Source organism: Paenibacillus oryzisoli (genome assembly GCF_001653565.1).
GTDB classification, from domain to species: Bacteria; Bacillota; Bacilli; order Paenibacillales; family NBRC-103111; genus Paenibacillus_E; species Paenibacillus_E oryzisoli.
This window is the reverse complement of record NZ_LYPB01000050.1, coordinates 115,343-173,013: the sequence shown is the minus strand read 5'-3', so window position 1 is coordinate 173,013 and position 57,671 is coordinate 115,343. Positions and strand designations below refer to the sequence as shown.

The following is a 57,671-nucleotide window of genomic DNA, read 5'->3' as shown; positions in this document are numbered from 1 at the left end:
AGTGGGTGGGTGTTACCCTCAGTGCTGCCAATAAACGGCAGTTGCTGGTTCCGCAAGGCTTTGCCCATGGTTTTTGTACGTTGGAGCCGAAGACACAGGTACTATATAAGGTGGATGCGTATTATTCGCCGAAACATGACCGTGGGATACGGTGGAATGATCCTGCAATCGGAATCAAGTGGCCAACGACATCACCCATTTTATCGGCTAAGGATGAGGTGCACCCTTTATTGAGGGATGCGGAGATTCAGCTCTAAATGTAAGTAAGGTACAAGGCTGGAAGTCGAAAGATGGTGCTTTTTAATATCAATCTGAGTTATAATGAGGTAAGCTTATTGTGACAAGGAGCGGATAACTTGGCTGAGATGACGGATCGGGAGTTTTTAAGCGCAATACTAGGTAGAATGAATGAAATTGGTGCGGATGTAACTGCAATTAAAGATCGAGTTGAAAGTATGGATAGAAGATTAAGCCGTGTTGAAGATCGATTAGATTCAATGGAAAACAGACTAGATTCAATGGAAAATAAATTAGATTCAATGGATGATTCTTTGAAAGAAGTCAAACAAGTTCAAACTCAACAAGGTGAGCAAATTGCTGGCATTGCAGTAACAATGATGGAGCACGCAGCAAGTATTCGAACACTGAAGTTAGTCAAATAAGAGCAGGATTAGAGATTATTCTAATTCTGCTTTTTGCTTTTAATATCACCTCTGCAACAAATTCATAGTCAAGCCGTAAGCTTGGCTGCATAATCGAACAAGTCCCCTCATATGCATGTACTATGAGGATGTTAATCATGAGTGAGGGGATGATCGAATGCGCCGGGTCACATGGATGGTAGCAGTGGTAATGTGCGTAGCATTGGTTCTCGCAGGTTGCGGGATAGGTAAAAAGGATGCAGGATCTATCGTAAAGGACTTGGATCATGTGATGGGCAAGTCGAGCAGCTATCAAGCGTCAGGAAGTATGATTCTGAACACGGGCCAACAGCCGCAGGAGTATGCAGTTGAGGTGGCGTTCTCACCGGAGCACTTCTACCGGATTTCCCTGACAAATGCGACAAAGGATGTTACTCAAATCGTTCTACGTAATGAAGAAGGTGTGTTCGTCTTGACGCCGCATTTGAAGAAGAGCTTCCGATTCCAAAGTGATTGGCCAGAGAATCAAGGTCAGGTGTATCTGTTCCAATCTTTAGCGAAAAGCATCATTGCGGATAAGGATCGTCAATTTACGACGGACAAGGATGCTTATGTCTTCGATGTTGCCGCGAATTATCAGAATGAGCAACTTTCTCGCCAGAAAATTTGGCTGAATAAGAAAACTCTCGCACCTGCTCAAGTGCAAGTGTCAGATGCGAATCAAAATGTGTTGGTGCAGGTGAATTTCACGCATTTTGAATTTGATACATCGTTTGATAAGGATTATTTCCAAATGGAGCGCAACATGACTAGCTGGAATTTGCAACAGCAAACTATGCCTACGTCAGCTGACGTTGCGGTCACTGATGCAGATCACCCGGCAACTGGGGATAAATCGGTAACGGACAAAAATCTGTCCGCAACAGGTGGTCAATCCGATCAATCCAAAGCTGCGAGCACTACGACGAAACCGGATGCGACGAAAACTGCACCAGCAACGGCCAAAGCACAAAGCATTGGTATTGTTGAACCGTACTATTTGCCGAAAGATGTTGTGAAGCAAGATATCAGTGATATGAAGCTGGGTGAGGATGCGGCGGTACTCTTACGATACAAAGGGAAATACAACTTCAATCTGATCGAGGTCAGACCTCAAGCCAAAGCTGTTTCACTGCCGCCAGGAGACATTGTTGATCTCGGGTTCACGGTTGGTGTAATGACAGGGAATGGCTCTAAGGATGAACCTAGAACACTGACTTGGACCAACGATGGTGTTGAGTTCCGGATGTTTACCGGCGATATGCCAGTGAATGAAATGATTCAAGTTGCAATGGCCACGGATGGACAGTCTGGGAAATAATTATAACGCAAGAAGAGAAGACGCTGCGCCATTTATTTAAAAAGCTTAAAACAATAAGCTGACGACGGTACTCAACCGGAGTCAGCTTTTCTGTGTTGAATAATTTTAAACAAAAAGCTTCAGCATTCGGTTAAGAAATGTGCTATCGTACATATACATGGATCTGCTATCAAAGATAGCCTACATAGTGCCTTTGACCAAGTTTTAGAGATGAGAAATGAATTTAATTTATGGGGGAATGTATGCAAATGACTGATTTTAGTGAAGTTGTTAAAGGAAGAAGATCTGCAAATAAATTTATTCCTGATATTGGAATATCCGAACTTGAAGTTGAAGAGATTATGAATACGGTAAAGTTTGCCCCTTCGGCGTTTAATCTACAACATACCCATTATGTGGTAGTGAAAGACCCTGATATCAAAGAAGACATCTATCAAGCAGCGTATAAACAATACAAGATTCAATCAGCTTCGGCAGTCATTGTAGTGTTAGGAAACATGGATGCTTACAAAGATGTAGCGAGAATAAATGAAGGTTTTCTTAATCTAGGGGTAATAAATAAACAAGAATACGACATGACTGTTGAATCCGTTTCAACATTTTATGAAGATAGAGGAGAAGCTTTCATGCGGGACGAGGCTATTCGTAACGCTTCTTTATCAGCTCAGTTATTTATGCTGGCCGCCAAGGAAAAAGGTTGGGATACTTGTCCGATGATCGGTTTTGATCCTGAGCTAGTGAGCAAAGCGATTCATCTTCCAGAACGATATGTTCCTGTTTTATTGGTTGCAATAGGTAAAGAGGATACATCCAAACAGCGGCCTAGAGGTTATCGTAAACCTGTGGGAGAGTTTGTTAGTTATAATAGATTTTAATAATATGACAGGGCTTTATAGATAAGAATATTTAACCAACTCCCCTAAAGGGAGTTTTTTTGGTATAATGCAACTTTGGAGCGAATAGATAATTGGAGTGTTTAAGATGAATACAATTGATAATTTAACGATTGAAGAGATGCAGCTCTTCTGGGAGAATGAGACGCAAGCTTTTGCAACGTTTTTGAATGACGAGGGTAAGTTGAAGCCAGAAACGGCCAGCAAGCATGTGGATCGTATGAGTTTTGTGATGACCGAGTATTTCGTGCGCTACGGGACCAGCTATGAGGATGTACAAGGTGAAACGATTGTCGATTTTGTAGGCCGGTTTTTGATCAGCCATGTGCTGAGCACAAAGGAAACCGATATCGGTGCTTATTTGACTTCTTTCAAAAAGTGGATTCAATTCCTACAGGTGACTTCTAGAATTTCTAAAGAACAGTCCACTTCATTGAATGAAGTATGTAAGCATAAACCTTATTTCGAAGAGCGTTTTGAGCAGTACATGGAAGCAGATAATGACTATGCGCTGGAACGTTGGCTGAACTCGAATGATATAGAGGCTTATATCGAAGAACAAACGCCGGCATCCAAGCGAAAGCTGAAACCACTCGTGGTTGATCCAAAACTGCTTCAACTTTGGATGGATGGACGGACGCCAGTGCCGCCAATCGTCCAGGAATTCAGAGCTTTCCTAGAGGCTGTTCAGACCGGAAAGAATGTCAAATTGTCAGCTGCACGCAAACATTTGCCGCGGAAGTTCTGGAGCGAGTTCGATGAGGGGCAAAATTTGCAGCTGTTCCGTAAACCGACACTGAATCAAGATCAAGAGCCGGTGTATCAGTTCTTTTTCTACGTAGCACTAGTGCTAGGAATAACAGAAGAGGAAACGCAACTTACGGTAAATGCGAAGCAGTTAGCCTTTTATTTGGCGCTTACAGAGCAGGAACAAGCCGTTGTCCTTTTGGATGCGCTCTGGAATCGTGTGAACTGGGGAATTCTCGAGGAAGTTAATGAGGGTGGACGCCCAGAGGATATTCAAGCTTGGAGAAGAGCCATTGCAAGCGTGTTAGCAAGCTGGGCTGTTGGTAAAGAGCATCTAGTAGAAAAAGAATGGAAGAAGCATCGCCAATCCGGTATCTTGCTCGATACGAGTGCTGATGTGTTTTTACATGCGGTAGCAACCATATTGGTTCGTTTCGGTGTAATAACTGCGCAATTCTTGCCAGATTCTGAGATGAAGTACGGCTTTCAGAGAAAACCAGTCGAAATGACAGTTCTTGAATCTGGCAATCGAGTATTCCGTTATTTTGTCAACGAGAATGCCTATGTAGTTAATCATACACCTAACATTGCTGCCGAACCGAAAATCGGACGTAACGAGCCATGCCCATGCGGCAGCGGCAAAAAATATAAAAAGTGTTGTTTGTAATAGGATAGAAGAGGTGAACGCTTGTGGATGCTTTTTATCGGCCCACGTGGGTAGAAATATCGTTAGATGCACTGCGAAGCAACATTGAACAATTTCAGAAGGTACTGCCTGCAGGTATGAAGCAGATGGCAGTCGTTAAAGCGGATGCTTACGGACACGGGGCTGTAGAAGTATCCAAAGAGGTTCTCGCCGCGGGTGTGGACTATTTGGGTGTGGCGTTCTTTGATGAAGCACTTGAGCTCCGAAATGCAGGAATAACTGCGCCTATTCTTGTTCTGGGCTACACGCCGCCAGAGGGGATTAACCGTGCAAGAGAGCTGGATGTGACGATTGCGGTATACAGCCGTGACGTCTTGGAGGCTTTGCGAGAGCAAGGTGAGAAGCAAGAGAATGCCCTGCAGAAGAAGCTGAAAATCCATATCAAATTGGATACCGGCATGGGGCGACTCGGCTTGCATACGGAAGCGGATGCGATTCCTTTTATAGAGGAAGCGTTACTGCTGCCAGGTGTGGATGTAGAAGGTCTCTTTACACATTACGCAAGTGCAGATGAAGTGGATAAGAGCTATACGTTGGAGCAATACGGCCGATTCGAGCGGATCGTGAGCTATTTTACAGCGAAAGGGGAAACATTTCCTTATATTCACGCGGGAAATAGCGCGGCAGCGATTGATTTGCCTGACTTGACTTATTCGATGGTGCGTCTGGGGATTTCCATGTATGGTCTATATCCCTCTGATGATGTGGATCAAACGAAAATTGAGCTAAAGCCAGTTCTGAGTCTCAAAACAGGGATTGTTCATCTCAAAACGCTGCCTGCGGGTTCAGGTGTCAGTTATGGGACGATCTATCACACCAAGGGTGATGAGCAAATCGGGACCTTGCCGATCGGCTACGCGGATGGATATTCTCGGATGCTTTCGGGTAAAGCGGAGGTACTGGTTCGTGGTAAAAGAGTGCCGATCGTCGGGAGAATCTGTATGGATCAATGTATGATCAATGTTTCGGATTTGCCTGAAGTAGGGGCGCTAGATGAGGTTGTCCTCATCGGAGAGCAAGGCGAGGAACGTATTACCGCGGAAGATGTGGCTCGTTTGCTAGGGACGATTCCCTATGAAATCATATGTATGATTTCTCACCGTGTTGCGCGCGTGTATGTGCGAAATGGGGAACGCGTAGAAGCTTTAAATCCATTGATTCGTCACCGTTATTAAAACGCAGGAAATTACTTCATAAATTTACCATGCAACATTTGCAGGTTTGGAAAAGGGTTTCACGAATAGCTTATCGAATACGTTGTATTAACAATCTTATATCTTAAGGTGTAACATAATTGATATACCGGAGGCATATATTCTATTGTATAATTTGGTTTTTGGAATGACATACTGGTAATATTGTCTTTGTATCGTTTCTGGGGGTGCGAGAGTGTGAGCAATGCGCATAATACGAAAAGGATCATGATTAGTTTGCCTGACAATCTGTTGCAGGAAGTGGACGGAATTGTCGAGAAGGAGAACTCCAATCGGAGTGAATTCATTCGTCAGGCAATGAAGCTGTATTTAATTGAACGCAAAAAGCGCAGTCTACGCGAATCCATGCAGCGTGGGTATATGGAAATGGCGAAAATAAATCTCAGCATGGCATCTGAAGCTTTTCAAGCGGAGGAAGAAGCGGACGGAACGCTTGATCGCTTAGTAAGCGGGGTGTAAGACGTGATTGTGAAACGTGGCGATGTATTTTTCGCAGATCTTTCGCCGGTCGTAGGATCGGAGCAGGGAGGAGTCCGTCCTGTTCTAGTGATCCAAAATGATATCGGCAACCGCTTTAGCCCCACTGTGATTGTTGCAGCGATTACAGCTCAAATCCAAAAGGCAAAGCTTCCCACGCATGTGGAAATCGATGCGGAGACGCACGGTTTCGATCGAGATTCGGTCATTCTGCTTGAGCAAATCAGAACAATCGACAAGCAAAGACTAACGGACAAAATTACGCATTTGGATGAAGAAACGATGCGAAAGGTTGACGACGCTTTGCAAATTAGTGTGGGACTGATAGAATTTTGAATAAGGTCTGGAACGGACGAGGGCGATATACCCTCGTTTTTTGGTTTGTACATACATAGGCATTCGATCAAAAGAAGAGGGGTATGACTGTGGCAAATGTGGACGAGGCGAAAGTGAAGGCAGGAAAGACTGAGGTGGCTGATTCAGTAGCCAATGCAACGGAGCCCAACGGAACAAATCCAAAAGCAAGTGAGTTTGAGGAACCGAAGGCGAAGATTCAGATTTCTGCGGAGAAGAAAGCGGAGATTCAGGAGAGGATCCTGAAACAAATCTCCGCGGAGTTACAGCTGCCTAGCGGCAAAGTGAAGACGACGATGGAGCTGCTGGACGAGGGCAATACGATTCCATTCATCGCGCGTTATCGGAAAGAGATGACGGGGGAGCTCGACGAGAATCAGCTGCGGGATATCGAGGAGCGTTTGCAATATTTGCGTAATCTCGAGGATCGCAAAATTGAAGTTGTCCGTCTGATCGATGAACAAGGCAAGCTGACGGACGAGCTGCGGAGCTCGATTGAGCGTGCTGTAAAGCTGCAGGAAATCGAGGATCTCTACAGGCCTTACCGTCAGAAGCGGAAAACGAGAGCTAGCGTTGCGAAGGAACGCGGTTTGGAGCCACTTTCGGCGTGGATTTGGAAGCAGCCTCGTCAAGGCTCGCTGGAGCAAGAGGCTTCGCGTTATATTAACGCGGACAAAGGGGTTGGCAGCGCCGCAGAGGCGATTCAAGGCGCGATGGATATCCTGGCGGAGAATATCGCAGATGATGCGAAAATACGGGCCTGGGTGCGTCGATTCACGCAGGACAACGGCATTATGCGGACAGAGGTGAAGGATGCGAGGGTAGAATCTGTCTATGAGATGTACTATGCGTATCAAGAGCCTGTGAAGCGCCTGCCGCCTCACCGTATTCTCGCGATTAATCGCGGCGAGCGGGAAGAAATCTTGAAGGTTGGACTGGATGTCCAGCCAGATAAAATTCACGACTACATGCTTCGTCAAATCGTCAGAGGCGATTCAGTCGTAAGAGACGTGCTGCGAACGATTGTCGAAGATGCATACAAACGACTGCTTGCGCCTTCTGTGGAGCGCGAGGTGCGCGGTGAAATGACAGAAGCGGGCGAAGAGCAGGCGATTAAGATTTTTGCGGAAAATCTGCGCAATCTCTTGCTGCAAGCGCCGATAAAGGGCCATGTGGTGCTCGGTGTCGATCCTGCCTACCGGACAGGCTGTAAGCTGGCTGTCATCGATGACACCGGCAAAATGCTTGAAATCGCCGTCACCTACCCAACCCCACCGAATAATAAGGTGGCAGAGGCGAAGGCGAAGTTCAAGCAGTTGATCAGCACATACAGCGTGGAGCTGATTGTGATCGGGAATGGGACGGCGTCCCGTGAAACGGAGCAGTTCGTTGCGGAGCTGATCGGTGAGATCAAGGAGCGGAAGCTCAAATATTTGATCGTCAGCGAAGCAGGGGCGAGCGTGTACTCGGCGTCGAAGCTGGCGCAGACGGAGTTCCCAGATCTGGATGTTGCTGAGCGCAGCGCGATTTCGATTGCGCGGAGGCTGCAGGACCCGCTCGCGGAGCTTGTGAAAATCGAGCCGAAAGCGATCGGCGTCGGTCAGTACCAGCATGACGTTTCGCAGAAACGTCTGGACGAGAACTTGAAGGCCGTTGTGGAATCGGCCGTTAACCATGTCGGGGTGGACTTGAACACGGCGTCCCCGTCCTTGCTATCGTACGTATCGGGGGTCAACGCGACACTCGCGAAGAACATCGTGAAGTATCGCGAGGAGAACGGCAAGTTCAGCTCCCGCCAGGAGCTGTCGAAGGTTCCGCGCCTTGGCGCGAAATCCTTCGAGCAGTGTGTCGGGTTCATGCGGATTCCGGGCAGCCGGAACCCGCTCGACAACACCCCGATCCATCCGGAGTCTTACGACGTGGTGGATCGGTTGTTCAAGGAGCTGCGCATCGAACTCGCGCAGCTTGGTTCTCAGCAGCTGCTAGCGCTGCTGCAGACGCTGGAGCCAGAGGAGCTGGCTCCTAAGCTTGGCGTCGGTGTCCCGACGATGCGGGACATCCTAGACAGCCTGCAGCGGCCTGGGCGAGATCCGCGGGACGAAGTCCCTGCGCCGATCTTCCGCACAGACGTGCTGCAGCTGGAGGACCTTGTGCCGGGCATGGAATTGACCGGCACGGTGCGTAACGTTATCGACTTCGGCGCCTTCGTCGATATCGGCATTAAGAACGATGGGCTGGTGCACATCTCCCAGCTCAAGAATGGCTTCGTGAAACATCCGATGGATGTGGTTTCCGTCGGAGACATCGTCCAAGTGTGGGTACTGAACGTGGACCAGAAAAAAGGCCGCGTAGGCTTAACGATGAAGAAACCGCAATAGTAGGTTGATGATGGCAGTTACGGCAGTTGGGAGTTCACTCCCAACTGTTTTTTTCTGTGTAGCCCTTGTCTTCTTGGGTACTTATCCGTAGTAAATGATCATACGTTCTCATTGTGGGTAGTGGCGCTAAGTTAATTGGATTTCCGCTGACTTCCCCCCAACAAATTTCATCGTACACCCTGCATTTGCTGAGTTAACTGGATTTCCTCCATCTATTTTCACCACACAACCCCACATTTGCCGAACTAACTGGATTTTATGTAGCTAATTTCTGAGTTTTTCATTAAAACTGACGGTTTGATCTTAAATAGATGTAGGTTTTCCATCTAAACTTAGTAAAACGCCGAATTCTCTCAAATTAACTGTAGTTTATACAGTAAACCGAGGGAAACGAGCTGCTCGCTTGATCTAAACTGTCTACTTCTGCGCACCTCCCGTCTCCTTCACCAAATAAGTCATACTATATCGCTGGCCAGCAACAAGGGAGAGCATACCTTCCATCGAGAGGCGAATCAGCCACTCAGCTGCAATACGTATGTTCACATTGCACTCGGCTGCAACTTCTTGAAGCCGAACCTTGCCATTGCGCCGATTGGCGATATGGAGAATGAACTGCTTTCGAAGCTCCCACACATCGGCCTCAAGCTCAGCAATGGTGGGGGGATGGGGGGAGCCACTAGCGGCAGACCTTCTCTGTTCCAAACAGATAACGTTACTTTGATTGCCAGCCCGCCGCCCCTGCTCAGTACGCTCGCCAGCTTGCAGCCCTTGCTCTACACGCTCGCCAGCTCTCAGCCCTTGCTCTAAACGCTCCTCAGCCCGCAGCCCTTGCTCTACACGCTCGCCAGCTCTCAGCCCTTGCTCTAAACGCTCCTCAGCCCGCAGCCCTTGCTCTACACGCTCGCCAGCTCTCAGCCCTTGCTCTAAACGCTCGCCAGCCCGCAGCCCCTGCTCAGTACGCTCGCCAGCCCTCAGCCCCTGGACTAATCCCTCTCCATCTTTCATGAATTGATGTGCTATTTTCCCACTCTCCTGCAACACCAGAAACCGATCCTCTAAGCCCCTTTTCCAAAACAACCTGCGATGCTTCTCACGCATTCTGCGCAACCACTGACTGCTATTTGTCTGCATGTAAATAAAGCCCCCTTTTCAAAATAAATACGCAAAAAAGCACAACCGAACAGCAGATCAATCTGCAAGCTCGAGTGTGCTTCACTCTGGTATTTATATTTGATTTTTTGTTTTCGTATTTTTGTGTGTTCACATTTTTTTGTTTTCGTAATACATTTTCTATACACATAATTACTTTTTGTTACATTTATTTACAGTATAGAGGGCACATTTCAAATATGCAACTGTTTTTTCTTGCTCTTGATGGCTATGTACATGCATCTACCTTGGTTTTATGTACACAATAGCAAAAAAGCCAGCACTTGTGGCACAAGTACTAGCTTTTTTATCAAAATTTACGTTTGCTCGGTCCGTCCGTCGATTGGCTGTCGGGCCACTCCTCTTGAGAGCGGCGAGTGCGGTAAAAGTACCAGCTATCGTTCAATAATCGAATTTGTCTGCGGTTTTTGTTCTGGAAGGCACGCATTAATTGATTACAAAGCCATTGCGGCATATGCCCATCCCCTTCTTCGCCATGTACTTATAGCATATGAGGAAGGAGGGTATAGGGTGCAGGTCCCTTTATTTTAGAGCTCAAATTCCTCTTCGTACCACTGTTCAAGCTGAGCTTGCAGCGCACGAATTTCAGTCAATAACGAGATTAGCGGGTACGATTTCTCTTGGATACCTGCGAAGGATTGCTCAAGTCGATTAATGTAGTCTAAGCCTTGAATCAAAGGGTATGTCGTACCGATCAGTTCCAAGTCGTCACACTCCGCAATAACGCGTGGAAGCTGAGGGACATGGTCAGCCGTTAATTTCTCTAATTCTTTGTGTAAACGTTGGTTCAAGGCTGTTAATTGATAGGAATAGGAGGAAGGCATTTCGACAAATTCCAGTTGTTGGTCGAGCTTTAAAATCGCATATCGCATTTGTGGCATGAGGGTTCAAATCCTTTCTGTATAGAGCGTTCGTTCTTCTTTTCTACTTGACAGTATAGCTGTACATACGGTACAAATTCAAGTAAGAACTTGTCATTCGACGTAGTTGGTCGTTCAGAGTGCTAGTGACTTGTCATTGGGAGTGTTCGTAGATGGAGGATCATGAGCTGCAGCAATGGATTGAGCAAATTTCTATGGATTCGTTCGGTAGACCCTTTGTTCACCAGGCTCGTTTTAACCGGAGATTGCGATCGACGGGTGGACGTTATTTTATGAAATCACATGATATTGAGATCAGTTGGAGCCAGTGGGAGACTTATGGGCGGGATGAAATCGAGAAAATTATCAAGCATGAGCTCTGCCATTATCATTTGCATATATTGAAGCGAGGGTATCAGCATCGGGATCAGGATTTCAAAACCTTGCTAGCGCAAGTAGGAGGAACGAGATATTGCCAATCTTTGCCACGGCCCCGGGCGAAACAAACCTACAAATATAGGTTAGAGTGCGTAAATTGCAAGACGGAATACTATCGGAAACGTAAAATGGATGTGCGTAAATTCGCTTGCGGAAATTGCAGGGGAAAATTGAAATCGTATACGCTTGACTTAACCGCGCCTTCATAATAAAATAATACTTGTTCATTCCCTGATAGCTCAGTTGGTAGAGCACTCGACTGTTAATCGAGTTGTCACAGGTTCGAGTCCTGTTCGGGGAGCCATACATGGAGAGATACCCAAGTGGCTATAAGGGGACCCTCTGCTAAGGGGTTAGACTGCGTAAGTGGTGCGAGGGTTCGAATCCCTCTCTCTCCGTCACGAAATAAGTTCAATGGCATTCATGCCGTTGAGCTTATTTTTTTATTCCAATTCGAGCCAAGCCTAACAAATTTCTAATATCTGTTAAACGTTTGTCCACTATAGTGTATAAAAAAGTGCTAATAATGGGGGAACTACGAGTGGCTAAACTATTTTCAATCCGTATGCGTCTTATTTTTTTGCTGTTAATACCTTCTCTGTTTTATTTAGGTTCAAGCGTATATCTCCTACAGGTTAACGACACCAATACGGATACATTGACTTCCTCGTTGTATGAGACGACAGAGAAAAGTGTTTCCCTTATTTTGAATGCGGACCGGGATATGTATCAAGCCATGAACGCTTATCAGTTGTTGGTATCCGGAACCTTGACTGCGGAGGAGAGAGTTAACCAGTCGAAGGTGCTTAAAGATAATATTGATCAAACCAATACAAGGGTCGGACAGGCGGTAGCTATTTTAAAATCAAAGGAATTGCTGGGAACGGCACACGCGGAGACGAAAGTGACGATTGAGCAAGGTACATCGAGCTTCCAAACTTCTTTCGATCAATGGGTTAAAGAAGCGAATGCGGTTGTTCAAGCGGGGAGTGCAGGCAAAGGCGTTCTGAATGAAGCCAAGCTGATGGCCACCTTTGAGAAGGGGCGTGAAGGGCTGAATGTTGTCGGTGAAATTCTAGACGCGCATGCGAAGCAGAGTATTGTCGATATCAAGCAGGAGAATACGGAAACAGCCAAAGGCGTTTACATCGGCGTTGGGTTCGTCATCGTTATTCTCTTAGGAGCTGGCGGATTCGTGATCTGGAGAATTATGTCGGTGATTCGTAGAATTTTGGCCATTACCGGTGAGGTTGCTGCAGGAGATTTGCGTCACGAGCCACAACTGTCGTATGCGAAGGATGAGCTGGGGCAGATTTCAGAATCGGTCGATCATATGGTTGCCAAAATGAGAAGCTTAATCGGCACGATTGCACACAATACACAATTCGTGCACGATGCCTCCGTGGAGCTGTCGGACAGCTCCAAAGAGTCTGCTCACGCAGCAGAGCATGTGGCTTCGAACATTCAAGAAATGACGCAGGAAGTCGAAGTGCAAGCAAGAAGCAGTGAAGAGACGAGCCGAGCGATCGAGGAAATGGCGATTGGGATTCAACGTGTCGCAGAGAACTCAAGTGTCATGGCGGATCACTCCTCATTAACCTCTCAGCACGCAACACTCGGCAATGAACTACTTTCGAAGTTGCAGCATCAAATCGTAAATATATTGAGTTCGGTTGAACAGTTGTCAATGACCGTTCTGTCGTTAACGCGCAAGTCTGATGAGATTGGTCAGATAGCATCGAGCATCACGAACTTTGCCAACCAGACCAATCTCTTGTCGTTGAATGCGTCTATTGAGGCGGCAAGAGCAGGCGAGCATGGTAAAGGATTTAACGTTGTTGCTCAAGAAATTCGCAAACTGGCTTCACAGTCCATCGAATCCGCCGACGGAATCAATCAGTTAATTTACGAGACGAGAGTCGAGATTGATAGCGTATCCGAGTCAATGCATGCAACGAAGCAGGAAGCAAGTGCAGGCTCACAAATGATGCAGGAAGTGAACCAGAGCTTCGAAACTATTATGCAATCTGTGACGCATATCGTGTCTCAGATTCATGAGACGTCAGCCATCACAGAGCAAATGTCAGCTAGCTCCGAAGAAATTTCGGCTACGATGGATCAGTCAGCGTCAAGCTCATCTCACATTCTGATGAGATCCCAGACAGTGGCGGCAGCAACGGAGGAGCAGCTTGCCATGATGCAGAATATTGCTGCTGCGTCGGAACAACTGAAGTCGGTTGTGGATACATTGAACGAATCTGTGACGTATTTTAAGCTGAAATAGTAGGAGTTGTAACGGGGTTCTCATGATCGATATAACGCGGTTACGGGGACTCCTAAGTTATATACTCGAAGAGGATTTATTTCCAAGAATTAGGCTTGTCAAAGGTTCAAGAATCCTTTATAATAACACTTATCGTCCTTAACGGGCTGAGTTGTTCAATGACGATGTTATGGCCCGTTGGTCAAGTGGTTAAGACACCTCCCTTTCACGGAGGTAACAGGGGTTCGAGTCCCCTACGGGTCATTGTTTTATTCTCTCATGCGGTCGTGGTGGAACGGCAGACACACCATCTTGAGGGGGTGGCGCTCACAAGGCGTGGGGGTTCAAATCCCCCCGACCGCATCCCAGTTTTACAAGCCTGAAACCCTTGTTTATTAAGGGTTTTTCGCTTTTCTAGGATTTTCTATTTAATTTTGCAAGGTATAAAAAGAGACCAATTCCACTCAAATGGTCAAGAATTGGTCAGGAATATTTTTTTCGCTAATTTAGACTTGTAATGGACATGCCCTTTAATAAAAGGCGCGGTCCATTTTTTATTTGTTCTTTTGGTTTTTCCGATGGTGTTCCATTGTCAGATGCAGAATCATCAAATAGCATTTTTCTGAAGTTTTGTGCTGTCTCTTTGCATACTAGGGAGTAAATGGCTGTAGTCTGGCTAGCCAAACTCATTGCATACTACGAGATCGTTGTCACAGTATTGCTGTCCAGCTCCTTGTTTTTCACGGCTAATAAGCAAAGAATGTGTCTTTAGCTGTTTGAGAGTTTCTTTGGGCAAATCAATCGTTCTTACTCGTGATTTTGTTTTGGTATAGGGTAAAATCTCTTTGCCATCGTTACTGACTGATTGTGTAATTATGACACAGCCGTTCAGTAGAAGTTTTTTGATTCAAATACTCAAGTGCAAGTTTGGTGACGAAAAACAATAGTTATATTAACGTTTCACTGCAGCATTCATCTTCGGATAACTCCCAGAGGCGTTTGTTCATAGTGTCATATGGTCGGTACATTAAAAGAAAGAGTACAAACTTTAAATAATTATGGATAGTGGTCATTGGTCCTAGACCTATATAATGAGTTCCACAGCGGGTTGAAAATGACTGATGTTAGTACTTGGGCATCGGATGTATTGGACGAACGCTGAAAACTATTTGGATAGTGAAGGGATGGGTAGAGTAGTGCTAAAAAAGGTAATGGCAAGAATCGCTTGTTGGATATTGGTATTTTCCATGATGGTTCCTATGTTTGACACAGGAGCAGCTGTGAGAGCAGACGAGGTAAGTGCATTTGAGAATTTCATTAGCAGAAAAGGCGATAAACTGATGGAAGGCACGCAGGAATATCGATTTATTTCGACGAATATGCCAGATGTTCTACAAATCATTACTGATAAAAAGTTTGAATCGAATTCTCGGATTCGGTTGCCGAATGAGTATGAATTAAGAGATGCCGTTCAGACGGTCAAACAAATGAATGGCAGGGTCATGCGGACGTTTGTTATCACGGTGGCGAATGGATCAGATCCAAATTATATGGTCAATGCAGCTATCGGTGAAAATGACATCGCTTTCAATGAGGATGCCATGAAAGTTCTTGATAAGCTGCTGCAAATTTGTAATGAGCTTGGGGTGCGTGTCTACATTCCATTGGTTAATTACAATGAAGGTGTGCGAGGCAGTACCGCTACATATGGTGAGCAATTCTATACGGTGGGCAGTCAGGCTAACATCAGGTTTAAGAAGATGGTGGAAGGACTTCTGAATCGGACGAATACATTCACTGGTACCCGCTATAACGAAGATAAAGCAATTATGGGTTGGGAGTCAGGGAATGAGCTCGTGATGAATAATTTGCCTGAACGCAACACTTGGTTGCATGATCTGGCGGCTTATGTGAAGCTAGAAGCCCCGAATCAGCTATTTATCGACGGACGGAATAAGCCAGATGATATATATAAATTTTCCGGCGGAACGATGGTCCAGAACTATGATGAATTCCTCAATGATAACAATATTGATATTATGTCCTACCACACCTACGTAGGTCTGACGGGTCCGGTAACGGATACGGCTATCCCCGCTGGAGTTCGTACGAACACAAATGGCGATATCGGGGCGACTAACACGCTGAAATTTTTCAGGGAGCTCACGAAAGGAAAGAAATCGTTGGTCGTTGGTGAAATTGCCATGTATATGGCCCCAAGTACACTGATTACATTTCTGGATGAACTGATTGCAAACGGTACTTCAGGGGCGAACTGGTGGGCGACACGGTTCCATAATAGAGATGGAGGCTTCTATAAGCATTCTGACAATGGCTCGCAGTTTGAAGACTTGAATTGGCCGGGATTCCCAGATACAACAGCATATTTGCCGGAAATCAGTAGTGAAATCGCGATTCAGAAGACGCTCAGTGAGAAAGCATGGACGATCATGGGGGGAATAGGCGCAACGCCGGTGCTGCCTCAACCCGCTGCTCCAAATTTACTACCGATTCCAGATATAGGCCATATTTCTTGGCAAGGATCGACTGGTGCTCAGAGTTATGAGGTGCAGCGCGGAAGCTCAGTCAATGGTCCTTGGACGGTTGCTGGCGTTGTGTACGATAATCTGCCAACGTATACAAGTCTCTTCAATGATCGTGAGGCAAAGGTTGGAAGTACGTATTATTATCGAATCTTTGCAAAAAACAGCAGCGGCGTTTCATTGCCATCGAGCGTCTCCCCGCCTATTGCGGTTGAACGCCAATGGCTCGTTGACGAGTTATTCGATTTAACGAAGTTGCATGCAAGGGAACCGAATGCAGTCATCTTCAAATCTTACGCAAATACGTCCAATCAAGAGGACTTGGGTGTTCTACGAAGTATTAACGGTACTTCCACAAGCGTGCAATATGCAATAGGAGGCAAACTGACCAAAGTCAATGTTTATGTTTACGATGCTCCTGGAAGCGTTTCCCTGTTTGGATCAGTGGATGGTCAGTCCTACTATGATTTGAATGCAACAAAGTTAACGTATGAAGGAGAGAGCAGAACCAGGTACATTTATTCCGGACAATCAGATTATCGATTCCTGAAGCTGGAATTGGACGGTAAAGCTATCGTAGGAAGATTAGAACTTGAATATGCACCGGACGACGTACTGGCTCCAGAACCCGAGACGATTGCTGCTTATCGGAATCCGAGTAGTGTATTGGAAGCAGAGTTGTTTACTTATAATGAGAATGATTTTAGTGTATCCGACGTAATGACGAATAACAGAGGCGTAGTGAAGGTCAACCAAACCGGCGGCTCCAATAACGCAGCAAGCAATAAGCGCTTCAGCATTGTTGATTTTCTGCAGACGGGCGACTATGTGGTCTTCTACGCCAATCTGGAAGCGGGTACTTACGACCTCAAACTGGATTACGATTCCCGGGCGGCACGCGGGAAGTTCCAAATGTCCATCCTAGAGCCAGGTGTTAGCGCTGAGGAAGCAGGAACCCAGGTGGGCGGTGTCATTGATGCTTACGATCCGGGAGGCGGCGTCATCAAATCAACTGAATTCGGGAAGGTTACTTTCTCGCAAAGTGGGCGATACGGATTCAAGTTTGTCAGTATGGGTAAAAATAGTGCTTCTTCCAACGTGAAGATCGGACTTGATGTGATTAAGCTGATGAGCGACAATGTATCGCCGACGGTCACGGAGGCAACGTATGCCACCTTCGACGATACACCTGTCCATGGCAAGTTGACGGCGAATGACGCGAACAGCGATGCACTTACTTACTTGGTAATTAACCAACCTGCTGCAGGTCATCTAACGGTTAATGCGGATGGTACATTCCTCTATACGCCAGTGCGAGGTCAGAATGGGCAATTTGCATTTAAATGGAAGGTCAATGACGGCTGGATCAATTCGAATACGGCACAAGTGATATTTAATGTCACGGCAACCGATGGCGGTAATAGCAGCCCTGGCGGTGGCGGCAATAGCAACAACGGTAATCCGAATATGAAGCCTGCTTGGAAGGAAATCATCGATAGCCGCGATGGTCATACTGTGGTGTCGGTGAAGGTAGATCCAGACGTGTTTGATCAATTAGTTGAAGCAGCAGGCGAACAGGGGGAGGTTCCGTTGGTGATTGCCAATAAAGGTGACCGTGTCGTGATAGACATGAACGGATCCTTGCTGGCAAAGTTAAAGGTACATTCGAGTACGCTGAACATAGTGACGGAAGCCGGTTCCTACCGACTGCCTGTGAAAGATATGGATTGGGATGCCATCGCTGCGCAGTTAGGTGGTAAAGTTGATCTGACTAGTATCAACGTTCAGTTCAGCATAAGTCGTTTGAGTGAGAGAGAGGCCAATGCAGCCGAGCAAGAGGCGACTCGGATGGGCATCAACCTGAATGCCTCCCCGGTTAACTTCGAAGTGACGTTAACGGCAGGCGATCAAGTTCTTCCGATTCATCGTTTCCTTGCCTATGTGGAAAGAATGATTCCGCTACTCCCAGAAAGCGCAGGGAATAAGACCGTTAGTGGTATTCGGATTCTGCCAGACGGTTCATTCCAGCACGTTCCGGCACGATTGGTTGAAAAGAATGGTCAAACCAACGCGGTGCTGAGCAGCATGACGAACAGCACCTATGGTGTTGTAACGAGTGCAATTACATTTAAGGACGCTGAGCCCCATTGGGGGAAAGTCGAAATTAACGAACTGGGTTCGCGATTAATTGCAAAAGGAACGCCAGGCGGATTGTTCGAGCCTGACCGGCAAATTCAGCGTGCAGAGTTTACAGCTCTATTGAATCGCTCGCTTGGTTTGGAAGCTGAGCAAACAACAATGACGTTTCACGATGTGAATCCGGACGATTGGTTCGTGAACGAGGTAGGAACAGCTCTTGGATATGGGTTGATTTCAGGTTATGAAGACGGTAGTTACAGACCTAGCGAGGTGATTACGAGGGAGGAAGCTATGCAGGCCTTGGGTAAGGCTGCTAAATTAGCAGGTCTTGGTATGTCCATTGCCGACGAGGAATTATCCTCACTGCTACTTCCGTATAAAGATCATTCGCAGGTCGGAAGTTGGGCACGTTCTTCTGTTGCTCTTATGGTAAAGCTGGGTATCGTTCAAGGAAGATCGGAGCGATTGGAACCCAAGGAACCGATTACACGTGCTGAAGCAGCTGCCATGATGGTTCGCTTTCTTCGCACGGCTCACTTGATCTAATCAGTCCCCCTCATCCGTTCTTGGAGGAGGGGGTGTTTGATTATTCGAGTTTTTACGGAATTGCGCGGGCGTGGTTCCGGTGATCTTCTTGAATATCCGATGAAAGTGCGTCAAATGATTGAACCCGGTTCGGTAGGCAATCTCTTCGATGGTAGATTCCGTTTGTTGCAGTTGCTGCATAGCGGCGTTCACTCGCAGATCGTTCAAGTGCTCGACGAACGATCGTCCCATCATCCATTTAAACATCGTACTGAAATACGCAACAGACATGGCAGCTACGGAAGCAGCTTCCGAGAGCTTTATTTCTCTATGATAATGTTGTTCTATATAAGCCAGTGCAGCTTCAAAATATTTGCGATTGTTCTTAAGCAGTTGTTCCTCTGGCCGTTGTTCAACAAAACGAGCGTATTCCCGACCGGCAATGACAAGCAGCCGCATCAGATCGGCTTTGATCATCAGGGCGAAACCATCGTGCTGCTCGGCTACCTCGCGGAGCATACCGCTTATCAAGGACTCCGTTTCCCGTTGGCCCTGAACGGTGAGATTTAATTTCGGCAGCAACATATTATTGAGCGTGACGAACGGCTGGTTGAAAATAAAATCTGTAAAGGTTTCCATGCTACGCAATGTAATCAGACTGGAATCCAACAGATGTGGCATAAAGTCAATCAGGACTAGCTTAATTTCTTGTCCTTGGATGACTTCGATCCGGTGTTCGAATTGGGGAGGGACAGAAAATAAATCCCCCTTAATCAATAGGCAGTCTTTGCCATTTAGTTCATGCCGGCAAGAACCTTTAAGGACATAGCAAACCTGGAAGTATTCATGCGCGTGAGGAACAATGTCGTGCTGGAACGACTCGTCGCGAACCTCTATCTTGAATGGAAAGATTGGATCCATGAATTCTTGATATTGAAAATATCGCATATAGGACTCCCCGATGTCAGGTTGGTAATATATTTGAAGTTATTGTAATGCAATTCTAAAAAAAATGCTATGAATAACCAAAAAAAATGCATAGGATCTGGGCACGCTGTGACATACAATGAGAGCCTAAACTTAGCAAAAAGGAGCTGCCTCATGAAATCCCAATCTACTTTCCATTATGGTGCCGTCTTCAAAGTTCAACGCGATCACTCGCGAGAGCATATCCGAAATCAACTGAATGCCATGAAGGAAATCGGTATGAATACAGCTGTTATCTGGCCGTCCGTTTACTGGTGGGAAGATCAATCCCTTCCACGATATCCGTATAATACGGGGCATTATATTCTGCAAGTTGCGGAGGAAATCGGACTGAAGATTATTATGGAGTTGTCTGGCCAAATAACAAGCCTTGAGTATGCACCGGATTTCGCAATGAAAGAAGAATACTTCGCTGTGAAATACGAAGGCACTTATACGAACGACTTCTTATACTTTGGGTATCTGAACTATAACCATCCGGAGCTTAGTGAAATAATTAGAAAGCAATTTGCGGAAACAGCTCGTCAATATAAACAATATACATCGTTGTATGGTTATGACGTCTGGAATGAAACGATGTTCGAATCCTATGATGTCCATACACTTCAGAAGTACAGAAGGTGGCTTGCGAACAAGTACGGTTCGATTGAAGTGTTAAATAATACCTGGGATCGGGTGTATCGCAGCTTTGATGATGTTCAGTTTAACCGATGGATGTGGTCAAGCGTCATGCCAGTTGTGGATTATCATCGGTTCCATAAGGAATCAATCGGCATGTTTTTGCGGGAATGGGTTCAAGCCGTGAAAGAGATTGATCCATCGCATCCGATTATTGCCGATAACATTCATTCCATGGTTACCGAGGATGCCTCCTTCAATCGGCCACAGGATGACTGGAATGTGGCGGAGCATGTAGACGAGTTCGGCATTTCGCTGTATCCGAAAACGACACCAAACCCTATGCCGCCACATAAACGTTGGCTTGTTCTGACAGGCTCGCATTCTGCTTCGAAGACGGGCAGATTCTGGATATCTGAGCTTCAAACACATATCAAGCACATGTACAATCCTGAAAGTGCCGTAACGGCCAAGGAACTGGAGTTATGGGTCTGGGAAGCAATTTCACATGGAGCCAAAGGTTTAATCTATTGGAAATGGGATCCCTTTAACACAGGGCTGCAAACCGGAGGGCGAGGCTTAGTTGACTATCAAGGAAGGTCAACTCCAAGACTTGAAGCAGCCACCCGAATTTCAAACATACTGAAGATGCATGAGTCAGCTTTTACTTCCTATGAACCCGAGAAGCCGAGGGTTGTTATTTTGTTCGATAAAGATGCACATAACTTTAGCAAAGCGTATATGGCGGGATATAAGCCTCATGCGCCAGACAGTATTTATTTGGATTCGATTTCAGGCCTTCATCAACTGCTATGGATGTTGAATATACCTGTGAAATTGGTGACACCTGAGGATGTAAAGCAAGGGGAGTTATTGCCAAATCAGATTCTGTTCATGACGAACCAGGTGTCTATGAGCGATAGCTTAGCAGAAGCTATTCATAGGTTCGTATCTTCAGGGGGAACAGTTATAGCTGATGGAAAGATGGGAGAAGTGGAAGACAACGGTATACTCCATACCCAGCAACCTGGCGGCCATCTGAATGACATGCTCGGCTGTGAGTTTATAGATATCGATGCGGAGCAGCTGGATTTTGTATGGAAGGGTGATCCGAAGGATGAAGCAGTCTATCCTGGTTATTTCGAACGAAAAACATTGACTATTACAAGTGATGAAGTAGTGGTTAAGGGAACCTTTAGGGATGGAGCGCCAGCCTTTCTTGAAAGAACGATCAACAAAGGTCGGATTTATGTGATCGCAACACACCTATGGTATGGCTATTATAAGGTACGCCGTCCGGATACGCTTGCCTTTATGGAGCGTTTCGTGCAGGAGCTGGGCATACAACGATTGTCGATGGAACATGGCAATACAAGAATTAAGCTGTTGAAGGGAGTCGGCGATGCGCTATTGTTCGTATTTCATTATGGTCAAACGTGCGAAACCGTAAATATACAACTCGACATGGGGGAAGGCAGCTATCGCATTGAGAATGTATACTCGGGTGAGATAAGTTTTGCAACCTCACGAACGGAACAATTGAATCTGAATGTAGCTGTCGAGGCGAATGGCGTAACGATTCTGAAACTCAACCAAGTGGCAGACACGATGAAAGGGGACGAATGAATTGAATCTTCAAATAAGTAGACCGTGGAAGCTATTGTCGAATCGGGTTTGGAGAACCTATACCGGTGGAGCCGTGCTCAATCAATGGCAACAAAATGGCATCCCCGAAGATAATCATTTTCCTGAGGAATGGATTGCTTCCGTTGTCAAGGCGCGCAATCCCGGCAGGGAGAAGCAGACGAATGAAGGCTTAAGTTGGTTGAAGACAGAAGGGGAACCGCTTCTCCTGACTGACCTGATTCAATCAGACCCAGAAGGCATGTTGGGGACGGATCATGTGCGCAGATACGGCACTCACACAGGAGTGCTCGTCAAGCTGCTGGATTCCGCCGAAAGGCTTACGATCCAAGTGCATCCGGATAGGAGCACCGCAGAGCATCTTTTCGGTTCGCCATTTGGTAAAACGGAAGCATGGTATGCTCTTGGGACAAGGCAGATCAACGGTATCAATCCATATGTCCTATTAGGTTTTAAGCCGTGGGTAACGAGGGAACACTGGGAAGCGCTGTTCCATCGTCAAGATATTGAAGGCATGATCAATTGTCTCCATAGAATTGACATTAAGGAAGGTCAGGTCATACTGGTCGAGGCAGGAATACCACACGCCATTGGACCTGGATGCTTTCTAATGGAAATTCAAGAGCCTACCGATTTTACGATCCGAGTTGAACGCGTAACACCATCGGGGTTGCATCTGGAAGATCACTCTTGTCATCAAGGTCTAGGATTTGATCAAATGTTCGATTGTTTCCATTATAAGACTTATGAACTACATGAAATCATCGAGAAATGCTTTATAAAGAGTCGGCTGTTGTCAAGTCAGCCGGATAGCAGAAGCAAGGAGTTATTGGGACGTGAGCGCTGTGCTTACTTTTCTATGGATGAGCTTGAAGTCTCAGCTACTCCTACGATTATTCCTCCCCAGCCAGGATATAGCGTGGGCATCGTTGTGGAGGGAATGGGTGAGGTAAGATGGAAGGGAGGATTTGAAACCCTTACTCAAGGAGATTGCTTCTTTTTTCCACCGCAAATTGAAGACATGCACCTAATTAGTAATGAACATGGCTTGCGTTTTGTCAGATGTTATCCGCCTGACTAAAATAGTAACGTGGGGGTTAAGTTCTTGAGGCGAATACAAGCATTCGGACCCAAAGATTTACGAATTGTAGAAGTAGAAGATCCTATACTGAGTTCCGAGAATAGTGTACTTGTCGACATTCAAGCTTGTGGGATTTGTGGGTCAGATAAATGGTACTGGTCAGTGAAGAGTCCTGCCGCAATGATTGCAGGACATGAGGTCGCAGGGCGCATCCGCGCTGTTGGAGACCAAGTGCATCATCTAAAGGTAGGAGATCGGGTAACGATTAATAACGTGCAAGGCTGCGGATATTGCGGAGAATGCATGGCGGGGCGTTATGTGCGCTGCGCTAATGGGATTGTCCATATTGGAAACGGTTTTTCCGAAAGAATCGTTGCTCCCGCCAGAAATTGTCTGAAACTTAATGATGCAATTAGTTATGTGGAAGGAAGCCTGATTTTCGACAATTGGGGCACACCTTATGCGGCCATTAAGCGGGCTCAAGTAAAGCAAGATGACCTGGTGGCCGTTATCGGCTGTGGGCCAATTGGGCTGGCAGCTGTAGCTTTAGCTAAGAGCTTCGGAGCAAGGGTAATGGCCATTGATCCGCTGCCTGAACGGTTGGAAGCCGCTGCGGCATTGGGGGCGGAGGCTGTCTTTCATCCTGCAGATAACCCAGAGGGGGGATTCAAGGAGCAGGCGGAGACAAGTGGTATCAACGTCGTCCTGGAGTGCTCTGGGAAAGCAGCCTCCTATGAATTGGCCCAGTCTCTGCTGAAGATTGGAGGCGTGATGATTGCAATTGGTGAGGGCACGGCTTTTACGTTAACTCCCAAAACTTTGATACACAAACATCTGACTTTCATTGGAAGCCTCTATGCGACGATGCAGGATGGGGAGGAGATTCAACAATTGATAGTTAAAGGAATTATCAAACCCATGTCCATCGTCACGCATACATTCAGTATGGAACAGCTGCGGTCTAGCTTCGGAGATATTGTTGAATTCCGTCAAGGACTCATTAAGGCCGTCATGGTAATTAAATAGGGTAGCAAAAATTCATTGTTTGAATCATACTAGAAAAAAAGGGGGAGATGGCATGTTAAAAAAGATAAGAGGGTCATTGAAATGGAAATTGGTGCTGCTCATCTCCTCCCTTATTTTCGCCATTATCGGTGTTATCGGTACTTTTAGTTACCATGAAACTTCCAAAACGATTCAAGCGGATGTACAACGCTTTGCGAATCAAATCATTGAGCAGTCTAATTTAAATTTAAGTCGATACTATATGGATAATGAACGTTTCTTTTACACGATTGCCGGAAGTAGAGAATTTCGAGAATGGTCGCTGATTGAACGGGACAACCGCTATGATCAGCTTGATGTATACAGACAGATTGAGGCACGCTATATCGAACCTTATATTACGTATCATCCAGAAATCTTATCAGTCGATATGTATAGTCTTAACGGAAATGAAAGTGTATATCGAACGGGAAGAATAGATTATGATCTGATATTAAATTCTGAATATTCATTGGCTGAGGAGCATGCACTGCTCAATTTAGATTTTAATAGAGAGAAGCAAATGGTTGTAAGTCGGAATGCCAATTATACGAACGGAACCGGCAAGCCCGTTGTGACGCCTGTATTTACGTTCATTCAACGATTCCAATTCTCCTTTGAAACCGTTTACCTAGCGATGGATATTTCATTAATCCCTACGCAGAAGATTTTACAGCAAATCAATTTGGGTAAAGAAGGCGAGAGTTATATCCTCGATGAACATGGAACGATTGTGGCGAATAAGAATCCTTCGATTATCGATACGCAGTTGGATCCCTCTTTATTATCCCAAATCAGTCATTCAAGAGAGGGCGCTGTTTTCAGTTCCGACAGTGAACAACTGGTCGTATATCAGACACTGCAGAATACGGCTTGGAAAGTACTTGTTACGATCCCGTACCGTGAGGTGGCCAAGAGCATATATAACGTTAGAAATGTTACATTGTGGACAGCCATCGGAAGTTGGATTATCTCGCTAATTCTCGTGATTATTATTTCTGATTCCGTTACTAAGCGGCTAAAGGAGATGAGAAGAACAATTAAATCAACGCGTACCGGGGGATTGAATGTACTCATGGATATTTCGGGGACAGACGAAGTGGCGGAGCTGGCAAGGGCGTATAATCTTCTTTTGCATAGTCTAGAGAGCAATATTCAGCAGTTGACCGAAAGTCGTGTGATGCAGCAGGAGGCGGTATTATCCGCCCTGCAATCGCAGATTAATTCGCACTTTCTTTATAATGCGCTGGAATCGATCAATTCATTGGCCAATCTGTCAGGTAATGAAGAAATTAAGGAAACGACGATCGCTTTATCGTCTATGCTTAGATATACATCCAACTATAAGGATACGGTGGTTACGCTTGAGGAAGAGATTGCCCATCTGAGCAACTTTTTAAGCATTATTGGTATCCTATATGCAGATGATATTGAATCTCATATCGAGCTCCCTGACGAATTGAAACGTGTACGGTGCATTAAAGCCATCATTCAGCCGATCGTTGAGAACAGTATTAAACATGGGTTCGAGTCAACGGGCCAACCCATGCGTATTCAGATTATTTGTTCACTATACGGAGATTCATATCTGAAAATTAGTATTATCGATAATGGAATGGGATTCACAGAGAGTAAACTAGCAGCGGTACAGCAAATGCTGAAAGTGGATTCAGAACAAAATTATAAGCAGGGTTCGAGAATTGGTCTTCGTAATGTACATAATCGACTGCGTATGCGCTATCCTCAGCAGGAGACCGGTGTATCGGTAGAGCAACATTCGAATGGGCGCACGGAAGTCAGTATGATCTTTCCTTTGCAAATAAGTAAGGAGGATTGAGCAAATGCACGTTCTAATCGTAGATGACGTTCGGCTAATTCGTAGGAGCATTGCTAAGACAATTGAACCCTATTGTGAGTCTGTTGTCACCGAAACCAATGGCGAGACAGCACTTCAGTGGTTGGAAAATCATTATATTGATGTATGCATAACAGATATTAAGATGCCTGTTATGGATGGTTTGGCTCTCATTGAGCAAATTAATGAGAAATATCCATGGATGGCTACAATTGTTGTATCCAGCTACGATGAATTTGAATATGCGAAGCAAAGTATCCAGCTTAATGCACTAGAGTATCTTCTCAAACCAATAGGCGAAGCCAAATTGATAGCTGGTTTGGAGAAGGCGAAGAGGAGACTTGAGATTCAGAGAGAGCAATTGGCGGCACAAATTATTGTAAATCACCTGCCACAAAGTAGGAGATTTATTGATCGATGGCTGGAGCATGTACAGAATGCGAATGAAACAATTCCAATGTTAATTGTGGAAACGTTGGAATTGCTGGAATCTTGGATTGACAAGAATTATTATTTGTTGCGGCCGGTGAGCTATTTATGGTTGAAAGCCGTTACCGAACAGTTGGAGATTTCGGAGTCGCTGGACATTACCGATTTAAAGGAACCAGACTTGGTTAATTTGCAACCGATTATGAATATACGTCATTACTTCCGCCTATGTGCGGTTCATACCTTAGAAATCGGCTCACAACGGATATTGGAAACTTTAAGGGGGAGCAGAGATTCCCAAACGAAGAAATTAGTTAAAAAGATGAGAGCTTATATTGATTTTCATCTGAATGAAAAAATAAATCTGCAAGAATTGGCTGATCTTGTTTTTATGAATAAGACTTATATGTGTACCCTATTCAAACAAGAAACGCAGATGACGGTATGGAATTACATCATCGCTGAGCGAATGCAGCAGGCAAGAAATCTTCTCCTAAATGAGGCCTTAAAAATCTATGAAATTGCTGACCGAGTAGGTTATGAAGATGTAGATCATTTCACAACGTTGTTTAAGAGGCATTATGGATTAAGTCCATTGGAGTATAAACGTAAATTAAAGGCATAATAGTTTCCGAAGATCGCCCCCCTAAATTAAGTTATTGTCCGGTAGTATGCAAGAATCCCTTGCTATACAATTGAGACAATAAGTGAAAGGGGAGCGATCGTTTTGATTCTACGCCAAGTGATACCAACATGAAACAAGTACATGCAACTGCATTGGTAAATCAGCCAATTCAAGAGAGGAAATCGTATCGGGAGGCTTCATTTCTTACATTTGTACTTAAGAACAGAGCGTTGTACATTATGCTATTGCCAGGTATTCTGTTCTTTCTAGTATTCCGCTACGTTCCCTTAATTGGAAGCGTTATTGCTTTCAAAGATTATAACATTTTCGCAGGTATCTGGCGAAGCGAATGGGTAGGTTTTCAATGGTTTGAACACTTGTTTACGTATCCGCAATTTTCAAGGTTAATTAAGAATACGCTCTTGATCAGCTTGTATCAAATTGTATTCGCCTTTCCAGCACCCATTCTGATTGCTGTCTTGATGAATGAATTGAAGTCGGTGTTGTATAAAAGGACGATTCAAACTGTATTGTACCTTCCACATTTCCTTTCCTGGGCAATCATTTATGGACTTGCCTATATGATGTTCTCCGAGCAAGCCGGCATGCTGAATCAGCTTGTTCAAGCTTGGGGAGGGGAAAAGCTACAGATTCTACAGTCACAAGAATATTTCAGAACATTAATTGTGGGTGCTGGCGTATGGAAGGAAATGGGATGGAGCGCTATTATTTTCTTGGCGGCATTAGCGGGAATTAGTCCATCTCTGTACGAAGCAGCAAAGATTGACGGTGCAAATCGCTGGAAGCAATTCCTGCATATTACACTACCTGGTTTATTGCCTGCTATATCCATTCTGTTGCTGCTGAAAATCGGTAATATTATGGATGTTGGATTTGAACAGGTTTACGTTTTCTTGACACCTCTGACAATACCTGTGGGAGATGTACTCGATACCTATTCGTATCGTATGGGTATTATAAGTGGTCAGTACAGTCTCACTACCGCTATTGGAATTTTCAAATCAGTTATCGGGTTCGTACTTCTTGTATTAGCCAATAAGGTGAGTAAGTCTACAACTGGAGAAGGCCTATACTAAGGGGGACAAGGACATGAAACTGAGAGGCTCCATTGGAGAGAAAAGCTTTGATGTATTTAATATCATCTTATTGTTGGCAGTGAGCTTGGCAGCGATGATCCCCATTTTACATGTTATAGCAGGTGCGTTCAGCTCGAGTCAGGCGATTATTGAGAATAAAGTGTCAATATGGCCGGTCAATGTAACGTTGGAAAACTTTGGTATCGTTGCTAATACGGCTTCATTCTGGAACGCATTATGGATGACGATTAAGATTTTATTAATTGGTACCAGCTTAAATATGTTTCTGACCATTCTAACGTCATATCCGTTATCTAGATCATACTTACGAGGTAGAAAAACTATTTTTCTGCTTATCATATTCACGATGATCTTTCAAGCTCCCATGATTCCAATGTATCTTGTCGTGAAAAGTTTTGGCATGATCAATACGATTTGGTCAGTTATCATTCCCGGGGCCATTAGCGCGTTTAACTTGATGCTGTGTGTTACATTTTTCAGATCTGTTCCGGAAGAGCTATTTGATGCTGCTAGGGTGGATGGCATGGGTGAATACCGGGTCGTCTGGAATATAGTGGTCCCTCTGTCCAAACCAATTATCATGACACTGCTGCTGTTCTATGCAGTGGGTCATTGGAACAGTTATATAGGGCCGTTAATTTATTTGAACGATAAATCTATGCAAACGCTTCAATTGTATGTCTACGCACTCATATCCAGAGGCAGGAGTAATGATCTATTGGGAGCTACCTCCTCGGAGGCAGCGATGACATTGCTTCCAGAAGCACTTGAGATGGCCACAATTGTACTAGCGACAGCGCCGATCGTCATTATTTACCCTTTTATTCAAAAATATTTTATCCAAGGCGCTACTTTAGGATCGGTTAAGGAATAAGGTTCAGGATGTGGGCGAAAGCCTTAACATACATGGCTTTAAAAAATATAGGGAGGGTTAAACATGAAGAATACGAAGAGAGTGGTCGCTTTTGTATGCATGTCTACCATTTTAGCGACAACTGCATGCACAAGCGGGACCAAGGAACAAGCAACGGCAACATCAGGGGCTGCTGTCTCACAGGCACCTGTAACACCAGTCAAGATCCGGGTATTCGAGACAGACAACAACTACACGGTTCCGACAACGATCAAGGATGACCCGACATTTCAATATGTCATGAAGAAGACAAATACGAATCTGGATTGGGTGTTTCTCCCCCACAATGATTATGCCAATCAACTTCGCATCAAATTTGCAAGCGGTGACATTCCTGATCTTGTTCAGGATTGGGGCATCAATACCGATCTAATGTCGAATGATCAAATTCTTCCACTGAATGATTTGATTGACAAATACGGTCCTAACTTAAAAGCACAAATACCCAAATTTGTTTGGGATGGCGTGACCATTAATGGAAAGATTATGGCAATTCCGGAAGGACCCTCAGGGAATACCCCTTCAGGCCGAGTCATCTTTGTTAGAAAGGATTGGATGGACAAAGCGGGTATTAAAGAAATTCCAAAGACACCTGACGAGTACTTGAACATGCTGCGAGCATTTCGCGATACGGACTTGAATGGAAATGGAAAGAAGGATGAAATACCATTTATCGCTCGTGAGAACTTTACTTGGATGGAGAACATTTTCGGGATGTTCGGTGTTAATCCGTATACGTACAATGAATACAATGGAGAAATTCTACCTGGTTATGTACACCCGAATTTCAAAAAAGCGATTGCATATATTAAAACCATGATGGATGAGAAGTTGATTGATCCTGAGTTCTTGACAATGAAGCGTAATGTCTGGGAACAAAAGATTCAGAACAATCAAGTGGGTTCTTGGAATCATGTGAATGAGAACGCATGGGATTGGCAGAACAAGTTAAATCAAACTCAGCCGAATGCAGGCGCAAATGTCATTGCAATTCCCACGCCGAAAGCCCCTGGTGTTGAAAATGCAGGTCATCATATGCTGCCGTATCGACATACATTCTTGATTACGAAAAAGGCAAAAGATCCGGCCGCCATTGTCAAGATGATGGACTGGATGATTTCGGAGGAAGGTCAGAAGTTCGTTTACTTTGGCCTGCAAGGCGTCACTTGGAAAGAGGATGGCGGCAAAATCAGCTATGACATCGAGAAGGATGTTGCAGATAAAACATCACCATGGCGTCCATCTTCCTTTAATCTAGTCGGATATAATAAGAATCTATTAGGCGTGCAAGTTGGCGATAAAGCGATTGAAAAGTTAGATGAAGTCTACCAAATCGCTCAGAAAGAGGGTATTCCGAACTTATTACTCGGTGCTCCCGATTTCAAATCAGTCAAGAAATTCCCCGATTTAGCACGTGAAGGAAATATGTGGATGGAAGCAGCTTCGCAAATTATATATAACAAGAAGCCATTGGATTATTTCGATGAGTTCGTTAAGAATTGGAGAGCTCAAGGTGGCAACGAGATTGTGAAAGAATATACGGATTGGTATAAAGCAAACAAAAAATAATTAGCCATAAAGAACCAGCAAAAAGAGAGTCTTCTTGAAAGGCTCTCTGCCCTTCGTTCGTTTGTATCTAATCATTCATAATGAGGAGCTGATAGTTGTGCCAGGTACTATTTCAAAGGGGTTGAATCGTTCTTCGTTTGTCATCATGATCACTTACCTACTTACTCTAATTTTGTTGTCCATTTGGTTTGCAGGTCGGGCGGAAGCTGCACCAGTAAATGTGTCTCAAGGGAAAGCAACGACTGCTTCTGGTACTTCCGGAACGTCAGGCAACGCCGTGGACGGCGATTCGGCTACGAGATGGTCCGAGCAGAATTATCCACAATGGATTCAAGTTGATCTAGGTCAGACATACAGCGTTTCTACATTTGAACTAGCACCTTATCAGGATAGAGCCTATCGTTACAAAATCGAAATTTCAACCAATGGGATCACATACACCCAAGTGGTGGATCGTACCAACAATACGACAGGTGGCAGCTTACTTAGCGATCAGATTAGTGCGGCGAGCGCGAGATATGTGCGAATGACCATCACCGGGGCTTACAACTATACGGGTGGGTGGGCAGCAATAAATGAGTTTGGTATCTTAGGTGAGTCTGGAGCTGCGCCGGTGAATGTATCCCAAGGCAAAGCAACAACTGCTTCCGGGACATCGGGCACATCCAGTCATGCAGTGGACGGAGATACCGTGACAAGATGGTCTGAGCTCAACTACCCCCAATGGATTCGAGTTGATCTTGGGCAGTCGTACAGCATCTCCAAGTTCGAGCTAGCGCCGTATCAAGACCGAGCCTACCAATATAAGATTGAAGTATCAACGGATGGCACAACCTACACGCAAGTTGTGGATCGAACGAGCAATACGACTGGAGGCAGCTTGATCAGCGATACGATTAGTGCGGCCAATGCGAGATATGTGCGAATGACCATCACTGGGGCATACAACTATGTAGGAGGATATGCTGCAGTGAATGAATTTCGAATATTTGGAACAGGGGGGACAGGGATGGTTACTCCTAAACAGAAAGTGATCAATTATCTGAACTCGATCAGTGGTACGAATATCATTTCTGGGCAGCATAATGACCGAAAATCTGTGGATGATCCGGATTTTCTAACAGATAAGATTCACACAGTTACCGGCTTAATCCCTGGACTTTGGAGCGGTGACTTCAGTTATGATTCACGCATGACTGGCAGGTGGGGAATGATCTATGAAGCTGAAGAGCAATGGAACAGCGGTTCGCTTGTTAATATTATGTGGCATGCTTGTCCTCCGACGCAGTCAGAGCCTTGCAACTGGGATGGTGGCGTGAAATCTGCGTTAACCAATGCGCAATGGACCGAACTAATTACGAACGGCACAACGTTAAACAATGTATGGAAAGCGCGAATGGACCAAATTGCAGTTTATCTGCAGTATCTGGAAGATAAAGACGTTGCCGTGCTATTTCGTCCGCTTCACGAAATGAATCAAGGGAATTTCTGGTGGGGTGGCAGACCTGGTGCTAGTGGCACCAGCAAGTTGTATCAAATTACACACGATTATTTGACGAATACGAAAGGGCTAAGTAATTTGGTTTGGGTGTGGGATATGCAGGATCTCTCCCAGGATATTGCCGATTACAATCCGGGAAGTCAATACTGGGACGTCTTCGCATTTGATATCTACAGTAACGGCTACAATCAAAGCTGGTACGATTATTTACTTCCCATCGTCGGCAGCAAGCCAATGGCGATTGGTGAATGCGCACAGCTTCCTTCCAGCTCCGTCTTGAATTCACAGACACGATGGGTATTCTTCATGGGCTGGGCCGACTTGGTGTTCAGCGATAATACAACGCAACAGATTATTAATACCTACAACCATTCCAGGGTTATCAATCAGAATGAAATGCCTGGTTGGAATTAAGAACATGTTGGAGTGAACTAATGCGAATCGGAGCGCCGTTACTAAAGCAAGTGAAAGATCCTAAGGAGTGGACTAACGAACATCTCAGGAGAGGTTACCTTGCTGCTTACTGTCCGGACCTTACGATTCAAGACACAGCTGAGATTCGAGCGTATCGACAGGCAGCCCGTGATGCGGATATTGTCATAGCTGAGGTGGGGGCATGGAGCAACCCGTTAAGTGACGATGCTGCCATTCGCCAGTCTGCATTGCAAAGATGCAAGGAACAATTGGCACTGACAGAAGAAATTGGGGCGATCTGCTGTGTGAACATCGCGGGATCACGCAGTGCACAGTGGGATGGGCCCCATCCCGATAATTTCACGCCAGATACGTTTGCTCTAATCGTTGATAATGTACGTGACATCATAGATGCCGTTAAGCCAAAGACGAGTTATTTCACCTTAGAAGTGATGCCATGGATCTTCCCTAATGACGCCGAAACGTATTTATCGTTAATGAAAGCCATTGATCGCGAAGCATTCGGTGTTCATTTGGATCCGGTTAATATGATTGCAAGTCCCGCACTTTTTTTTCATAATCGCAAGCTGCTTCTGGAATGTTTCATGTTATTAGGACCGTATATTCGGAGTTGCCATGCAAAGGACGTCGTGCTTTCAAGTGAGCTAACTGTTCATCTCAGTGAGGTAAGGCCAGGCTTAGGTGGTTTGGATTATTATACCTATCTGAAGCTCCTGCGTTCTCTTAACCGAGATGTCCCCCTTATGTTAGAGCATTTGTTAGACGATGAGGCTTATCAAGAAGCGGCGAAATTCATTCTCTACACAGCAAGTAGGATATAAACAAATTATGGAGTTCAGGAGAGCATCATGCGCAATTATGTTTTCAGTACACTGCCATGTGATGGTTGGGAAACGGAGCAATTCATTCAAGCTTGCAGACAGTTCGGGCTTCGTGGTATCGAGTGGCGTGACAGAGGTGATCAGGTCTGGTCCGAGTTCTCCGCTAAGCAGAGTTGGCGCCAAATGGTTCAATTGCTTGAGGAGAAAGATATTGCTATTGTCAGCATAGGATCCAGCATTTGTGTCAAAGGGAATGACCAGGATCGTCAACAACTGGAGTCGTTTAGGTCGATAGCTGAGGCTGCGGGTATTGCTGGTGCAAAAGGCGTTCGCATTTTTCTTGGCAATTTTGCGGCCCGACGAGATGCCCCGCGTGAGCTGCTGGATCATGGTGCCATCGTACGATGGCTGCAGGCAGCATGTGATATGGCCGAAGCGGAAGGCACTTCCGTATGGATTGAGACGCACAATGAATATGCGACAGGCAGGGTGCTGCGGGGACTGCTAGAAGAAGTGGAGCGGCCCAACTGTGAGATTATTTATGACATCATTCATCCGCTTGAGGATGGTGAATCTCCCGAGGAGACGATTGCACTGATTGGAGATCGCATCGCGCATGTGCATGTGAAAGACGGCGTTCCATCGCCGGATCCTATTCAGCACGCTTGGAAGTATACTCGCCTGGGTGAGGGGGAAATCCCGTTGAAGCAAATATGCAGTCTTCTGGATCAGCGGGGCTATCGAGGCAACTATTCACTTGAATGGGAATCGAAATGGCGTAGTGAACTTCGCGGTGAGGGGATGGCATTCGAGCAAGTACTTGAAGTGTACGTACCTTATATGGAGCGGATCTTTGATTCGATCATGCATGAGAGAGGTAGACAACGATGAGCAGACGACCTCGAACGTTAATCACGGTTACGAATCCGGACCTCAAAAAAATGCTGTTCAATCAAGCTTCCATCGACCTGCTTACTTCGTTCTCCGACGTTTATTGGCTGGAGGAGGGGCGGAAGTATCACTCCGAAGATATCGAGTCTATCATTTCCACCTTTGATGCTGCCATTACGTCATGGGGTTCGCCGAAATTCACGGAAAGCGTCGTGAAGCAAGGAGGGGATCTCTCCTTCATCGGTCATGCAGCAGGCTCTGTTGTTTCGGTTACGGAGGAAGCCGTCTACGATGCCGGTATAAGCGTCGTTAGCGCTAATAAGCTGCTGGCTCGTTCGACCGCAGAATCAGCCGTCGCTATGATGCTGGCGGGCAACTGGCATTTGCGCGCTTATGGGGACTCCCTCCGAGGCGGGCAATGGACTGTCAATAGTCGTGAGACGGTGCCAGGTCTCTATGGTCAAACCATCGGCCTAATCGGTTACGGGGATATTTCGCAAGAAGTGATTCGGTTGCTCCGTCCGTTCGGAGCGCGCGTGCTCCTGTATTCTCGTTATTGTTCGCAAGAGGAGGCTGAAGAAGCGGACGTGCGTTTATGCTCTCTAGATGAGCTGCTTCGCTCGTCTGACATCGTATCGCTGCACAGCACTTGGACACAGGCAAGCGAGAACATGATTGGCGAGCAGGAGCTTGCGACCATGAAGGACGGGGCCTTATTCGTCAATACCTCCCGCGGGCCACTTATTCAGGAGGGGGCTCTCCTTATGGAGCTTCAAAGCGGCAGGCTGCGAGCTATGCTCGATGTGTACGTGCAGGAGCCTCTACCGAAAGATCATCCGTTTTTAATATTGTCGAATGCATGGTGCTTTCCTCATATTGGCGGATTTAATCGAAAACTGAAGTCCGGTATGGGGCGTTATATTATAGACAATCTATATCTTTATTTAAGTGGAAGTAGCCCGGAAGGGCTAATTACAAAAGAACGCTTCAAACGCATGACACAGCAATAAGAATAAGGAGCATTAAGCGATGAAATACAAATACTTAGGACGTTCTGGTTTAAAAGTTAGCAAATTATGCCTGGGAACAATGAACTTCGGCGTGGATACGGACGAGAAAGAAGCATATCGAATCATGGATGCCGCACTTGATGCAGGGATCAATTTCTTCGATACGGCGAACATTTATGGCTGGGGTGAAAATTCGGGTCGTACCGAGGAAATTATCGGTCGCTGGTTTGCTCAAGGCGGCAATCGAAGAGAGCGTACTGTTCTTGCTACTAAGTTTTATGGAGACATGCACGACAAGACTGATGGACCGAACCAAGGAGGGGGGCTGTCCGCCTACAAGCTTCGCCGTCATTTGGATGCTTCGCTACAACGCCTGCAAACCGACCATATTGAGCTGTATCAGATGCACCATGTGGATCGCAATGTGTCCTGGGATGAAATGTGGGAAGCATTTCAAGTGCCGATCTACCAAGGGAAAATTGGCTATGTGGGTTCAAGCAACTTTGCAGGTCGAGATTTAGTAAAAGCACAATACGAGGCTAAAACGCGTCACCTACTCGGTCTTGTATCCGAACAGCACAAATACAGCTTACTTTGCAGACTGCCTGAGCTAGAAGTGCTGCCCGCAGCGGAAGAACTGGGTATTGGAGTCATCGCTTGGAGTCCACTAGATGGCGGTCTTCTTGGCGGAAATGCGCTTAAGCCAGTAGATGGATCGAAGAGAGCCAGTCACCCTGAAAGGGCGGAAAAGCATCGCGCCCAGCTGGAGGCTTTCTCGAACTTATGCAAGGAGCTTGGAGAGAGCGAAGCGAATATGGCATTGGCATGGACACTCGTACGTCCTGCCATAACGGCGCCCATTATAGGGCCACGTACGCTGGAACAACTTCAAGGATCGCTTCGTGCGATTGAAATCGAGCTGGATACATCCATCTTGGAGAAATTGGATCAAATTTTCCCAGGTCCTGGTGGAGATGCTCCACGCGCGTATGCTTGGTAATTTTCTGGGGAATTATCTAAAGGAGGAGCCTATAGAACCAACACGGATTGGTGGACTTCCGGTTTCTGGCCTGGTCTGTTGTGGGTCATGCATGACGTAACAGGCAAAGATCACTACAAAGATAGCGCTTGGTCTTGGGATGCCCAAATCGAACCTTTCTGTCTCTACTATTCTGGGCGAGCGAGATATCTGGCGACCCGCGCTTCAAGCAAATTGCAGTACGCCACGCGAATACGGTTCTGAAGTATTTTATCCGGCCGGATGGCTCTGTTGTGCATATAGCCAGTTTTGACCCGGAGACAGGCATATTTCTTGAGACACTGCCCGGCCAAGGATACGGCCCGAACTCTGCATGGAGTCGTGGGGCAGCATGGGCGATCTACGGTTTGGCTAATACTTACCGGTATACCGGGGAGCTCCGATATCTCGACGCAGCGAAGCGGGCAGCGCACTTTTTCTTAGCTGCTCTGCCGGAGGATCAAGTGCCACCTTGGGATTTTCGTACCGAGTCCGAGAATGGCGAGCCTAAAGACAGTTCGGCTGCGGCAATTGCTGCATCAGGACTGCTTGAGCTGGCGAAACACGTGCCACAGGTTGAAGCTCATCTGTACCACAGGAGAGCAGAGCGTATTCTGCAGGTGTTGAGTGAGGGTTACGTTGCGTGGGAAGACGAAACGTACGAAGAAATTTTGATGCATGGCACGGGTCACAAGCCTGCCGGGCAAATATCGATGTATCGTTAATATATGGAGATTTTTTCTATGTGGAAGCAGTAGCGAAGTTACCACAGGTCAAGGAACCCGTGGTATAAAAAAAGAGATTTTCTCATAAGCGAGAAGATCTCTTTTTTTTTTCTACGACTGACCAATTAACACACAAAACTTGTTTTCTGCCTCTTTAAGGTATTTTGCTGGATTTCTTCTGAACCGACGACGATTGGTTGTTTCCTGTAATCGTAAGGACCACCGTTGTCTTTCGGTATGAAAAGTTTCATAGGTAATGCTTTGGAGTCTGCCTACTAAGTTTTTTTGTCGGAGTGCGTCATCAACAAATACAACAAATTCTCCGGAGCGAACGATGTACTCGTTCCAACTTCGAAGTCCTGTCATTCGCCGATGGCGTGTTTTCGTTTTTCGAAAGAATCTCTCGTGGTCATTATTTGTACGGGGTACATGTAAATGGTCATAACAAGTAAAAAGCCCTTTCCAGAATCCCTTCGTGTAACTTTTCAGATTAGAAACCATGATTTGATCAGTTTCTTTGGTATAGGTTAAATCTACCCACTGTAGCAAACACTGCATGTGAAATCGTACTGAATCACTACTTTGGTCGTCAGATGGATTTAAAATATCTGCTACGTACTGGAGTGGAAGTGACCAACGTTTTACATCTTCGTACAGTACGCTAAATTCATTTAGTTTACTGAATATTCTGATTATGTTTTGAAGTGGAGAGGGCTCTTTTTTTACTCAGGCAGCTTTCAAGCGATGCCTGTATAGCTTCTGATGTTTCATAGATTCGAAGGCCTGGCAAATCCAGCGGTGGATTACCATCTTCTAAAAGAACAGAACGTACCGCAGCTAAATAGTCTCTTGCAACTTCGGCTTCTTCGGAGACATCTTGTTCTAGCTTTCTTTCAATAGCACGAATACCGCGGAGGCTTTTCTTAATACCGGTTTTTAATTTTCGATCTAGATCCACGATAGGCTTGGCAATATCTTTTAAATAGTGATACTGACAATACTGATATGGAACTTCTGGTAGCAGTGATTCCATAGCTAGACGAATAGACTGCTGTCCGTCTGAAACAATACCGATGATAGTAAAACCTAAATCGATAACAGGTTGAATGAGGCTCTTCAGTTCTTCAGCCGAACTACTCTTTACGCTTTTTGCGACAAGAATTGTCCCACTGAACACTTCTCGAACGACATAAAGAGTCTCATTTCCTTTCTCAGGTTGCACACCATCCATGGAGATCATAATTCCTCCATGTTGCAGGGCAACACGCTGAAGCTCGTCCTTCACAAATTCAGTTACACTCGAACGTAACAGTGTTAGGTAGCGTTCATACAATCTTTGCGAATTACGCTCCGATGTGGACACACCGCGCTCCGTAAGTTCTTCGGTGATTTCTGCAATGGTCATGTGTTGCTTGAAGCGAAGTTGACCAACTAAGGCGAGTACGTCAAAACCATACGAAGTATGCTTCATAGCAAGCAAAGATGCTTCAGCAGATTTGTAGTATGTTTTTGGAAATGCACAACTTGGATTAGAACAAACATATGCCATATTCCAAGCTTGGATAACACCATTTAGTGTGGATATATTTTTCTTCCAGGCCGTATGACTACGCTTCAGTTTTGTTCCGCAATGAACACAGCTAGAAAATTCAGGTTGGAAGTAAATTTTTCTTTCAGGAATGATCCGATTCTTCGGTAATGGCATGAGAAAACCTCCGTAAAAGTATGTCTTAAATACTTCAACAGAGGTGGTTGGAAATCCTTGTTAGTTGATTGGTCAGTCGTAGTTTTTTTTAATAACTGGAATTATTTTACAGTCCACAATTTAGGGTCGATGCCTACTGCTTTCATAAGTAGTTCCAGATAATAGTAGTCTCCCCATATTGTATAGCTGTGCATAACCCCTAATTTGGGATCTCTCACGTAGCAATTTTGCAAAATTCCCTCTACGGATGGATCCATAGCTTTTGAATAGTTGGTTCTCAAGGATTCCAGAATTGTATAGGCAGAAGCTTCATAGAATCGTGCTTTTTCAGCTTCAGGCTCCAGGGCCGCTATATCAAGCATTCCGGCAGCAGCGATAGAAGCGGCTGAAGCATCCTTCACTGCATCCGTAAAGTCGGGAAGCTTGAAGTCCCAATGGGGGATTAAATCATGCGGCAAGTGGTCTAAGTAATAATCAGCTAGGTTTTCTGCTGCTGTTAAGTATTTTCCTAAGCCGGTATGCGCATAGGAAAGGGCAAATCCGTAGATTCCCCAGGCCTGGCCTCTGGACCAAGCCGACTCGTCGGCATAACCTCCTTCATTGAAGCCCCCGACAGGTTCACCGGTATAGGGATTGAAATCATAGGTATGATACGTTGAATAATCTTCGCGTATGCAATATTGATAGGTGGTAGCTGCGTGACCTTCTGCTGCTTGGAAATATTTATTTTGTCCTGAAATTTCCGAAGCGCAGTAGAGTAGAGGGAGATTCATCATACAATCGATGATGAGTTTTCCTTTACGATCTTCTTCCTCCAGCCTTCCCCAGGCACGTATGAATTTCCCAACGGGATTATACCTTTGTAGAAGCTCATCCCCGGCTTGCACGGCCATTGCCTTGGCCTCTTCGTTTCCTGTGAGCTTATACAAGGAAGTAGCGTACAACTGATACAAAAAGCCCAGATCATGGTCTGTATAGCCGGTTTCCAGTCTTTGACGGAATATAGGCATATAATTTAATAGATAATCCACATATTTCTTATCCTCTGTATACACATAGGCGAGCAGTACCATCCCTGTCCAAAAGGAACCGGTCCAGTTTCCGTCTAAATTAAGTGAATCCGAATAATTTCCAGTGGCTGTTTTATGAGGGAACTTGTTTTGAAAAGTATGCATATTGGTATCAATTTTATGGATAATGGCTTCAATTTCTGCTGTAATAACCATTTTTTCTGGGGTTGATTCTTTGATTTTCATTATCGCTTTTTCCTCCATATTTGTTACTATTCCATTACAAATTCTGCTTTATAGGTCTTGCCAAGAGAACCTAATGTAGCGATCTCTATTCGAACCCCAGAGGCTGTTCGTGTTACGGTCATGGCGTCGTCTTTTGATACAAGCTCAAGTAAAGGATTATTGATCTCAAGTACAATCTTTTGCTGTTTCTGAGTTGGATCAGATGCAGATACAACAAGCTTGTTATCTTTGATTCTTAGACCTACCGCAGCAGGATTGTAACTGTGTAGGATTCCTTCCTGTCCGGGCTGCCAGAACATATAAGCTGTCGTACGGGTCTGATTCTCATGAACAGCCTGAACCTGGGCATCATTTCTCAAAATCTCAATATCCGGATTCGCTGAATATTGTTGTGTCTGAGTGGCGGTCTTATTCGGCAGAAGAACATAGGAATAGCTGCTGTTAACAGGCTGCGTACCATGATTGAACCAAATGTTCATATAGTTCTTGGTTTTTTGAGTCGTACTACCATAGCTTGTGTTTTTGTTAATGTCGGACCATGCACCTGTTCGTGTCTCGCGAAGAAACTGAACGTTACCAGCTTGAGGAAAGTAATAGCCGATGTCCGCTCCTGAGGCATTCCCCTGCAAGTGTGCCCAACCTGTATTCGCAACATTTTCGGAATAAGGGATTGCTGACGATTTCTCAACACCGTTAACGATAAGCTTATTAGTACCGCTTCCGTTCAATTGGCGGTTTTCAACAATGGTTTCAACGGAATAGTTGTCATTGCTGTTGATGTCCGTTCCCAGGCTTACGATTTCATCATCGAATACAAACCACGATTTCTTGGCTCTTAGACTTGAATTATAGGCATCCAGTTGCATTGCGGAAGCTCCGTACAACCCATCAATTTCAACTCCGCCGACAAAATCCTGACCTGTGGTTTTACCAGAGCCTTCTCCATCTGCTTTAGGTCTGTTATCCACGGTGATCCCCGGCAGCCTGTAAGGGTTGATAGTAGGCCAATAATCGTTTGAATATTGCTCCAAATCGTTGTAGAGATAGGTCATACCTTCATTCTGATACCAGTTCCGTACGTTTTCACCGCTGAAAGACTCGAAATTGCCAATTCTTGAAGATGACATCGTCACGGCGAAGGCATAGCCATCTCTTCTCATCACTGCTTCATCCATGGCAGCATATTGTTTGTAAAGCACCAACGGAGCTTTTGCCGGGATACTGGCATCATTCACGATTTTCTTAGCTTCTGTAACGAGATAGAAAGGGGCTGATGCAAAAAAGTTACGAGCAGTGTCTCCCAAGATCCATCCTTTAGCCATAGATTGAATCCACGGCTTTAAGCTGTCAGGCGCAAACATGGACGTTGTGACAACACCTCGAATGACCCTGTTTCCAATATAATGGTCGTCATAGGGCTCTCTTGCGAGTTCACGGCCACTTGCCATCCACATCCCAACACCTTGATACATTAGTGGTTCAAAGCCTTCCCGAATCCAGTCATAGATGTTATTCTTGCTGGGAGTTGAGATAGCAAACAGGGTGTTTTCAAAGAAGTACATCGCACTGGATAGATCAAGCAGCATGGATTTGCCATAGCCCATGGTATAGGAATGCTTTTGATGCTGGATAAAGGACCCATCCTCATAGAAACCGTCCCCTGCGGTAGTATAATCAAACACAGACATCAGGGCGTCCCTTCCCGCAATAACCTTATCCACGTCCTGGGCTATGATCGCCCGGACAGCAATGGCCATGGCACGCCAAACCAGATTGGCACCCGCATCGCCATCAGGAACTTTAGGAATGTAATAATCAATCGCATCGGTATTTTCCTTGATTTGCGCTGCTGATAATTCATCATACATGAGGACCAGAATGTCATTTAACGTCCCAGGCGTACCGATTTCCCATTCCCACCAGTTATCATAGGGCGGTTTATCTTTTCTGTATCGATTGTCATTCAGCCAATCAAGAGCAGAAAGGATATCGGCTTTCAGGGCTTGGTTCATATACAGCTCGCTGCCGACAAGATTATAAGCGATCGCCATTTTCTTAACTCTGTCATAATTTTGAGTGACATATTTGGATAAATCCGTTCTTTTGGTGTCGTCATTCCAAAGATAGCTGCGTTCACTGCCACCTTGTATAAGTGAGTCCCATAAGCTTTGTGCCGAATCATTCGCCGCCTCGACCATCGCAATAATATCCGGATCATTCATATCATGGGTACCGTCCCCAATGAGACGATATTTCCATTTATCACGCAGCAGTTGATAGATTTGCGGTGTCAGCTGGCTTACATCAATCGAATTGTAGGTAACAAGTGTATAAAGGTCCTTTAAACTATAGGCGTCCTTCACGGGATCGAAAATATGGGCTGTGGAGCTGAAGATGATGAGATCTTGACTACTGGTAAATAATTCTTTGCCGATGATTTGTGCAAACTCCGCTGCCGGCACCAAAACATCGCCATCCCCTGCAATCGCTTCGACAGAAAAGCTGCCGCTGTTCCCGTTATACAGATAGTTCTTGCTGCCCGCACTCGCGACAAAACTTCCACCCACTTGAAGCTTCTCAATCAGAAATTGGGCAGGCACATATATTTTCCCATCTTTGCTTATAGGCGTTAGTAAGGAATTCGTGGAAATAACGGTCTTCACATCATTGACATAGGCATTTTGGGATCTAGGAACCATGACGACGGCATTCTTGATTTTGTTATGCATGATTTGCTCATCCGTTAATCTCTCGCTTTGCCTGGAAAGCAAGGTGCCAAATTGTGCAGCCGTAAGCGGTGCTGTGCTCTCATACATCTTGATATCATCATAGAAAGAAATCCCTCGATTCCAGGATTTGAATGCTACAGAGAAGATGTTGTCGATGGCCGGCTCTGGGAATGCATAATCGGTAAGGATCCTTACGCCATTCATATAGAGATCGAATTTCTTGGATTCAAGCTTGGCCACGATGTGGAAAGTGGTCCATTTCTTAGCTTCATAGGAGGCAATTTGGACTTTATTGGGCATCGTTACCACTTTGCCGTCTTTATCGAGCATGATGAATATATTTTCATGTCCAGCTGTATCCTTGACGGCATAGATAACTCTTTCACTGCTCGTATCGTCGGGGTATACACTGACTTCCATGACTACACTGCCGGTTAGCGGCGTTTTGAAAGATTTCAGGATGTTGACGTCCTTGGTAACGGTATTAGGTTCCGTTCTAAAACTGATACCATGTGCGGCGTCAACGGTGTAGGGAGACATTTGAGAACCGCCTGCGGACTGCCATCCAGAGGGCATGCCGCTTGCATAAGTACTAAATCCCTCGTGTAAATAGACGGCGGCGACCTCTTGACCTCCAGGATTTCCGACTCCAGCAGTTGTAAATTGTAGACTGCTTGGGATTGCCTTGTACCCTAACAAATTCTTCACGCCGTTTGTCAGTGCCAACGTATAGGTTGTTGCCGGTTCAAGTGAAGATAGACTGATTCTGCAGGTGTCTCCCGAACAGCTGTATGCCGCTGTACCGGGCAATGCGGGCGAAATTATCATCGTACTTGAATTAAAAGTATTTGGATTCATGTCGGCCTCAGAGAAGACGATGTCTACGTAACTTCCAGTCGTCGGCACGCCTATAGTGCCAACTGCTGCTGCAGCGGTGCCATTAATTTGGTAATTTGCAGAAATGGTAGAATCGGATGTTGTAAATGAGAAGCTGCTTGGCGTTGCTCCTTTACCATAAGTACTCTTCACACCATCGGTTACCGAAACAGTGTACGTCGTGGCAGAATTGAGTTCACTAAAATCAAGTCTAAGGTGATTATCCGTTACGGAGTAGGATACGGCCCCCGGTGGTGCCGGTGATACGGTAATCGTACTATTGTTTATCGTGCTTTCCGCTACATCCCAACCACTAAATGCAATATCAACATAGGTTCCGATAGGGGGCAGCCCCGTATTGCCGCCTGTTGATACTGCACCATTGAGCTTATAACTGGATAAAATGGGAGGATCCACAGTAGTGAAGGAAATGCTTTTTGGCGTCGCCTTTTGCCCAAATACATTTTCTACACCGTTACTGACAGTTACGGTATATGTTGTTGCAGGCTGAAGAGTCGCAAAGTTGATATTGTATACACCATCCATGCCTATGGAAGTTATTGCACCAGGAGCCGCTGGAGTAATCGTAATAGTACTGGCGTTGAAAGTGCTTTCATTCATATGCAAATCACTAAAAGCGACATCAAGCGTAGTCCCCGTAACCGGAATATCAGATACGCCGCTTGTCACACTACTGCCGTTGAGCTTGAAGCTTGCGTCAATGGACGATTCTGGTGTGTACCGGATTAATTTGAAATTATCGATATCATAAGAGGTGCCTGCAGTATTAATAAATTGCACACCTTGCAAGGTCCCATCAACAAGGGGGATATTTGAAGATATTGCCCTTCCATCGAGAAATGCTCTTGCACCGATCGTGCTTCGGTTGCTTAAATCCAAGGCAACTTGGATGTTATGCCACTGGTTGTTTATGACGTACACCGATGAAGTGACCGAATCGAAAATATCGGAGTTGAAACTTTTAATGATGCCTGTCGAGAACATGTCAAGAGGCTGATACCAGGTCGAACTTCCAACTTTAAAACCCAAAGCTTTTCCGGTTAAGTTGGCTCCCATTTTGACATCTGCACTCAAGATGACTTTGCCTGTTGAAGCATTGAGTGGGGTATAGTGCGGGAAACCCGATCTAATTTGAAAATCTCCTGATGGACTGGCTACTCTTGCTACTTTATTAGTCGGCATGGTGCTATCCGTTTCAATTGTTGTTCCATTTGCACGCCCCCAAGCGGCAGCAGCCTCCGTTTTGGACGGGTAGTCGAAGGTGTCTGAAATAGCGATCGTCGTTGCACCAAGAACACTTATCGGCAAGGATGTCATCAATAACAAGCTTGCCATTAGGGTTGCAATACACTTTTTCATCATAATACCTCCACCATTATAGAGTTTAAAAATTGAATCTCCGGTCGCTTAACCTTTCATCGATCCATCAGATACGCCGGAAATAATGAACCGTTGCAGGAAGAGATAGAGCAGTAAAGTGGGAATGAGGACTGTTACAATGGCAGCCGACATGACAGGCCAATCGGTCGCATTTTCGCTGGAAAAAGAGTTAAGAGCGACGGTGACTGTTCGCAGAGAGGTCTTCGGCATAAACAAATACGGATTCAGGAAGTCGTTATAGATAGAAATCGTCTTCAGAATAACAACTGTCGCGATGCCGGGCATCATTTGAGGCAGAATAACGGACCAGTAAATGCGGAAGTAGGAAGCTCCATCAATCTTCGCGCTCTCATCCATATGCTTCGGGATCTTCTCCAGGAACTGAAGAAAAATATAAATGCCAACGACATCCGCGCCTGTGTACAGGAGAAAACCGGCCTCTCTTGTATTGAACAATCCCAAGGATTTGATGACCATGAACGTTGACACGGATGTCAGAACATGGGGAATGAGGACGGAAGCGACAAAAGCCGTAATGATGATTTTTTTGAAACGGAAGTCAAAACGGTTCAGGACATACGAGGCCATGGAACCAAGCAATACGCTTCCGGTTACACCTACCGCAACTTGAGCTGTGGAATTCACGAAAGCAGAAAGCATTTTGCCTTGCTTAATGGCTTTCATGTAGTTATCGAAGTTAAACAGATTGTCTGGTAACGCCATAAAACCTTTCAGCCCATACTCCTCACTGGTCTTCAGCGAGACGTTTAGGATGATGAAGAGCGGCATCATAATAATCGCGACCCCGATTAAAGCCATGGCATAATTGAATAGCTTCAGGAGAGGGTGGTTAATTTCCAACCCGATGTCGGTTGCGTGTTTCTTCATATCTGCCGCTCTCCTTTCGATAACCAGATTCTTTGCAGACCAACCACAATAGATACTATGATCAGCATGACCACAGCCATTGCTGCAGCTTTGCCATAGTTGCTGAACTCGAACGCGATGGCCAAGGATTTGGAGACGAATGTATCGCTCAGGCCGTAAGGACCGCCCTTTGTCAGGACAAAGGGTTGGAAGTAGGCCTGCAGTGCTCCGTTAATTCCGAGGAACAGATTAAGCTCGAACACGGTTATGATGTTAGGAATAATCATATAGCGAATCATCTGATGAAAGTTGGCCCCATCGATACTGGCTGCTTCATATACGTCCTTTGGAATGGACTGCAAGCCAGCGAGATAGACGACCATACACCAGCCAGTGAACATCCATGTGCCGATGAAAGCAAGGGAGAAATTAATCAGATAATTCTCCGGCAGCCAGTGCACGGGGTTCATGCCGATCCACTTCAGCGCAGCATTTAGCGGACTGTTGGTGTAGTTGTACAAATAATTGAACATGAATGCGATCGCGATGCCGTTGAGAATGTTCGGCATGAACAGAACGGAACGAAAGAAGTTTTTGCCTTTCATCTTTGTGCTGAGGATAATGGCAAAATACAAACCAATCACGTTCTGAACAAGCATGGCCACAATATAAGCCCCGTTGTTTTTGACCGCAATCCAGACATCAGCATCCTCGAATACTTCCAAGTAGTTTTTGAACCCGACAAACTGCATATCCGGAGATATACCGTCCCATTTCGAGAGGCTCATTTGAAACAGTTTAAGGGCAGGCAGGTACGTAAAAGTTATCAGGAGCAGGACCGGCACGACCAAAAACGCCAGTATGGTCAAACCTTTCTGATAGTCGTAACTTCGTATCCTTCTGAAGCTGTTCTCTCTCATAACTCCATCCTTCTTTATATCCAGATTTTAAAACAGAAGATGGATCCAAGTTGAACCCATCTTCTGAACAGTGCAGCTACGTCATTTTCCTAGAACCTCTAATCGTGCTTTTTGCCATTTGTCATTGTACTTTTTCACCACGTCATCCGTATTCTTGCTCAGCATATACTCCTGAACAACCTGCGAAAGATTGATTTGGGATTTATTCAGGGTGTCTTGGAACTTAATGTCCACAGCTGTGTCTTCTATAATCGGCAGTTTGGATAACAACAATTCTTCTACTCCCGGAATGACAGCTTTATCTCCTTTGATGGAAGAATTCACACCACTAGCCTGTGCATAACGGCTGTTGGTGAGCATGAATTTCACAAATGCTTTGCTGGCTTCTGGGTATTTCGTGTTCTTGGATACGACAAACGGTTTGTCTGGTCCGACATAAACAGCTTTCGATTCCGGGTGGGGAAACATGCCGACTGCATCCGATTTAGCACCTAGGTCGATCAACTGTGGAACAAGCCAATCCGCCATAAACATCATACCGACCTTGCCTGCCGCCAGATCCTTTTTGGTCTGTTCCCAGTTTGCTGACATCAGATCAGGTTCTGTGAATCCCTTCTGGTAAGCCTCCCTTGCCAGATTGAAGCCTTTGAGAAACTCGGTGTTGAAGAGGTCTCCGGCTTTGGCAATCAAGTCGTTTCTCCAATTCGCGTTGCCTGTGCTCACATGTGTGTATTGGAAGAAATAAGGATCGAGTGTAAACGCGTCTTTAAAACCCGTACCTAGAGGAATAATGCCTTTGTCCTTCAGCTTTTGGAATGCGGCGAACAATTCTTCCGTGGTAGTTGGCGTTTTAGTGATCCCTGCCGCCTGGAATGCGGTCTTGCTATATACTACGCCTAGGTATGCCGCGCCAGAGTTGACCTTATACAACTTCCCGTCTTCGCCTAAACCGCTTGCATAAAACCACAGATTATCCTTGTTATAGCCCAAATCATCCAATGGCATATAATACTTAGGTAGATCAGCCTTTGTAATTTCGGGAAGGGCAATCGTAACATCCGGCAATTCGCTGGCTGCTGCACGAGTCTTTAAGATTTGCTTCCAATCTTTATAAGATTCGATCGTAACTTGAACCCCTGGATTCGCTTTCATAAACTCGTCTGCAAGCGCTTTAATTTTGGTTTCAGCAATATCCGTACGATGGGTGCCGAATACGATCTTACCCTGCAAATTATTAGCATCGGGAGTCGGCTTCGCAGTGGCTGCTGCAGTGGCCGCTGGGGTGGAAGCGGGCGACACGCTTTGGCCATTTGAACATGCGACGACCGGCACAACAAGACTGAGAGAAAAAGCGAAAGTGAGCAATCTTTTCATAATGACCTCCTTGTATATATGTTCCTGTTCAGCGGGATGCATCCTCTGATACCTATATTTTAAGCGTTTTCACAAAACCAATTGAATGACCTGATATTGGATTTCTTAACCTATCATTAGAATTATCCGCTACTTAATCTTCTTTCTGTATTCTGTAGGCGACACACCTACCAATTTCTTGAAGGCCCGGCTGAATGATTCCGGTTCGTCATAGCCAACCATACCTCCAACTTCGTACACCTTAATTTCAGGCATCGCCAGCAGTTTCTTTGCTTCCTGAATGCGAACCTCCATGAGGAAATTCGTAAAGCTTTTCCCGGTCTGATCTTTGAACAACTTACTGAAATAGAAGGGATTCAGGTATACTCGGTCAGCAACGGTTTGAAGCATCAAGTCCTCGCGGTAGTGCTGCTGGATAAAATCTTTGGCGATTTCGATCGTACGAATGCTTCTCGTGCTTCTACGATTCTGAATCGTGGCTGTTCGATTCAGAAAATCATCGGCGAGCAGCCCAATAAGATCTTTCATGGTGGGAGCGTGATCGATCGATGCAATTAAATCTTGCTCGTTCGGATCCTTGATGGCTGAGGCTTCAGCAAAGTCGCGAAATGCAGCTTCCATAGCCGTAACGATTTTTTTACAGACATCTTTCACGATCACAGGTCTCGCCTGAAGCATCTCCAAACGATGCAACAACTGCATGAGTACATCCTTGGCCAGATCAAAATCTCCGAGCTCCATCCGGCTGACAATTTGTTGAACCTCCGATTCCCAGCGAAAGGAAGATATCGTTACACGTTCTGATTGCTCCTGTGAAGAAAGCAATCTAGTGTCATCTTCGTAGAAGAGGGTTTCTAGAGCAAGCTCCGCCGCTTTCGCTCCATAGGGCAGATCGTCTAGGCTTGTACATTCATCACTGATGCCCCATGAAACTTTCATATTTAGCCTAATAGTCCACTGGGCCTCCTGTTGGTTCAGAGTCTCCTGCACCACATGCTTGAGATGTACGAACTCCTCATTACCGCAAAAAACAGCAATAACCTGAGTACCTCGCAAGGCAAGCAGGACACGAGGAAATGCGTTCTTGCCCAGTGGAAGCGAGTGCAATTTGTTCTTTAGGGTTTCCAGTAACAACGGATCATTCTGGTGTACCTGGAAGAGAGCAACGACAAATTTCCCGCTAAACGCCAATCCACAGTCTTCCAGTCTTTGTCTACATGACGCCATGTCTTGTTCTCTGGCATAGAGGAATTGCAGCAATGCTTTCTCCTCTACTAATAGCTGCGCTTCCTCCGATCTATCCTTCAGCAACCCTTCCCTCTGACGGGACTCTTGCTCCAATGTGAGGTCATCCTTAATCTTCTGGAGCAACGCCACGATATCCGGAGTGGGAATTGGCTTCAACAAATAGTCCACCGCGCCATGACGCAGTGTCTCTCTGACATACGGATATTCGCCGTATCCGCTTAGCACGATGATTTTCATCCATGCCAGTGGAGCCTGTTGCGCCTTCACCTTTCGGATCAGCTCTACGCCATCCAGAACAGGCATCTTGATATCTGTAATTAACAAGTCCGGCTTGCTTACGGAGATTTCCTCGTAGGCTTGCTGGCCGTTCGACGCCTCTCCAATAACCGTCCATTCCGGACAATTTCTCTCGATAATTTTTCTCAAACCAGTCCGAATGATTCTGTCGTCATCTGCAATGAATACGCGATACATAGCTTCGCTCCGCTTCTGTATGGTCTAGGTCTCGGTTGGAATTTGAAAGAACACCGTCGTTTGAACCTGTTCCACACTTCGAATTTGTAAACCATATCCGACTCCATAATGCAAGCCGATCCTCTGATGAACGTTTTTCAGGCCAATACTGCCGTGGGCGTCATTCATTCCATTCAAATCATCCATCATCTGTTTAAGCTTATCCGCAGAGATGCCGCACCCATTATCCGTTACCTCGCAGAGTACGTCGTTCCCAAGCTTTCTTACGGACACAGTGATGAGTCCTCCATGGGGCGTATATTTCAAACCATGATTAATGGAATTCTCTACCAATGGTTGCAGGACCATCTTGGGAATCGGTACTTCCTCAATTTCCTCTTCCACGTCGATAACAATCTGAAATAAGTCGTCGTATCTGACTTGCTGCAGCAGGGCGTATTCCTTCAGATAATGAATTTCCTCCCGCAATTGTACCTTTGACAGTGGATCGCTGATGCCATACCGCAGGATGCCGCCTAGGGCGACAGCCATCCGGGATGCTTCGTCATCGTGATTAATTTCGGCCATCATCCGGATCGATTCAATGGTGTTGTACAGAAAGTGAGGATTGATCTGATTCTGAAGGCTTTGCAGTTGCAATTCCTTCTTGTGGAGCTTGTCCACATATACTTCCTGAATAAGCTCCTGGATGCGGTCTGTCATCCGGTTGAACGATGCTCCCAACGCTCCGATTTCATCCCCTCGGTTATCCTGGACCTTCACTCCAAAATTGCCTTTCTCGAACTTTTTGATCGTATTGATAAGCGCTTTAATCGGATTTACGATTTGTCTGGAAATGATAAACAAAAAGAAAAAGGAGCCTACGACGGCAAGAAGGGTAATGAACATCGTCACTTTGCCTGCCTGATTAATTTGCCGGAACAACTCATGTTCCGGGATGATAGTCAGAATGGTCCAGCCGTTCGCTTCGGAAGTGAAACTTCGGACAATGGTATGTGTGCCGTCAATGACACGCGCTTGACTGAGCCGGGAGACAGCTATATTTTGGAGATCCGCAGCGGCAGGACTGCCGATATTTGCCGTGTGGGTATCGTAGATCGTCTGACCATTCTTGTCCACGATGACTTCCCTTTGATTGGGAAAAAGCATCATTTTCTTGCTTTGCTCTGCGAGGTAATCTACCTTCGTATTGACAAGCAATACGGCCGATACGACTCCTGCTTTAACGTCCACAATTCCTCTAGCCAGCCCGAATACTTGAAGGGGGCGTGCCCTCTGATCGGACACATTGGGCAATTGATAAGTGGGGACGATCTGCGGCATGCCGAAGCTTTCGATGCTATTGCGAAACCAATCCTCATGGACAGGATTAATCGAGCTTAGCAACGCCGTATCCAGCACTTTGAATTCGCTCATTCCGTCTAGGTTGAACAAGAAAATGGAGTGGATGTCTTTTTTGATCAGGAACATTTTATTGAATATATCGTCGGTTTCCCGTTGGAAATCTAGGCTGACTTGATTATTCTGAAAGGATTTCAGGTTCTGAAAGAAATGCTCTCCTGCATTCTGTTCCATGAGAGGCATGATGGTGACAGCAGACAAATCCGCCAAATAAGAATCGATTCTACCCATGGTTTGCGCATTGGCTTGGTCAATTGCTTCTAGGGATACAGCTTCCTTATCCTTCTTGTAATTTACAAAATGACCATAAGACAGAAGGATCATAAGAAAAGTCAGGAACAAGAAGCAGATGCTCAGTTTATAAAATAAAGGAATATCGGACAATCTCCACCTCATCCTATTAAAGGGAGTGAGCTTGCGTTTCTCCACAGTCAATCGCCCCAATCTATAATGTTGTCTAACCTACAGAGAAAACGCCTTCAGGAAGATCTCCTAACAATAGTGATAATACCCCCTTTCCAGAAAGCCCGCAACAGGTTGACTAACAATACAAGTTGGACGGAGAAGGGCAAACGGTCTTGTCGGAAGATAGTAAGAAGGACACCAATGGTTACAGTCTTGTTAGCAAAGAACCGTAAAATCCCATATAATCGGGAGTATACTAACCGCATTGGGTTAACAAAGGAGCACATGATGGATTCCAAAGTAAAACAGGCTTTAGCTACTACACTGCATAACTGGCAAGTCATGACCGCTTATCAAAGCGAAGAGAAGGAAGCGGTGGCTGATCAGTTTCAGTCTTCGTTCTATGTCTTTATCGATGCCGTCCGCGATTGGGCACTTCGTCAAGAATCTCTACCTCTTACCCTGGATGAGATGCTTGAAATGGACATGATTCAAGACATTTTCGATGAGCTGCCTGCGCCTTTACATTTGAATTTTGAGACCGAGATCGAATTGATTTTGGATCGTGTAGAACGTGTAGATGAAGATAAATACGATTGATGTTTGGCTCAACCCATGTCTGATAGGGTTGGGCTTTTTTTAGTGTATTTGAACTCCTTGTTAGGTATAAACCAGACTAGCGTTGCCGCTTACTAAGGGATGAAGCGCTTCTCGAGTTAGTGAAATATTTATTGAATTTTTGTAAATAGGCTGCTGAGACATATGATAAATATCATTACTCCTTGGGGCCCACGACCTACTAGATTCAAATATTCAGGAAAAATGCGAATTCAATATGAGCCCTAGACAATTCAGGTCAAGAGTCGACAATTTATTTTTATTGGTAACGATTTCAACGTTAGGTAATTGGACTAAGTTCGTCAAGAAACAAAATATGAACATAGGCATACATGCCTAATATCTAAGGAGAACTAGGCGATTTCGCTCATTGTAAACAGAATTCGACACACGATATAATGACGCTGAAATTTGATTTACCAAAAACAAGAAAAAAAGCATGTTTGATTACCGAGAAACGCCACACACACAAGCTCGCATTGGGCTTGACCAAGGAGGAATTAAAGAAAATGAGTTCACCCAAAAAAGGAATGCGCAAGATGTTGACTCAGACAGCATCATCAGCGGTTGCGCTTTCAATGCTTCTTGGTTCATGGAACGGATTACCTGTTCCAACAGCCTCTGCGAAGGCACCCGAGACCTCCCATTTGCTTAGTTATGAGGGGGCAGCTTATGCTTCGTCTGTCGAGGGCGGATGGACACCAGATAAAGCGGTTGACGGGAACCTTGACTCTCGCTGGGGTAGTGCTTTCAGTGTAGAACCGCAATGGATATACATTGACCTTGGTTCCAAAGCGACGATTGATAAGGCAATTATTCGTTGGGAGAACGCCTACTCGAAATCTTACAAGATTCAAGTGTCCGATGATGAAGCCAATTGGAAGGACATTTATGTGGACACCAAAGGCGACGGAGGTGTAGACACCATCGCCCTTTCAGGTTCTGGACGTTATGTGCGTATGCTATCTCTCGAGCGTAGTGGCGGTTACGGGGTTTCGCTTCATGAATTCGAGGTATACGGAACAGGTGGCAGCAATCCACTCCCTATCGTTCTCGGAGATGATGTTGCCCTGAACAAACCGATCGTAGCTTCCTCTTACCAGAAGGCAGATAAAGATAAACCGGCGATGCTTCCGGAGAACGCGTTTGATGGAGACAAAGCGACACGTTGGTCTTCAGAACAGACAAGCGATGAGTGGATTTACGTAGATTTGGGCAGCGTTCACAGCATTGGCCGGATTCGTTTGAATTGGGAAAATGCAGCTGGCCGCATCTATGATCTTCAAGTGTCCGATGATGCAACCAATTGGAAAACGATTTACCGTGAAGTTAACGGACAAGATGGATGGATGGATACACCTGTGTACGCTACTGGCCGTTACGTGAAAATGAAAGGGATCAGCAGAACGACTAGTTACGGCTACTCTCTATTTGATTTTAACGTATACGATTACGTAGATGGAGATGCGAAACCGACGTACACAATTCCTGAACTGCCGACCGCTTCCACGGTTCAAGTTGGTGAAGGCAGCTATTTAACAAGCGACATCAGCATGCCGCAGCCACGTCCTCCTGTTAACAAGACAGACGACATCAAGGCTCCTATTGCTTCCAACGACTGGTGGCAATCGGTTCTAATCAAAAACTTGAGCGACAGCCTTGTTACGCTTCCGCTGAAATCTAAATTTACCGCTCTTGGTCTTGGTATTCTGAATCCTGGTCAAGGTTGGGTTAACGATACAGGAAATTCGCAAGCGGCTGATGGCGGGCCGGATTTCTACTTGAACGCAGGTAACATTAGCGCTACGCGCGTCAAGAACAAAGTTGCTGGTTATAGCGACTGGTCTGCAACGGTTGTCTTGAGTGATAACGATACCGATAAAATGAAAACGACGCTCATCAAGGGTTCACCATACGTGTATTCTGAATTCAGCGACCCGACAACGCCTGAACTATACTTTCCTGCAACTACTAGCTTCTACGACGACAATGGTAACCCGATTCTTGTTGCTGAGGGATCTTTCATACCGGCAGACCACATCGGATTCACTGTAGCGACTGTAGATGGCTCTCCGAAAGCTGAAAAAGCAATTCGTCACTATGGTGTGTTCGCACCAGAAGGTTCTGTTTTCGTGAAAGCTGGCAACAAAGTTAAAATCCGTCTTGGAGGCGGACAAAACTATCTGTCCGTGGCTGCTATGCCTACGCCAGGTGACTTGAACTATTTCTATAAACACGGTTACGCATTCATTACAAATACTATAGTTACACCGAGCTTTAACGAGAACACTTCTGAAGTAACAACGCGCTTTGACGTTGAAATTGACCAGAAGCGTGCGGATATGGAGCCGACAACATTGCTTGCTTTGCTGCCGCATCAATGGAAGCAAACATCGACGTCTCTGACGGCGCTATCTTATCCATCCATTCGCGGAACGTTGAAGCTGCATGAAGGCAATTCGTTCACGACAGTTGATCGTTTCCAAGGCATCATGCCTCAATTTACTGTTCCGGAAGATCCAACATATTCCCGAGATGCTCTGCTTGAGCAACTTAGCTACTTGGACGAAGCAACTTCTAAGAACTTTATGTCCGGTGATGCTTACTGGCAAGGGAAAGTGCTTCATCCGCTAGCCATGGGTGTCATGATCGCGGATCAAGTTGGTGATAAGGACTACAAAAACAAGTTCCTTAGCCGGTTGAGAACAATCTTGACAGACTGGTACACATATACCAAAGGCGAGCCGGATTACTTCATGTACTATGATCCGACTTGGGGCACAATGTACTACAAATCCAGTGAGTTCGGTGCTAATACAGGTCTGACGGATCACCATTTCACATATGGTTATTACGTTTTTGCCTCTGCCGTTCTTGCAACGTATGATCAAGATTTCAAAGACAATTACGGCGGCATGGTCGAGCATCTTATTCGCGATTACGCCAATCCGTCAAAAACCGATGCCCAATATCCGTTCTTGCGTAACTTTGATCCGTACGAAGGCCATTCATGGGCAGGCGGATACGGTGACAACAACAACGGCAATAACCAAGAGGCTGCTGGTGAGTCCCTGTTCGGTTGGGTGGGTGAATATTTGTGGAGCTTGATGGCTGACAAAAAAGACACTCGCGACATCGCTATTTATGGCTTCACGACTGAATTGAAAGCAGTTGAGCAATACTGGTTCAACTACGACAACGATAACTGGTTGCCTGGGTTCGCACACAAATCCGTAGGTCAAGTTTACGGTAGTGCTTACAACTTCGGTACGTTCTTCAGCGGTGACCCTGTAAATGTTTACGGTATCCACTGGCTGCCGACAGGCGAATACTTAACAAGCTACGGTTTCGATCCAGCGAAAGCTGCGGATCTGTACAACGGTCTTGTTACGGATAACAAAGGTCCTGAGAACGCTTGGTATCATATCGTATGGCCGATCGAGTCACTTAGCAATCCACAGTCGGTTCTAGACAAGTTTACAATTGAAGACACGCAAAAGAATGAAATCTTCAACACATACTGGTTCGCACACAACATGGCAACGCTCGGAACTCGTACCAAAGATATTTGGGCAAGCGGTTGGTCCGGAGCTACTGTGTACAAGAAAGATAAAACATACTCAGCAATGATTTGGAACCCGACTAACCAAGCGATCACGGTAACTTTCAACAATGCGGCAGGTGTAACAGGTTCCGCGAAGGTTGGCCCTAAAGCCATGGTGAAAGTCGATCCGACGAAAGTTACGGATTTGGATGGTAAGACACCTCCGCAATTGAATGCTGATACAACCCAAAATATGATTGGTCAACCGATTGAGGTTACTTATGCCGATCATCTAAAGTGGCGTGAAGCGATCAGTGCTGTTCTGGTGAACGGAACAACAGTTGATGCCTCGCAATATAGCATCAAAGCTGGCAAAATCACTTTAAACCACTCGGTGTTCCCAGTTGAAGGCAGCTATGAGGTTGCTGTTCGATCCACGGATTATCCAGAAACGAAGGTACAGCAAGTTGTTATCACGAACTCGACTGTGAATCTAGCACTGAATAAACCGACATTTACATCGGATAAACCGAATAATCCCGGCTCCTTCGCGGTTGACGGCAAGCTTGATACGCGATGGGAATCGGCTTTCAGCGATCCACAATACCTTGGCGTAAACTTGAAATCGGAATACAAAATTAGTCACGTACGTTTGAACTGGGAAAATGCTGCCGGTAAGAGCTACACGGTTCAAGTTTCCTTGGATGGTCAAACTTGGAAGACCGTATACACCACGAATCGTGGACATGAAGGCATTGACGACATTACATTCCCGGCCGTGAATGCAAGATATGTGAAAGTAGAAGGCACACAACGGACGACGAATTACGGTTACTCCCTATGGGAAATGGAAGTATTCGGTACTCCGGCAAATACACTTGATGCACCTGATTTGATCGCGGACACAACGATGAACCGCGCTGGTCAATCTATCGATATCAGTTTCGATGATTTCGCGGATTGGAGGACAAACATTCAAGATGTGAAAGTAAACGGTATTTCGATATCCCCAGCGCAATACCAAGTTTCACCAGGCGTTATCACATTGAATGGCTCCTTTTTCCCGGTTGGGGGCAGCTATGTGATTTCAGTTGATTCAAAAGGATTTGCAACTGCGACTGTTCAGCAAGCCATTGTTACGAGCTCGAATGTCAACCTCGCTCTGCGCAAGCCGACATTAACAGCATCTAATCAGAAACAAGACGGTAGATTTGCGGTTGACGGCAACCAAACAACAAGATGGGAATCTGATTTTGCGGATCCGCAATTCCTACAAGTTGATCTTGGAGCGGAGAACGTAATTAGCCGTGTTGTTCTGAACTGGGAAAATGCAGCAGGTAAAAGCTATACAGTTGAAGTTTCTTCCGATGGAGCGAATTGGAAGACTGTATATGCGACAACAACAGGTAAACCAGGCATCAATGAGATCGGATTCTTGCCTCAAAGCGCAAGATACGTGAAAGTAAACGGGACGGAACGTACAACTGCTTACGGTTTCTCCATTTTGGAGTTTGAAGTGTACGGTGCTGGAGATGGGTTGCCAACCGCGCCTGAGCTTGCAGCAGATACAACAGATAATAACGTTGACCAGCCAGTTGACATCAGCTTTGCAGACGACGTGACATGGAGAAATGCGATTGAAGCAGTTAAAATCGACGGTATAACAATCAGTGCTGATCAATACACGGTAGCTGTTGGAAAGATTACGTTGAACGGTTCCTTATTCAAGGCTGCTAAATATTACTTAATCTCGGTTCAGGCGAAAGGATTTACGGAAACGTCGGTTCAACAAGTGGTTACGGTGAAAAACCAACCGAATCCGAACCAGGATCATGAGCCGAATTCAAATCCGAACCCGAAC

39 protein-coding genes, 4 tRNA genes and 1 pseudogene (2 of these 44 running past the window's edge) are annotated in these 57,671 nt (G+C 45.6%); 32 read left to right on the top strand and 12 right to left on the bottom strand.

The window, feature by feature from the left end; all coding sequences use genetic code 11:
- The 9 genes from rfbC to A8708_RS08800 form a co-directional block, all read left to right on the top strand.
- Positions 1 to 257 carry the 3' end of a dTDP-4-dehydrorhamnose 3,5-epimerase gene (gene rfbC, locus A8708_RS08840; protein ID WP_068663136.1) on the top strand. Its footprint begins 289 nt before the window's first position, so 257 of the gene's 546 nt are visible here — the last part of the coding sequence; its start codon lies off the left edge, out of view; the stop codon is at positions 255 to 257.
- Positions 258 to 356: 99 nt separating this feature from the next.
- Positions 357 to 662 carry a hypothetical protein gene (locus tag A8708_RS08835; protein ID WP_068663135.1) on the top strand — a complete coding sequence of 102 codons (306 nt, stop codon included), beginning with the start codon at positions 357 to 359 and terminating at the stop codon, positions 660 to 662.
- 157 nt (positions 663 to 819) lie between these two features.
- The gene (locus A8708_RS08830; protein WP_068663134.1) at positions 820 to 2,001 is read left to right on the top strand and encodes a LolA family protein; all 1,182 of its coding nucleotides are present in this window, start codon (positions 820 to 822) and stop codon (positions 1,999 to 2,001) included.
- A 248-nt stretch (positions 2,002 to 2,249) separates the two neighbouring features.
- Complete coding sequence (locus tag A8708_RS08825) at positions 2,250 to 2,876, top strand: nitroreductase family protein (RefSeq protein ID WP_068663362.1); 627 nt, start codon at positions 2,250 to 2,252, stop codon at positions 2,874 to 2,876.
- 106 nt (positions 2,877 to 2,982) lie between these two features.
- Complete coding sequence (locus tag A8708_RS36375; protein ID WP_068663133.1) at positions 2,983 to 4,308, top strand: YecA family protein; 1,326 nt, start codon at positions 2,983 to 2,985, stop codon at positions 4,306 to 4,308.
- A gap of 23 nt (positions 4,309 to 4,331) precedes the next feature.
- Positions 4,332 to 5,522, top strand: coding sequence for an alanine racemase (gene alr / locus A8708_RS08815; protein WP_068663132.1), 1,191 nt, complete (start codon positions 4,332 to 4,334; stop codon positions 5,520 to 5,522).
- A 216-nt stretch (positions 5,523 to 5,738) separates the two neighbouring features.
- The gene (locus tag A8708_RS08810) at positions 5,739 to 6,020 is read left to right on the top strand and encodes a CopG family ribbon-helix-helix protein (protein WP_028553892.1); all 282 of its coding nucleotides are present in this window, start codon (positions 5,739 to 5,741) and stop codon (positions 6,018 to 6,020) included.
- Between the two features lie 3 nt (positions 6,021 to 6,023).
- On the top strand, positions 6,024 to 6,374 hold the full coding sequence (locus tag A8708_RS08805) for a type II toxin-antitoxin system PemK/MazF family toxin (protein ID WP_028553893.1): 351 nt from the start codon (positions 6,024 to 6,026) through the stop codon (positions 6,372 to 6,374).
- A 215-nt stretch (positions 6,375 to 6,589) separates the two neighbouring features.
- Complete coding sequence (locus tag A8708_RS08800; RefSeq protein ID WP_068663361.1) at positions 6,590 to 8,770, top strand: Tex family protein; 2,181 nt, start codon at positions 6,590 to 6,592, stop codon at positions 8,768 to 8,770.
- Between the two features lie 417 nt (positions 8,771 to 9,187).
- On the opposite strand, the gene A8708_RS08795 is transcribed toward A8708_RS08800, so the two are convergent.
- The 3 genes from A8708_RS08795 to A8708_RS08790 form a co-directional block, all read right to left on the bottom strand.
- Positions 9,188 to 9,901, bottom strand: coding sequence for a hypothetical protein (locus tag A8708_RS08795; protein WP_068663131.1), 714 nt, complete (start codon positions 9,899 to 9,901; stop codon positions 9,188 to 9,190).
- A gap of 328 nt (positions 9,902 to 10,229) precedes the next feature.
- The gene (gene cmpA, locus A8708_RS35310) at positions 10,230 to 10,394 is read right to left on the bottom strand and encodes a cortex morphogenetic protein CmpA (protein WP_141692697.1); all 165 of its coding nucleotides are present in this window, start codon (positions 10,392 to 10,394) and stop codon (positions 10,230 to 10,232) included.
- A gap of 73 nt (positions 10,395 to 10,467) precedes the next feature.
- The gene (locus tag A8708_RS08790) at positions 10,468 to 10,821 is read right to left on the bottom strand and encodes a hydrolase/acyltransferase (protein WP_068663130.1); all 354 of its coding nucleotides are present in this window, start codon (positions 10,819 to 10,821) and stop codon (positions 10,468 to 10,470) included.
- A gap of 152 nt (positions 10,822 to 10,973) precedes the next feature.
- Here A8708_RS08790 and A8708_RS08785 point away from each other — a divergent pair, with 152 nt between their 5' ends.
- The 7 genes from A8708_RS08785 to A8708_RS08755 all read left to right on the top strand — a co-directional run bounded on the left by A8708_RS08785 (position 10,974) and on the right by A8708_RS08755 (position 18,729).
- Complete coding sequence (locus tag A8708_RS08785; protein WP_068663129.1) at positions 10,974 to 11,447, top strand: SprT family protein; 474 nt, start codon at positions 10,974 to 10,976, stop codon at positions 11,445 to 11,447.
- A gap of 19 nt (positions 11,448 to 11,466) precedes the next feature.
- Positions 11,467 to 11,542, top strand: a tRNA-Asn gene (locus A8708_RS08780).
- A 5-nt stretch (positions 11,543 to 11,547) separates the two neighbouring features.
- Positions 11,548 to 11,636 (top strand) — tRNA-Ser (locus A8708_RS08775).
- Between the two features lie 143 nt (positions 11,637 to 11,779).
- Entirely contained in the window at positions 11,780 to 13,522 is a 1,743-nt protein-coding gene (locus A8708_RS08770) for a methyl-accepting chemotaxis protein (protein WP_068663128.1), read from the top strand.
- A 171-nt stretch (positions 13,523 to 13,693) separates the two neighbouring features.
- Positions 13,694 to 13,765 (top strand) — tRNA-Glu (locus tag A8708_RS08765).
- Positions 13,766 to 13,782: 17 nt separating this feature from the next.
- Positions 13,783 to 13,864: transfer RNA gene (locus tag A8708_RS08760), tRNA-Leu, on the top strand.
- 848 nt (positions 13,865 to 14,712) lie between these two features.
- Positions 14,713 to 18,729: an S-layer homology domain-containing protein gene (locus tag A8708_RS08755; protein ID WP_204787494.1), complete on the top strand. Its 4,017-nt coding sequence runs from the start codon at positions 14,713 to 14,715 to the stop codon at positions 18,727 to 18,729.
- Here A8708_RS08755 and A8708_RS08750 read toward each other — a convergent pair whose 3' ends face one another.
- Positions 18,730 to 19,656, bottom strand: a complete 927-nt coding sequence (locus tag A8708_RS08750; protein WP_068663126.1) for an AraC family transcriptional regulator — start codon at positions 19,654 to 19,656, stop codon at positions 18,730 to 18,732.
- Positions 19,657 to 19,809: 153 nt separating this feature from the next.
- Here A8708_RS08750 and A8708_RS08745 point away from each other — a divergent pair, with 153 nt between their 5' ends.
- From A8708_RS08745 to A8708_RS08680, 14 genes and pseudogenes are all read left to right on the top strand, one after another.
- Complete coding sequence (locus A8708_RS08745) at positions 19,810 to 21,939, top strand: beta-galactosidase (RefSeq protein WP_068663125.1); 2,130 nt, start codon at positions 19,810 to 19,812, stop codon at positions 21,937 to 21,939.
- 1 nt (position 21,940) lies between these two features.
- Positions 21,941 to 23,038, top strand: coding sequence for a type I phosphomannose isomerase catalytic subunit (locus A8708_RS08740; protein WP_068663124.1), 1,098 nt, complete (start codon positions 21,941 to 21,943; stop codon positions 23,036 to 23,038).
- A 24-nt stretch (positions 23,039 to 23,062) separates the two neighbouring features.
- Complete coding sequence (locus tag A8708_RS08735; protein WP_068663123.1) at positions 23,063 to 24,064, top strand: zinc-dependent alcohol dehydrogenase; 1,002 nt, start codon at positions 23,063 to 23,065, stop codon at positions 24,062 to 24,064.
- Positions 24,065 to 24,116: 52 nt separating this feature from the next.
- Complete coding sequence (locus A8708_RS08730; RefSeq protein WP_068663122.1) at positions 24,117 to 25,919, top strand: cache domain-containing sensor histidine kinase; 1,803 nt, start codon at positions 24,117 to 24,119, stop codon at positions 25,917 to 25,919.
- A 4-nt stretch (positions 25,920 to 25,923) separates the two neighbouring features.
- Positions 25,924 to 26,991 carry a response regulator transcription factor gene (locus A8708_RS08725; RefSeq protein ID WP_068663121.1) on the top strand — a complete coding sequence of 356 codons (1,068 nt, stop codon included), beginning with the start codon at positions 25,924 to 25,926 and terminating at the stop codon, positions 26,989 to 26,991.
- A 128-nt stretch (positions 26,992 to 27,119) separates the two neighbouring features.
- Positions 27,120 to 28,088 (top strand): ABC transporter permease, encoded by a 969-nt coding sequence (locus A8708_RS08720; RefSeq protein ID WP_068663120.1) that lies wholly within the window; start codon positions 27,120 to 27,122, stop codon positions 28,086 to 28,088.
- A 13-nt stretch (positions 28,089 to 28,101) separates the two neighbouring features.
- Positions 28,102 to 28,983, top strand: coding sequence for a carbohydrate ABC transporter permease (locus A8708_RS08715; RefSeq protein ID WP_068663119.1), 882 nt, complete (start codon positions 28,102 to 28,104; stop codon positions 28,981 to 28,983).
- Between the two features lie 63 nt (positions 28,984 to 29,046).
- Positions 29,047 to 30,591: an extracellular solute-binding protein gene (locus A8708_RS08710; RefSeq protein ID WP_068663118.1), complete on the top strand. Its 1,545-nt coding sequence runs from the start codon at positions 29,047 to 29,049 to the stop codon at positions 30,589 to 30,591.
- 97 nt (positions 30,592 to 30,688) lie between these two features.
- Entirely contained in the window at positions 30,689 to 32,506 is a 1,818-nt protein-coding gene (locus A8708_RS34755; RefSeq protein ID WP_157264624.1) for a galactose-binding domain-containing protein, read from the top strand.
- A gap of 20 nt (positions 32,507 to 32,526) precedes the next feature.
- The gene (locus tag A8708_RS08700) at positions 32,527 to 33,348 is read left to right on the top strand and encodes a sugar phosphate isomerase/epimerase family protein (RefSeq protein ID WP_068663117.1); all 822 of its coding nucleotides are present in this window, start codon (positions 32,527 to 32,529) and stop codon (positions 33,346 to 33,348) included.
- A gap of 27 nt (positions 33,349 to 33,375) precedes the next feature.
- Positions 33,376 to 34,239: a sugar phosphate isomerase/epimerase family protein gene (locus A8708_RS08695; RefSeq protein ID WP_068663116.1), complete on the top strand. Its 864-nt coding sequence runs from the start codon at positions 33,376 to 33,378 to the stop codon at positions 34,237 to 34,239.
- On the top strand, positions 34,236 to 35,249 hold the full coding sequence (locus A8708_RS08690) for a hydroxyacid dehydrogenase (protein WP_068663115.1): 1,014 nt from the start codon (positions 34,236 to 34,238) through the stop codon (positions 35,247 to 35,249). The genes A8708_RS08695 and A8708_RS08690 overlap by 4 nt, the downstream gene beginning before the upstream one ends.
- 19 nt (positions 35,250 to 35,268) lie before the next feature.
- A complete protein-coding gene (locus A8708_RS08685) occupies positions 35,269 to 36,249 on the top strand; it encodes an aldo/keto reductase (protein ID WP_068663114.1) in 981 nt (326 codons plus the stop codon).
- 45 nt (positions 36,250 to 36,294) lie between these two features.
- Positions 36,295 to 37,060, top strand: a pseudogene (locus tag A8708_RS08680) (hypothetical protein); the annotation flags it as partial.
- A 608-nt stretch (positions 37,061 to 37,668) separates the two neighbouring features.
- Here the strand turns inward: A8708_RS08680 and A8708_RS08675 are convergent.
- From A8708_RS08675 to A8708_RS08640, 8 genes are all read right to left on the bottom strand, one after another.
- Complete coding sequence (locus A8708_RS08675) at positions 37,669 to 38,697, bottom strand: transposase (protein ID WP_082927369.1); 1,029 nt, start codon at positions 38,695 to 38,697, stop codon at positions 37,669 to 37,671.
- Positions 38,698 to 38,798: 101 nt separating this feature from the next.
- On the bottom strand, positions 38,799 to 39,953 hold the full coding sequence (locus tag A8708_RS08670; RefSeq protein ID WP_068663112.1) for a glycoside hydrolase family 88 protein: 1,155 nt from the start codon (positions 39,951 to 39,953) through the stop codon (positions 38,799 to 38,801).
- A gap of 26 nt (positions 39,954 to 39,979) precedes the next feature.
- Positions 39,980 to 44,938, bottom strand: coding sequence for a polysaccharide lyase family 8 super-sandwich domain-containing protein (locus A8708_RS08665; RefSeq protein WP_068663111.1), 4,959 nt, complete (start codon positions 44,936 to 44,938; stop codon positions 39,980 to 39,982).
- Positions 44,939 to 44,986: 48 nt separating this feature from the next.
- Entirely contained in the window at positions 44,987 to 45,847 is an 861-nt protein-coding gene (locus A8708_RS08660; RefSeq protein ID WP_068663110.1) for a carbohydrate ABC transporter permease, read from the bottom strand.
- On the bottom strand, positions 45,844 to 46,746 hold the full coding sequence (locus tag A8708_RS08655) for a carbohydrate ABC transporter permease (protein ID WP_068663109.1): 903 nt from the start codon (positions 46,744 to 46,746) through the stop codon (positions 45,844 to 45,846). Before A8708_RS08655 ends, A8708_RS08660 begins: the two co-directional genes overlap by 4 nt.
- Before the next feature lie 81 nt (positions 46,747 to 46,827).
- Positions 46,828 to 48,120, bottom strand: a complete 1,293-nt coding sequence (locus tag A8708_RS08650) for an ABC transporter substrate-binding protein (protein ID WP_068663108.1) — start codon at positions 48,118 to 48,120, stop codon at positions 46,828 to 46,830.
- A 129-nt stretch (positions 48,121 to 48,249) separates the two neighbouring features.
- Positions 48,250 to 49,842, bottom strand: coding sequence for a response regulator (locus tag A8708_RS08645; RefSeq protein WP_068663107.1), 1,593 nt, complete (start codon positions 49,840 to 49,842; stop codon positions 48,250 to 48,252).
- A gap of 24 nt (positions 49,843 to 49,866) precedes the next feature.
- On the bottom strand, positions 49,867 to 51,627 hold the full coding sequence (locus tag A8708_RS08640) for a sensor histidine kinase (RefSeq protein WP_068663106.1): 1,761 nt from the start codon (positions 51,625 to 51,627) through the stop codon (positions 49,867 to 49,869).
- Positions 51,628 to 51,936: 309 nt separating this feature from the next.
- On the opposite strand from A8708_RS08640, the gene A8708_RS08635 reads away from it, so the two are divergent.
- On the top strand, positions 51,937 to 52,248 hold the full coding sequence (locus A8708_RS08635; RefSeq protein ID WP_068663358.1) for a hypothetical protein: 312 nt from the start codon (positions 51,937 to 51,939) through the stop codon (positions 52,246 to 52,248).
- Between the two features lie 527 nt (positions 52,249 to 52,775).
- Positions 52,776 to 57,671: the 5' portion of a galactose-binding domain-containing protein gene (locus A8708_RS36055; protein WP_068663105.1), read on the top strand. 1,038 nt of this gene lie beyond the right edge of the window; the window shows 4,896 of its 5,934 coding nt (coding positions 1–4,896); the start codon lies at positions 52,776 to 52,778; its stop codon lies off the right edge, out of view.

What these genes read in the sequence shown, in the direction of transcription:
- A8708_RS08755 (WP_204787494.1), top strand. Translation starts at nt 14,713, where the DNA reads ATGGCAAGAATCGCTTGTTGGATATTGGTATTTTCCATGATGGTTCCT.
- A8708_RS08730 (WP_068663122.1), top strand. Translation starts at nt 24,117, where the DNA reads ATGTTAAAAAAGATAAGAGGGTCATTGAAATGGAAATTGGTGCTGCTC.
- A8708_RS08785 (WP_068663129.1), top strand. Translation starts at nt 10,974, where the DNA reads ATGGAGGATCATGAGCTGCAGCAATGGATTGAGCAAATTTCTATGGAT.
- A8708_RS08665 (WP_068663111.1), bottom strand. Translation starts at nt 44,938, where the DNA reads ATGAAAAAGTGTATTGCAACCCTAATGGCAAGCTTGTTATTGATGACA.
- A8708_RS08710 (WP_068663118.1), top strand. Translation starts at nt 29,047, where the DNA reads ATGAAGAATACGAAGAGAGTGGTCGCTTTTGTATGCATGTCTACCATT.
- A8708_RS08655 (WP_068663109.1), bottom strand. Translation starts at nt 46,746, where the DNA reads ATGAGAGAGAACAGCTTCAGAAGGATACGAAGTTACGACTATCAGAAA.
- A8708_RS08660 (WP_068663110.1), bottom strand. Translation starts at nt 45,847, where the DNA reads ATGAAGAAACACGCAACCGACATCGGGTTGGAAATTAACCACCCTCTC.
- A8708_RS08830 (WP_068663134.1), top strand. Translation starts at nt 820, where the DNA reads ATGCGCCGGGTCACATGGATGGTAGCAGTGGTAATGTGCGTAGCATTG.
- A8708_RS08645 (WP_068663107.1), bottom strand. Translation starts at nt 49,842, where the DNA reads ATGTATCGCGTATTCATTGCAGATGACGACAGAATCATTCGGACTGGT.
- A8708_RS08745 (WP_068663125.1), top strand. Translation starts at nt 19,810, where the DNA reads ATGAAATCCCAATCTACTTTCCATTATGGTGCCGTCTTCAAAGTTCAA.
- A8708_RS08750 (WP_068663126.1), bottom strand. Translation starts at nt 19,656, where the DNA reads ATGCGATATTTTCAATATCAAGAATTCATGGATCCAATCTTTCCATTC.
- A8708_RS08675 (WP_082927369.1), bottom strand. Translation starts at nt 38,697, where the DNA reads ATGCCATTACCGAAGAATCGGATCATTCCTGAAAGAAAAATTTACTTC.
- A8708_RS08635 (WP_068663358.1), top strand. Translation starts at nt 51,937, where the DNA reads ATGGATTCCAAAGTAAAACAGGCTTTAGCTACTACACTGCATAACTGG.
- A8708_RS08670 (WP_068663112.1), bottom strand. Translation starts at nt 39,953, where the DNA reads ATGAAAATCAAAGAATCAACCCCAGAAAAAATGGTTATTACAGCAGAA.
- A8708_RS08720 (WP_068663120.1), top strand. Translation starts at nt 27,120, where the DNA reads ATGAAACAAGTACATGCAACTGCATTGGTAAATCAGCCAATTCAAGAG.
- A8708_RS08695 (WP_068663116.1), top strand. Translation starts at nt 33,376, where the DNA reads ATGCGCAATTATGTTTTCAGTACACTGCCATGTGATGGTTGGGAAACG.
- A8708_RS36375 (WP_068663133.1), top strand. Translation starts at nt 2,983, where the DNA reads ATGAATACAATTGATAATTTAACGATTGAAGAGATGCAGCTCTTCTGG.
- A8708_RS08825 (WP_068663362.1), top strand. Translation starts at nt 2,250, where the DNA reads ATGACTGATTTTAGTGAAGTTGTTAAAGGAAGAAGATCTGCAAATAAA.
- A8708_RS08715 (WP_068663119.1), top strand. Translation starts at nt 28,102, where the DNA reads ATGAAACTGAGAGGCTCCATTGGAGAGAAAAGCTTTGATGTATTTAAT.
- A8708_RS08790 (WP_068663130.1), bottom strand. Translation starts at nt 10,821, where the DNA reads ATGCCACAAATGCGATATGCGATTTTAAAGCTCGACCAACAACTGGAA.
- cmpA (WP_141692697.1), bottom strand. Translation starts at nt 10,394, where the DNA reads ATGCCGCAATGGCTTTGTAATCAATTAATGCGTGCCTTCCAGAACAAA.
- A8708_RS08650 (WP_068663108.1), bottom strand. Translation starts at nt 48,120, where the DNA reads ATGAAAAGATTGCTCACTTTCGCTTTTTCTCTCAGTCTTGTTGTGCCG.
- A8708_RS08690 (WP_068663115.1), top strand. Translation starts at nt 34,236, where the DNA reads ATGAGCAGACGACCTCGAACGTTAATCACGGTTACGAATCCGGACCTC.
- A8708_RS08685 (WP_068663114.1), top strand. Translation starts at nt 35,269, where the DNA reads ATGAAATACAAATACTTAGGACGTTCTGGTTTAAAAGTTAGCAAATTA.
- A8708_RS08725 (WP_068663121.1), top strand. Translation starts at nt 25,924, where the DNA reads ATGCACGTTCTAATCGTAGATGACGTTCGGCTAATTCGTAGGAGCATT.
- A8708_RS08700 (WP_068663117.1), top strand. Translation starts at nt 32,527, where the DNA reads ATGCGAATCGGAGCGCCGTTACTAAAGCAAGTGAAAGATCCTAAGGAG.
- A8708_RS08795 (WP_068663131.1), bottom strand. Translation starts at nt 9,901, where the DNA reads ATGCAGACAAATAGCAGTCAGTGGTTGCGCAGAATGCGTGAGAAGCAT.